This window comes from Streptomyces sp. NPDC046335 (genome assembly GCF_055587985.1).
In genome coordinates this window covers 341,733-396,482 of the sequence record NZ_JBVJFF010000012.1, presented here as the reverse complement: position 1 = coordinate 396,482, position 54,750 = coordinate 341,733, and the positions used below count along the sequence as shown (strand labels likewise).

At 71.1% G+C, this 54,750-nt stretch carries 55 protein-coding genes (2 of these 55 running past the window's edge); 33 read left to right on the top strand and 22 right to left on the bottom strand.

Annotated features, from left to right (window positions below):
• On the top strand, positions 1–865 hold the 3' portion of the coding sequence (locus ACZ6JY_RS29985; protein ID WP_469200755.1) for an aminotransferase-like domain-containing protein. The gene continues 329 nt to the left of window position 1, outside the view; only the last 865 of its 1,194 coding nucleotides appear in the window; the start codon falls outside the window, past its left edge; its stop codon occupies positions 863–865.
• 13 nt (positions 866–878) lie between these two features.
• Here the strand turns inward: ACZ6JY_RS29985 and argS are convergent, their stop codons facing one another.
• Positions 879–2,654, bottom strand: a complete 1,776-nt coding sequence (gene argS, locus ACZ6JY_RS29980) for an arginine--tRNA ligase (protein WP_469200753.1) — start codon at positions 2,652–2,654, stop codon at positions 879–881.
• A gap of 214 nt (positions 2,655–2,868) precedes the next feature.
• Here argS and lysS point away from each other — a divergent pair, with 214 nt between their 5' ends.
• Positions 2,869–4,650: a lysine--tRNA ligase gene (gene lysS / locus ACZ6JY_RS29975; RefSeq protein ID WP_469200751.1), complete on the top strand. Its 1,782-nt coding sequence runs from the start codon at positions 2,869–2,871 to the stop codon at positions 4,648–4,650.
• A 68-nt stretch (positions 4,651–4,718) separates the two neighbouring features.
• Here lysS and ACZ6JY_RS29970 read toward each other — a convergent pair whose 3' ends face one another.
• The 3 genes from ACZ6JY_RS29970 to ACZ6JY_RS29960 form a co-directional block, all read right to left on the bottom strand.
• The gene (locus ACZ6JY_RS29970; protein ID WP_469200749.1) at positions 4,719–6,014 is read right to left on the bottom strand and encodes a DUF2637 domain-containing protein; all 1,296 of its coding nucleotides are present in this window, start codon (positions 6,012–6,014) and stop codon (positions 4,719–4,721) included.
• Positions 6,015–6,202: 188 nt separating this feature from the next.
• A complete protein-coding gene (locus ACZ6JY_RS29965; RefSeq protein WP_469200747.1) occupies positions 6,203–7,129 on the bottom strand; it encodes a DUF3558 domain-containing protein in 927 nt (308 codons plus the stop codon).
• A gap of 144 nt (positions 7,130–7,273) precedes the next feature.
• On the bottom strand, positions 7,274–8,215 hold the full coding sequence (locus ACZ6JY_RS29960; protein ID WP_469200745.1) for a DUF3558 domain-containing protein: 942 nt from the start codon (positions 8,213–8,215) through the stop codon (positions 7,274–7,276).
• A 173-nt stretch (positions 8,216–8,388) separates the two neighbouring features.
• Here ACZ6JY_RS29960 and ACZ6JY_RS29955 point away from each other — a divergent pair, with 173 nt between their 5' ends.
• Positions 8,389–9,582 (top strand): RtcB family protein, encoded by a 1,194-nt coding sequence (locus ACZ6JY_RS29955; RefSeq protein WP_469200743.1) that lies wholly within the window; start codon positions 8,389–8,391, stop codon positions 9,580–9,582.
• Between the two features lie 19 nt (positions 9,583–9,601).
• Here the strand turns inward: ACZ6JY_RS29955 and ACZ6JY_RS29950 are convergent, their stop codons facing one another.
• The 5 genes from ACZ6JY_RS29950 to ACZ6JY_RS29930 form a co-directional block, all read right to left on the bottom strand.
• The gene (locus tag ACZ6JY_RS29950) at positions 9,602–9,811 is read right to left on the bottom strand and encodes a hypothetical protein (protein WP_469200741.1); all 210 of its coding nucleotides are present in this window, start codon (positions 9,809–9,811) and stop codon (positions 9,602–9,604) included.
• A 2-nt stretch (positions 9,812–9,813) separates the two neighbouring features.
• On the bottom strand, positions 9,814–10,578 hold the full coding sequence (locus ACZ6JY_RS29945) for an SDR family NAD(P)-dependent oxidoreductase (RefSeq protein ID WP_469200739.1): 765 nt from the start codon (positions 10,576–10,578) through the stop codon (positions 9,814–9,816).
• Positions 10,579–10,686: 108 nt separating this feature from the next.
• Positions 10,687–11,139 carry a MarR family winged helix-turn-helix transcriptional regulator gene (locus ACZ6JY_RS29940; RefSeq protein ID WP_469200853.1) on the bottom strand — a complete coding sequence of 151 codons (453 nt, stop codon included), beginning with the start codon at positions 11,137–11,139 and terminating at the stop codon, positions 10,687–10,689.
• 901 nt (positions 11,140–12,040) lie between these two features.
• Positions 12,041–12,553, bottom strand: a complete 513-nt coding sequence (locus ACZ6JY_RS29935) for a GNAT family N-acetyltransferase (RefSeq protein WP_469200736.1) — start codon at positions 12,551–12,553, stop codon at positions 12,041–12,043.
• 77 nt (positions 12,554–12,630) lie between these two features.
• On the bottom strand, positions 12,631–13,485 hold the full coding sequence (locus tag ACZ6JY_RS29930) for a DUF6597 domain-containing transcriptional factor (RefSeq protein WP_469200734.1): 855 nt from the start codon (positions 13,483–13,485) through the stop codon (positions 12,631–12,633).
• A 259-nt stretch (positions 13,486–13,744) separates the two neighbouring features.
• Here ACZ6JY_RS29930 and ACZ6JY_RS29925 point away from each other — a divergent pair, with 259 nt between their 5' ends.
• The 3 genes from ACZ6JY_RS29925 to ACZ6JY_RS29915 all read left to right on the top strand — a co-directional run bounded on the left by ACZ6JY_RS29925 (position 13,745) and on the right by ACZ6JY_RS29915 (position 16,222).
• Complete coding sequence (locus ACZ6JY_RS29925) at positions 13,745–14,350, top strand: TIGR03086 family metal-binding protein (protein WP_469200732.1); 606 nt, start codon at positions 13,745–13,747, stop codon at positions 14,348–14,350.
• 136 nt (positions 14,351–14,486) lie between these two features.
• Complete coding sequence (locus ACZ6JY_RS29920; protein ID WP_469200851.1) at positions 14,487–15,632, top strand: LLM class flavin-dependent oxidoreductase; 1,146 nt, start codon at positions 14,487–14,489, stop codon at positions 15,630–15,632.
• Positions 15,629–16,222, top strand: coding sequence for an FMN reductase (locus ACZ6JY_RS29915; RefSeq protein ID WP_469200730.1), 594 nt, complete (start codon positions 15,629–15,631; stop codon positions 16,220–16,222). The genes ACZ6JY_RS29920 and ACZ6JY_RS29915 overlap by 4 nt, the downstream gene beginning before the upstream one ends.
• Positions 16,223–16,232: 10 nt before the next feature.
• Here ACZ6JY_RS29915 and ACZ6JY_RS29910 read toward each other — a convergent pair whose 3' ends face one another.
• The gene (locus ACZ6JY_RS29910; RefSeq protein WP_469200728.1) at positions 16,233–16,841 is read right to left on the bottom strand and encodes a hypothetical protein; all 609 of its coding nucleotides are present in this window, start codon (positions 16,839–16,841) and stop codon (positions 16,233–16,235) included.
• 164 nt (positions 16,842–17,005) lie between these two features.
• On the opposite strand from ACZ6JY_RS29910, the gene hemL reads away from it, so the two are divergent.
• The 8 genes from hemL (at position 17,006) to ACZ6JY_RS29870 (ending at position 25,989) form a co-directional block, all read left to right on the top strand.
• Complete coding sequence (gene hemL, locus ACZ6JY_RS29905; RefSeq protein ID WP_469200725.1) at positions 17,006–18,331, top strand: glutamate-1-semialdehyde 2,1-aminomutase; 1,326 nt, start codon at positions 17,006–17,008, stop codon at positions 18,329–18,331.
• Positions 18,328–19,032 carry a histidine phosphatase family protein gene (locus ACZ6JY_RS29900; protein ID WP_469200724.1) on the top strand — a complete coding sequence of 235 codons (705 nt, stop codon included), beginning with the start codon at positions 18,328–18,330 and terminating at the stop codon, positions 19,030–19,032. The genes hemL and ACZ6JY_RS29900 overlap by 4 nt, the downstream gene beginning before the upstream one ends.
• A gap of 241 nt (positions 19,033–19,273) precedes the next feature.
• On the top strand, positions 19,274–20,500 hold the full coding sequence (locus ACZ6JY_RS29895; protein WP_469200721.1) for a polysaccharide deacetylase family protein: 1,227 nt from the start codon (positions 19,274–19,276) through the stop codon (positions 20,498–20,500).
• A gap of 66 nt (positions 20,501–20,566) precedes the next feature.
• Positions 20,567–21,214, top strand: coding sequence for a TlpA family protein disulfide reductase (locus ACZ6JY_RS29890; RefSeq protein WP_469200719.1), 648 nt, complete (start codon positions 20,567–20,569; stop codon positions 21,212–21,214).
• Between the two features lie 10 nt (positions 21,215–21,224).
• Entirely contained in the window at positions 21,225–21,989 is a 765-nt protein-coding gene (locus tag ACZ6JY_RS29885) for a cytochrome c biogenesis CcdA family protein (RefSeq protein ID WP_469200717.1), read from the top strand.
• A gap of 3 nt (positions 21,990–21,992) precedes the next feature.
• Complete coding sequence (resB, locus tag ACZ6JY_RS29880) at positions 21,993–23,756, top strand: cytochrome c biogenesis protein ResB (protein ID WP_469200715.1); 1,764 nt, start codon at positions 21,993–21,995, stop codon at positions 23,754–23,756.
• Positions 23,753–24,853, top strand: coding sequence for a c-type cytochrome biogenesis protein CcsB (gene ccsB, locus ACZ6JY_RS29875; RefSeq protein ID WP_469200713.1), 1,101 nt, complete (start codon positions 23,753–23,755; stop codon positions 24,851–24,853). Before resB ends, ccsB begins: the two co-directional genes overlap by 4 nt.
• A 188-nt stretch (positions 24,854–25,041) precedes the next feature.
• Positions 25,042–25,989 (top strand): DMT family transporter, encoded by a 948-nt coding sequence (locus ACZ6JY_RS29870; RefSeq protein WP_469200711.1) that lies wholly within the window; start codon positions 25,042–25,044, stop codon positions 25,987–25,989.
• On the opposite strand, the gene ACZ6JY_RS29865 is transcribed toward ACZ6JY_RS29870, so the two are convergent.
• Together ACZ6JY_RS29865 and ACZ6JY_RS29860 are read right to left on the bottom strand one after the other, a co-directional pair.
• Complete coding sequence (locus tag ACZ6JY_RS29865; RefSeq protein WP_469200709.1) at positions 25,880–26,779, bottom strand: LysR family transcriptional regulator; 900 nt, start codon at positions 26,777–26,779, stop codon at positions 25,880–25,882. The two genes, ACZ6JY_RS29870 and ACZ6JY_RS29865, sit on opposite strands and share 110 nt — an antisense overlap.
• Positions 26,780–26,785: 6 nt before the next feature.
• Positions 26,786–27,097, bottom strand: coding sequence for a PLD nuclease N-terminal domain-containing protein (locus tag ACZ6JY_RS29860; protein WP_469200707.1), 312 nt, complete (start codon positions 27,095–27,097; stop codon positions 26,786–26,788).
• Positions 27,098–27,187: 90 nt separating this feature from the next.
• Between ACZ6JY_RS29860 and ACZ6JY_RS29855 the strand changes: the two genes are divergently transcribed.
• From ACZ6JY_RS29855 to ACZ6JY_RS29845, 3 genes are read left to right on the top strand one after another with little or no spacing between them, the layout of a single operon-like run.
• Positions 27,188–28,645, top strand: coding sequence for a menaquinone biosynthesis decarboxylase (locus ACZ6JY_RS29855; protein ID WP_469200705.1), 1,458 nt, complete (start codon positions 27,188–27,190; stop codon positions 28,643–28,645).
• A complete protein-coding gene (gene mqnP, locus ACZ6JY_RS29850; RefSeq protein ID WP_469200703.1) occupies positions 28,642–29,544 on the top strand; it encodes a menaquinone biosynthesis prenyltransferase MqnP in 903 nt (300 codons plus the stop codon). Before ACZ6JY_RS29855 ends, mqnP begins: the two co-directional genes overlap by 4 nt.
• Before the next feature lie 25 nt (positions 29,545–29,569).
• The gene (locus tag ACZ6JY_RS29845; protein ID WP_469200701.1) at positions 29,570–30,265 is read left to right on the top strand and encodes a UbiX family flavin prenyltransferase; all 696 of its coding nucleotides are present in this window, start codon (positions 29,570–29,572) and stop codon (positions 30,263–30,265) included.
• On the opposite strand, the gene ACZ6JY_RS29840 is transcribed toward ACZ6JY_RS29845, so the two are convergent.
• Positions 30,262–30,387, bottom strand: a complete 126-nt coding sequence (locus ACZ6JY_RS29840; protein ID WP_469200699.1) for a hypothetical protein — start codon at positions 30,385–30,387, stop codon at positions 30,262–30,264. The genes ACZ6JY_RS29845 and ACZ6JY_RS29840 overlap by 4 nt on opposite strands.
• 146 nt (positions 30,388–30,533) lie before the next feature.
• Between ACZ6JY_RS29840 and ACZ6JY_RS29835 the strand changes: the two genes are divergently transcribed.
• The 6 genes from ACZ6JY_RS29835 (at position 30,534) to ACZ6JY_RS29810 (ending at position 35,849) form a co-directional block, all read left to right on the top strand.
• Complete coding sequence (locus ACZ6JY_RS29835) at positions 30,534–30,989, top strand: Lrp/AsnC family transcriptional regulator (RefSeq protein ID WP_363248101.1); 456 nt, start codon at positions 30,534–30,536, stop codon at positions 30,987–30,989.
• Positions 30,990–31,052: 63 nt separating this feature from the next.
• The gene (gene mqnE / locus ACZ6JY_RS29830) at positions 31,053–32,216 is read left to right on the top strand and encodes an aminofutalosine synthase MqnE (protein ID WP_469200697.1); all 1,164 of its coding nucleotides are present in this window, start codon (positions 31,053–31,055) and stop codon (positions 32,214–32,216) included.
• A 14-nt stretch (positions 32,217–32,230) separates the two neighbouring features.
• Positions 32,231–32,755, top strand: coding sequence for a GNAT family N-acetyltransferase (locus ACZ6JY_RS29825; protein ID WP_469200695.1), 525 nt, complete (start codon positions 32,231–32,233; stop codon positions 32,753–32,755).
• Positions 32,756–32,849: 94 nt separating this feature from the next.
• Positions 32,850–33,176 carry a DUF4229 domain-containing protein gene (locus ACZ6JY_RS29820; RefSeq protein ID WP_469200693.1) on the top strand — a complete coding sequence of 109 codons (327 nt, stop codon included), beginning with the start codon at positions 32,850–32,852 and terminating at the stop codon, positions 33,174–33,176.
• 409 nt (positions 33,177–33,585) lie between these two features.
• Positions 33,586–35,013, top strand: a complete 1,428-nt coding sequence (locus ACZ6JY_RS29815; protein WP_469200691.1) for a dicarboxylate/amino acid:cation symporter — start codon at positions 33,586–33,588, stop codon at positions 35,011–35,013.
• 197 nt (positions 35,014–35,210) lie between these two features.
• Entirely contained in the window at positions 35,211–35,849 is a 639-nt protein-coding gene (locus ACZ6JY_RS29810) for a TetR/AcrR family transcriptional regulator (protein ID WP_469200850.1), read from the top strand.
• Here the strand turns inward: ACZ6JY_RS29810 and ACZ6JY_RS29805 are convergent.
• Complete coding sequence (locus tag ACZ6JY_RS29805; protein WP_469200689.1) at positions 35,767–36,666, bottom strand: MaoC/PaaZ C-terminal domain-containing protein; 900 nt, start codon at positions 36,664–36,666, stop codon at positions 35,767–35,769. The genes ACZ6JY_RS29810 and ACZ6JY_RS29805 overlap by 83 nt on opposite strands.
• A 338-nt stretch (positions 36,667–37,004) precedes the next feature.
• Positions 37,005–38,321 carry a 3-oxoacyl-ACP reductase gene (locus ACZ6JY_RS29800; protein WP_469200687.1) on the bottom strand — a complete coding sequence of 439 codons (1,317 nt, stop codon included), beginning with the start codon at positions 38,319–38,321 and terminating at the stop codon, positions 37,005–37,007.
• Between the two features lie 224 nt (positions 38,322–38,545).
• On the opposite strand from ACZ6JY_RS29800, the gene ACZ6JY_RS29795 reads away from it, so the two are divergent.
• On the top strand, positions 38,546–40,159 hold the full coding sequence (locus ACZ6JY_RS29795) for an alpha/beta hydrolase (RefSeq protein WP_469200685.1): 1,614 nt from the start codon (positions 38,546–38,548) through the stop codon (positions 40,157–40,159).
• Between the two features lie 19 nt (positions 40,160–40,178).
• Here the strand turns inward: ACZ6JY_RS29795 and ACZ6JY_RS29790 are convergent, their stop codons facing one another.
• Complete coding sequence (locus tag ACZ6JY_RS29790; RefSeq protein ID WP_469200682.1) at positions 40,179–41,042, bottom strand: helix-turn-helix transcriptional regulator; 864 nt, start codon at positions 41,040–41,042, stop codon at positions 40,179–40,181.
• A 214-nt stretch (positions 41,043–41,256) separates the two neighbouring features.
• Between ACZ6JY_RS29790 and ACZ6JY_RS29785 the strand changes: the two genes are divergently transcribed.
• The gene (locus ACZ6JY_RS29785; RefSeq protein ID WP_469200680.1) at positions 41,257–42,669 is read left to right on the top strand and encodes an MFS transporter; all 1,413 of its coding nucleotides are present in this window, start codon (positions 41,257–41,259) and stop codon (positions 42,667–42,669) included.
• Between the two features lie 37 nt (positions 42,670–42,706).
• Here ACZ6JY_RS29785 and ACZ6JY_RS29780 read toward each other — a convergent pair whose 3' ends face one another.
• Both ACZ6JY_RS29780 and ACZ6JY_RS29775 read right to left on the bottom strand, forming a co-directional pair.
• Positions 42,707–43,027, bottom strand: a complete 321-nt coding sequence (locus tag ACZ6JY_RS29780; RefSeq protein ID WP_469200678.1) for a DUF397 domain-containing protein — start codon at positions 43,025–43,027, stop codon at positions 42,707–42,709.
• Positions 43,024–43,890 (bottom strand): helix-turn-helix domain-containing protein, encoded by an 867-nt coding sequence (locus tag ACZ6JY_RS29775; protein ID WP_469200676.1) that lies wholly within the window; start codon positions 43,888–43,890, stop codon positions 43,024–43,026. Before ACZ6JY_RS29775 ends, ACZ6JY_RS29780 begins: the two co-directional genes overlap by 4 nt.
• Positions 43,891–44,014: 124 nt before the next feature.
• On the opposite strand from ACZ6JY_RS29775, the gene ACZ6JY_RS29770 reads away from it, so the two are divergent.
• Entirely contained in the window at positions 44,015–44,473 is a 459-nt protein-coding gene (locus ACZ6JY_RS29770; protein WP_469200674.1) for an ATP-binding protein, read from the top strand.
• Here the strand turns inward: ACZ6JY_RS29770 and ACZ6JY_RS29765 are convergent.
• The 3 genes from ACZ6JY_RS29765 to ACZ6JY_RS29755 form a co-directional block, all read right to left on the bottom strand.
• Positions 44,466–45,437 (bottom strand): molybdopterin-dependent oxidoreductase, encoded by a 972-nt coding sequence (locus tag ACZ6JY_RS29765; RefSeq protein ID WP_469200672.1) that lies wholly within the window; start codon positions 45,435–45,437, stop codon positions 44,466–44,468. The two genes, ACZ6JY_RS29770 and ACZ6JY_RS29765, sit on opposite strands and share 8 nt — an antisense overlap.
• Before the next feature lie 254 nt (positions 45,438–45,691).
• Positions 45,692–46,006 (bottom strand): AzlD domain-containing protein, encoded by a 315-nt coding sequence (locus ACZ6JY_RS29760; RefSeq protein WP_469200670.1) that lies wholly within the window; start codon positions 46,004–46,006, stop codon positions 45,692–45,694.
• Positions 46,003–46,785, bottom strand: coding sequence for an AzlC family ABC transporter permease (locus tag ACZ6JY_RS29755; RefSeq protein ID WP_469200668.1), 783 nt, complete (start codon positions 46,783–46,785; stop codon positions 46,003–46,005). The genes ACZ6JY_RS29760 and ACZ6JY_RS29755 overlap by 4 nt, the downstream gene beginning before the upstream one ends.
• Positions 46,786–46,874: 89 nt before the next feature.
• Here ACZ6JY_RS29755 and ACZ6JY_RS29750 point away from each other — a divergent pair, with 89 nt between their 5' ends.
• On the top strand, positions 46,875–47,465 hold the full coding sequence (locus ACZ6JY_RS29750) for a helix-turn-helix domain-containing protein (protein ID WP_469200665.1): 591 nt from the start codon (positions 46,875–46,877) through the stop codon (positions 47,463–47,465).
• Between the two features lie 36 nt (positions 47,466–47,501).
• On the opposite strand, the gene ACZ6JY_RS29745 is transcribed toward ACZ6JY_RS29750, so the two are convergent.
• Entirely contained in the window at positions 47,502–48,410 is a 909-nt protein-coding gene (locus tag ACZ6JY_RS29745) for a MurR/RpiR family transcriptional regulator (RefSeq protein ID WP_469200663.1), read from the bottom strand.
• Positions 48,411–48,531: 121 nt separating this feature from the next.
• Here ACZ6JY_RS29745 and ACZ6JY_RS29740 point away from each other — a divergent pair, with 121 nt between their 5' ends.
• The 6 genes from ACZ6JY_RS29740 to ACZ6JY_RS29715 all read left to right on the top strand — a co-directional run.
• On the top strand, positions 48,532–49,719 hold the full coding sequence (locus ACZ6JY_RS29740; RefSeq protein WP_469200661.1) for a C45 family autoproteolytic acyltransferase/hydolase: 1,188 nt from the start codon (positions 48,532–48,534) through the stop codon (positions 49,717–49,719).
• Positions 49,716–51,389, top strand: a complete 1,674-nt coding sequence (locus tag ACZ6JY_RS29735) for an ABC transporter substrate-binding protein (protein ID WP_469200659.1) — start codon at positions 49,716–49,718, stop codon at positions 51,387–51,389. Before ACZ6JY_RS29740 ends, ACZ6JY_RS29735 begins: the two co-directional genes overlap by 4 nt.
• Positions 51,390–51,391: 2 nt before the next feature.
• Positions 51,392–52,339: an ABC transporter permease gene (locus ACZ6JY_RS29730; protein ID WP_469200848.1), complete on the top strand. Its 948-nt coding sequence runs from the start codon at positions 51,392–51,394 to the stop codon at positions 52,337–52,339.
• Positions 52,336–53,181, top strand: a complete 846-nt coding sequence (locus ACZ6JY_RS29725; RefSeq protein ID WP_469200657.1) for an ABC transporter permease — start codon at positions 52,336–52,338, stop codon at positions 53,179–53,181. The genes ACZ6JY_RS29730 and ACZ6JY_RS29725 overlap by 4 nt, the downstream gene beginning before the upstream one ends.
• A gap of 90 nt (positions 53,182–53,271) precedes the next feature.
• On the top strand, positions 53,272–54,225 hold the full coding sequence (locus ACZ6JY_RS29720) for an ABC transporter ATP-binding protein (RefSeq protein ID WP_469200655.1): 954 nt from the start codon (positions 53,272–53,274) through the stop codon (positions 54,223–54,225).
• Positions 54,222–54,750, top strand: partial view of an ABC transporter ATP-binding protein gene (locus ACZ6JY_RS29715; protein ID WP_469200653.1) — the 5' portion only. The gene runs 284 nt beyond the window's last position; 529 of the gene's 813 nt are visible here — the first part of the coding sequence; the start codon lies at positions 54,222–54,224; its stop codon lies beyond the right edge, outside the window. The genes ACZ6JY_RS29720 and ACZ6JY_RS29715 overlap by 4 nt, the downstream gene beginning before the upstream one ends.

Genomic DNA, 54,750 nt, shown 5'->3' with positions numbered 1-54,750 from the left:
CTCGCTGCTCGCGACGGTGCTCGTCGAGCCCGGGGACACCGTCCTCGTCGAGAGCCCCTGCTACCTGGCGGCACTTCAGGCGTTCTCCTTCGCCGGGGCGCACGTCATCGCGGTGCCGGGCGACGACGAGGGCATCGACCCGGCCGCGCTCGACGGACTCGTCGCGGCGCACCGGCCGAAGCTGCTCTACACCGTCCCCACCTTCCAGAACCCGACGGGCCGCACGCTGTCCGCCGGGCGGCGCGCGGAGATCGCCGCCGTGGCCGCGCGGCGGGGCCTGTGGATCATCGAGGACGACCCTTACGGGGAGCTGCGGTTCGAGGGCGAGCGGGTGCCGTGGATCGCCACGTACCCGGGGGCCGAGGACCGCACGGTGCTGCTCGGCAGCTTCTCCAAGGTCATGGCGCCGGGCCTGCGGCTCGGCTGGCTGCGGGGGCCCGCGGCGCTCGTACGCGCGTGTGTCGTCGCCAAGCAGGCGGCCGACCTGCACACCCCCACCGTCAACCAGTTGGCCGTGGCGCGGTACATGGCCGACAACGACCTGGACGCACACGTCGCCCGCGTCGCCCGGGTGTACGGCGAACGCCGGGACGCCATGCTCGCGGGCCTGCCGTCCGCGCTGCCGGAGGGCTCCGTGTGGAGCCGTCCCGAGGGCGGCATGTTCCTGTGGGCCCGGCTGCCGGGCGCCGTGGACACCACGGAGCTGCTGCGGAAGGTCATCACGCATGACGTGGCGTACGTCCCCGGAGCCCCCTTCTACGCGGGCGAGCCGGACCGGGCGACGCTGCGGCTGTGCTTCGTCACCCAGACGCCGGAGGAGATCGCGGAGGGCCTCCGGCGGCTGGGCGACGCACTGGTCAGCTGAGCGGCGTACGGGGTCAGAGGCGCTCGGGCGTCCTGATGCCCAGCAGGGCCATGCCCTGGTGCAGCGTGCTCGCCGTGATGTCGCACAGGAACAGGCGGTTCTCCACCTGGGCGGGGGTCTCCGCCTTCAGGACCGGGCACTCGGCGTAGAACGTCGTGTAGAGCGAGGCGAGCTGGTAGAGGTACGCCGCCAGCTTGTGCGGGGCGTACTCCTGGGCGGCCTCGGCGACCGTCGCCGCGAACTGGTCCAGGTGCAGGCCGAGCGCCCGCTCGGCCCCGACGAGCTCCAGCTCGGGGTGGGCCGCCGGCGAGGCCTCGCCGCGCAGCCGCAGGATCGACTTGATACGGGCGTACGCGTACTGGAGGTAGACCGACGTGTCGCCGTTCAGCGAGACCATCTGGTCCAGGTCGAACTTGTAGTCACGCGCGGCCGAGGTCGAGAGGTCGGCGTACTTCACGGCACCGATGCCGATCTGCCTGCCGTTCTCGACGATCTCCTCCTCGGTGAGGCCGACCTTGTCGTTGTTCTTCTCGCGCACGACCGACGTCGCCCGCTCGATCGCCTCGTCGAGGAGGTCGATCAGGCGCACCGTCTCGCCCTCACGCGTCTTGAACGGCTTGCCGTCCTTGCCGAGGACCGTGCCGAAGCCGAGCTGCACCGCCTTGACGCCGTCGGTGAGCCAGCCCGCCCTGCGGGCCGTCTCGAAGACCATCTTGAAGTGCAGGGACTGCCGCACGTCCACCACGTAGACCAGCGTGTCCGCCTTCAGGTTGAAGACGCGGTCGCGGATCGCCGAGAGGTCGGTGGCCGCGTACCCGAAGCCGCCGTCGGACTTCTGGACGATCAGCGGCGACGGATTGCCGTCCGGGCCCTTCACGTCGTCGAAGAAGACGCACAGCGCGCCGTTCGACCGGACGGCGACGCCGGACTCCTCCAGCATGCGGCAGGTCTCCGCCAGCATGTCGTTGTAACCGGACTCGCCGACGATGTCCTCGTCGCGGATCGCTACGTCCAGCTTGTCGAAGACCGAGTAGAAGTAGATCTTCGACTCGTCCACGAACCGCTGCCAGATCGCGAGCGTCTCCGGGTCACCGGCCTGGAGGTCGACCACCCGGCGCCGGGCCCGCGTCTTGAACTCCTCGTCGGAGTCGAAGAGCGTGCGCGAGGCCTTGTAGACGCGGTTGAGGCTCGACATCGCCTCCTCGCCGGCCAGCTCGCCCTCGGCGTCCTTGTGGCTCAGCTCGTCCGGGTGCTCGAGCAGGTACTGCACGAGCATGCCGAACTGCGTGCCCCAGTCGCCGATGTGGTGGCGCCGGACGACCTTCTCACCGGTGAACTCCAGGAGCTGGACGACCGAGTCACCGATCACCGAGTTCCGCAGGTGACCGACGTGCATCTCCTTGGCGACGTTCGGCTGGGCGTAGTCGATCACCGTCGTGCCCGCGTCCGCCGCGTACGGCACGCCGAGCCGCTCGCCGTCCGCCGCCCGCGCCGCGAGGTTCCTGGTGATCGCCTCGTCGGTGACCGTGATGTTCAGGAAGCCGGGCCCGGAGACCTCGATGTCCTTGATCAGCTCGGGGGCGGTGATCCCGGAGACGACCTGCGTGGCCAGCTCCCGCGGGTTGCCCTTGAGCTTCTTGGCGAGCGCCAGGATGCCGTTGGCCTGGAAGTCGGCCCGGTCGCTGCGTCGCAGCAGCGGGTCCGCGGCACCGGCTTCCGGCAGGGCAGCCGAAAGGGCGTCCGCGAGGCGCTGGTGGACGGAGGCGGTGAGGGACGTGACCGGGGCCATGAGCTTCCGTTCTCGTGAGTTCGTGAGGACGTGGATTCTGGACGTGGATTCTGGTGAACGGGACGCGGTAAATGAGATGCGTCGCCGTGCCCGTCAAGTGTCCCATGAGGGCGGACACCGGTTCCCCTCGTTTGAACGGGGCCCCGGACCGGGTCGCTCCGTCTGGGACAATGGCGGAGGCCAGCTTCCAGGAACCCCGAGGAAACAAGAGGACGTGCCGATCGTGGCAGCTCAGAGCACCGATACCACCGACTGGGTCTCCCGCTACGCGGACGAGGTCATCGCGGAGTCGGAGCGTCGTGCCCCGGGTGCGAAACAATCCGACGCTGCCGCGCCGGTGATCGTCGTCGCCTCCGGACTGTCCCCCTCGGGCCCGATCCACCTCGGCAACCTCCGCGAGGTCATGACCCCGCACCTCGTCGCCGACGAGATCCGGCGGCGCGGCCACCAGGTCCGCCACCTGATCTCCTGGGACGACTACGACCGCTACCGCAAGGTCCCGGCCGGCGTCCCCGGTGTCGACGAGACCTGGGCCGAGCACATCGGCAAGCCGCTCACCTCCGTGCCCGCCCCGGCGGGCTCGGCGTACCCGAACTGGGCCGAGCACTTCAAGGCCGCCATGGCCGAGGCGCTCACCGAACTCGGCGTCGAGTACGACGGGATCAGCCAGACCGAGCAGTACACCTCGGGCGTCTACCGCGAGCAGATCCTGCACGCGATGAGGCACCGCGGCGACATCGACGCCATCCTCGACCAGTACCGCACCAAGAAGGACCCGGCCAAGGCGGGCAAGGGCAAGCAGCAGAAGCCCGTCGACGAGGCCGAGATCGAGGCCGCCGAGGGCTCCGGCGCGGCCTCCGAGGACGACGGCAGCGGCGGCGCCAGCGGCTACTTCCCGTACAAGCCGTACTGCGGCCGGTGCGAGAAGGACCTGACGACCGTCGTCTCGTACGACGACGAGTCCACCGAGCTGGTCTACACCTGCACGGCGTGCGGCTTCGGCGAGACCGTCCGGCTCAGCGAGTTCAACCGCGGCAAGCTGGTCTGGAAGGTCGACTGGCCCATGCGCTGGGCGTACGAGGGCGTCGTCTTCGAGCCGAGCGGCGTGGACCACTCGTCCCCCGGTTCGTCGTTCGTCGTCGGCGGCCAGATCGTGCGGCAGATCTTCGACGGCGTACAGCCCATCGGCCCCATGTACGCCTTCGTCGGCATCTCCGGCATGGCGAAGATGTCCTCCTCCAAGGGCGGCGTGCCGACCCCGGCCGACGCGCTGAAGATCATGGAGGCGCCGCTGCTTCGCTGGCTGTACGCGCGCCGCAGGCCCAACCAGTCCTTCAAGATCGCCTTCGACCAGGAGATCCAGCGGCTCTACGACGAGTGGGACAAGCTGGAGTCCAAGGTCGCCGACGGCTCGGCGCTGCCCGCCGACGCCTCCGCCCACTCCCGGGCGGTGCGCACCGCCGCCGGTGAGCTGCCGCGCACCCCGCGCCCGCTGCCGTACCGCACGCTGGCCTCGGTCGCCGACATCACCGCCGGTGCCGAGGACCAGACGTTGCGCATCCTGCGTGACCTGGACCCGTCGGACCCGATCGCGTCCCTGGACGAGGCCCGGCCGCGGCTCGACCGCGCCGAGAACTGGATCACCACCCAGGTCCCGGCCGAGGCCCGCACCATCGTGCGCGCCGAGCCCGACACCGAGCTGCTCGCGTCCCTCGACGACGAGTCCCGCGAATCGCTGCGGCTGCTCCTGGAGGGCCTCGACGAGCACTGGTCCCTCGACGGGCTCACGCACCTGGTGTACGGCGTCCCGAAGGTCCGCGCCGGCTTCCCCGCCGACGCCACGGCCAAGGAGCTCCCGCCGGAGATCAAGGTCTCCCAGCGCACGTTCTTCGCGCTGCTGTACCGGCTTCTCGTGACCCGGGAGACGGGTCCGCGACTGCCCACGCTGTTGCTCGCCGTGGGCGCGGAGCGGGTCAGGAAGCTGCTTTCCGCCTAGCGGTCACGTGAAGGGCCTCGCTTCTTCGGAAGCGGGGCCCTTTCGCTTGCCGCGGGCCGCACACCGCTCTACGCGATGTGGTCCTCCATCAGTTCGTCGTTGAGGCGGGCCGTGAACTGGTCCATGTAGGCGTTGAGTTCGCGCGACTGGAGGCGCAGGCCGTAGGCGGCCTCGGCGTTCGCCGCGAAGGCGCCCGGCGTCGGCATGCCCTCGCCCGCTATCGACTGACGGAAGACCTGGTACAGCTCCTCGTCGGTGGGCGAGGCCTGCGGCGCGGCCTCCTGGGGCTCGGGCTGCGGCTGCTGCGGGAAGCCCGGGTGGCCCAAGGGGCGGGTGCCGCCGGAGCCGTTGGGCACCGGGAACTCCGGGTCCGGCTGCGGCTGTGCGTGTTGCTGCTGGGGCTGCGGCTGCTCGGGGGCCGGGTCGTACGTGGGGTCGTAGCCGCCCTCGTAGGACACTTCCTGCGGGTCCTTGCCGACGAACCACGGGCTCAGGGCGGGCTGTTCCGCTTCGGCGGGAGCGGGAGCGGGAGCGGGGGCCGGAGCCGGAGCCGGAGCCGGAGCCGGGGCGGGAGTGGGCTCGGGAGCCGGGGCCGGGGCTGGTGCCGCGGGCAGCTCTGCCGCCGGGGCCAGGGCCGTGACCTCCTGGGGCCGGGCCGCCGCGGGGGCCGGGGGCAGCAGCGCCGGTTCGATGCCGGCGGCGGCCAGGCCCGCGGGGGCGGTCTCGGCCAGGGGCACGCCGTAGCGGGCAAGACGCAGCGGCATCAGCGACTCCACCGGAGCCTTGCGGCGCCAGGAGCGGCCGAAGCGGGAGCGGAGCCTGGCCTGGTAGACGAGCCGCTCCTGCTCCAGCTTGATCACCTGGTCGTAGGAGCGCAGCTCCCACAGCTTCATGCGCCGCCACAGCAGGAACGTCGGCAGCGGCGAGAGCAGCCACCGGGTGAGGCGCACGCCCTCCATGTGCTTGTCGGCGGTGATGTCCGCGATCCGCCCGATCGCGTGCCGCGCGGCCTCCACGGCGACCACGAAGAGTATGGGGATCACCGCGTGCATGCCCGTGCCGAGCGGGTCCGGCCAGGCCGCCGCGCCGTTGAACGCGATCGTCGCCGCCGTGAGCAGCCAGGCGGTCTGGCGCAGCAGCGGGAAGGGGATGCGGATCCAGGTCAGCAGGAGGTCCAGGGCCAGCAGGACGCAGATGCCCGCGTCGATGCCGATGGGGAAGACCACCGAGAAGCTGCCGAAGCCCTTCTCCTCGGCGAGCTCGCGCACGGCCGCGTACGACCCCGCGAAGCCGATCCCGGCGATGACGACCGCACCGGCGACGACCACTCCGATGAGTATCCGGTGCGTGCGTGTCAGCTGCATCGCGGCCACCCGCGAACCCCTCCCTGTTCAGCCTCTGCCGGCTTTACTGCGAGCCTGTGTCGGCTTGTTGCGTGCGACAGCCTGGCACACGTGTGCGCGTGGGCCATGGGCCGGTACGCCCGGAGCCCGGCCCCCAGGGGCCGGGCTCCGTCAAATGCTTTGCTTATGCGGCGAATTGAGATCCGGCGTCAGGACTTGGCCTTGGAGTCACCGGACTTCGAGCCGTCCGACTTCGCGGCGTCCGACTTCGAGCCGTCGGACTTCTTCGCGTCCTCGTCCTTCGCGCCGTCGTCCTTCGGCGCGTCCTCGTCCTTCTTGGACTCGTCCGCCTTCGGCTTCTCGCTCGGGCCGGAGGCCTTGCCGCCGCCCTCGTTGGCGGAGACGACGGAGGCAGCCGCCTCCTTCGCGGCCTTCTCCGCGGCCTTCGAGAGGTCACCGGAGTCCGGCGCCTTGTCGCCGGCGAGGCCCGCGCCGTTGTAGTCGATCGTGACGACCGCGTTCTCGACGCGCGTCACGACCGTCTGCTGCTTGAAGGTGTCCTTGTCCTTCTTCAGGTCGTAGCGCACCAGCGTCGCCTCTTCGCCGACACCCTGCACCGGCTCCGCCTTGACGCCCTTGGCGTCCTTGGTCGCCTGGGCGTCCGCGACCTGCTTGGCGAAGTTCTCCTGCGCACGCTTGGCGCCGCTGCCGAGCGAGGCGTCCGAGTCGAAGCGCAGCAGCGAGACGCGCAGCCAGCGGAACTGCGAACCGGCCACGCCGTTGTTGGCGAGGCTGTCCCAGGAGCAGCTTCCGCGCACGGCCGTGTCGTTGGACGTGCCGGCCTTGCCCGTCTTGTCCTTCGCCTTGGGGACCAGGTCCTCCAGGGACTTCTTCGAAAGGACCTCGCAGGGCTCGGGGAGCTTGCTGTACGCGGCCTTCTCCACGCTCGCGGCCTTGTCCCCGCCCTTGGCCGAGGCGGAGGACTTGGTGCCCGAGTCCTTCTTGGCCCCGTCGGAGCCGGATCCGGAGTCGGAGTCGGAGGAGCAGCCGGAGGCGACGAGGATCACCGGTACGGCGGCCGCGCAGACGAGGAGGCGGCTGCGGAGCTGTCGCTTTCGCTGTGCAGGTCGGTGCATGGTTCCTTCACTCAGTTCGTCTCGTGACGTCCGGTTCGTCTCGTGACGTCGTCGGGGTCCGAGTGGACACCGTACGCGCATGGGACCACGGACGGCTCTTGTTCACGGGGCCCGGGGCCCCTCCCGCGAGCGCCGGGCCATCGCCTACTCGTCGAACTTCGACACCAGGCTGTCGGCCAGTTCCTGCGCTTTGTCCTGCATTTCCTTGCTGTCGGGGACATCCGTGCGCCGGCCGGGCTGCTCGTCGTACTCGATGGTCACGATGACGTTCGACGTGCGGAACACCACAGTCACGGTGCGGTGACGGGTGGCCGACGCGGCGGTGGTGAGGGCGTCGTCGAGGAACGCCTCGTCGCCGAGGTCGTCGAGAACGCGCGGCTCAAGACCGGCGGGCGGGGTGGCGGGCCGGGTGGCGGCACTGTCGTCCTCGCCGCCCTTGTCCTCGCCGCCCTTGTCCGTGCCGTCCTTGTCCGTGCCGCCCGGGGTCTCGCTGCTCTCGGCCTTGCCGCCCTCGGTCTTGCCGCTCGCGGCCTTGTCACCCTCGGTCTTGCCGCTCTGGGGCTTGTCGTCGTCGCCGGGGGAGTCCTCGGGGTCGCCGGACTCCTCGTCGGCGCTGTCGGCGGGGTCCGGGGCGGGGGCCTCGGGCAGGTCGGCGGCCTCGCGCTTCTTCGCGTAGAGCTCCGTGGCGCGGTCGTCGTCGCTGACGGTGGCGTCGTACGAGACGACGCGCTCGAAGTCGACGAGGAGGTGGTGCGAGGCGCCGGACGATTCGACCTTCCAGCGGCAGCCCACGCGGCGGTCGGTGTCGTACGTGACCGTGGGCGTCCCCTCGTACGCCTTCTCGCGCTGTTCGTCGTCCATCTCCTCCATGCCGGGCAGCATGGCGTCGAGCGTGCTCGGCTCGACCTCGCCGCAGGGCTCGGGGAGCGTGCGGTACTTGCCCGGCTCCGCGGGGGCGGTGGAGCTGCCGGTGTCGCCCGGCTTGGAGTCGCCGGCGTCGTCGCCGAGGCCGGAGCCACCGGTGCAGCCGGCGAGCACGGCCGCCAGGAGCGCGGCGACACCGGGTACGTAGACCTTCCGCTGCACCGTGATGGCCTCTCTCGTCGCTGGTTATTCGGTTGCCGCTGGTGGGCGACCGGTGGACACAATGTCTATCGCACGCACTGCCGTGGATGCCGGTCCGTCACCCTTTTCGTCGACCTTGGCTCCGGTATTTGCGATTCTGGGCTTGTAGCCGATTACGGGGGAATGAGGACGATATGTCATACGCGGAAGTGCCCGGCGCCAAGGTGCCGATCCGGATGTGGGCCGACCCGGCGTCGGTCGAGGAAGCGGCGATGCGCCAGTTGCAGAACGTCGCGACGCTGCCCTGGATCAAGGGTCTCGCGGTCATGCCGGACGTCCACTTCGGCAAGGGTGCGACGGTCGGCTCGGTGATCGCCATGCGCGGCGCGGTCTGCCCGGCGGCGGTGGGCGTCGACATCGGCTGCGGAATGTCGGCGGTGAAGACCTCGCTGACGGCGAACGACCTGCCCGGCGACCTGTCCCACCTGCGGTCGAAGATCGAGCAGGTGATTCCGGTGGGGCGGGGGATGCATGACGACCCCGTGGCGCCGGGACAGATCCACGGGATGGCCACGTCGGGGTGGGACGACTTCTGGGGACGGTTCGGAGGGGTCGCGGAAGCGGTCAAGTTCCGGCAGGACCGTGCCGTGAAGCAGATGGGAACGCTCGGCGGGGGAAATCACTTCATCGAATTCTGTCTCGACGAGTCGGGTTCGGTGTGGCTGATGCTCCACTCCGGGTCGAGGAACATCGGCAAGGAACTGGCCGACCACCACATCGGCGTGGCGCAGAAGCTCCCGCACAACCAGGGCCTCGTCGACCGTGACCTGGCGGTCTTCGTCTCGGACACCCCGCAGATGGCGGCGTACCGGAACGACCTGTTCTGGGCGCAGGAGTACGCGCAGTACAACCGCGCGCTGATGATGGGGCTCTTCAAGGACGTCGTCCGCAAGGAGTTCAAGAAGGCGAAGGTGACCTTCGAGCCGGTGATCTCCTGCCACCACAACTACGTGGCGGAGGAGCGTTACGAGGGCATGGACCTGCTGGTCACGCGGAAGGGCGCGATCCGGGCCGGCGGCGGGGACCTCGGAATCATCCCCGGCTCCATGGGCACGGGCTCGTACATCGTCAGGGGCCTCGGCAACGAGGCGTCCTTCAACTCCGCCTCCCACGGCGCGGGCCGGCGCATGAGCCGGGGCGCCGCGAAGCGCCGCTTCTCGACGCGGGACCTGGAGGAGCAGACGCGGGGCGTCGAATGCCGCAAGGACTCGGGCGTCGTGGACGAGATCCCGGGCGCCTACAAGCCGATCGAGCAGGTCATCGACCAGCAGCGCGACCTGGTCGAGGTGGTGGCGAAGCTGAAGCAGGTGATCTGCGTGAAGGGCTGACCCGCCGCCGTCGCGCGGGCTACTTCGTGTGCGTGACGGCGTAGATCATCACGAACGCGACGATGTGGATGCCGAAGAGGAAGTACGCGAGGTACCACCACACCATGCGTTCGTTCTTCTTCTCCTCGGCGAGGCGCCGGGTCTCGTACTCGTGCGTCAGGCGTTCGAGCGGGTCCGCGGAGTGCGGGGAGAAGGCGGGGGTGCCCGGGTCGTCGCCGGGGAGCGTCATCGTCACGCCTCCCGGTGGACCTTCGTGTTGGAGGCCTGGGCGCGCGGGCGTACGACCAGGAGGTCGATGTTCACGTGCGGCGGGCGCGTGACCGCCCAGGTGATCGTGTCCGCCACGTCGTCGGCCGTGAGCGGCTCGGCGACGCCGGCGTAGACCTTCGCGGCCTTCTCGGAGTCCCCGCCGAAGCGGGTCAGCGCGAACTCCTCCGTCTTCACCATGCCGGGCGCGACCTCGATCACCCGGACCGGGGTGCCGACGATCTCCAGGCGCAGCGTCTCGGCGAGTACGTGCTCGGCGTGCTTGGCGGCGACGTAGCCACCGCCCCCTTCGTACGTGCCGTGGCCCGCCGTCGAGGAGAGCACGACGACCGTGCCGTCGCCGCTCGCGGTGAGCGCGGGCAGGAGGGCCTGCGTGACGTTCAGCGTGCCGAGGACGTTCGTCTCGTACATCTGACGCCAGTCGTCCGGGTCGGCCTTGGCGACGGTGTCCGCGCCGAGGGCGCCGCCCGCGTTGTTCACCAGGACCGCGATCTTCTTGAACGCCGTGGCGAAGGCGTCCACCGCGGCGCGGTCCGTGACGTCGAGCGTGTACGCCATGGCCTCGTGCCCGGCCTCGGTCAGCTCGGCGGCGAGGGCTTCGATGCGGTCCTTGCGGCGGGCGGTGAGGACGACGCGGTAGCCGGCCGCGGCCAGGCCGCGCGCGGTGGCGGCACCGATGCCGCTGCTCGCGCCGGTGACGATCGCGATGCGGTTGGCTGCGGCGGTCATGGGGCGCTCCTTGGGGTGCGGCGGGTCGCCGGCGGGCGGGCGGCGGGTGGTCACCGCCAGGATATGCGGGCGGCCTCGCGGCCTCGCGGCGCGGGAAGGGGGTTGCCGCTAACCGTCCAGCTCCCCGCTGCGCAGCCGCTTCACCTGGGCGGCGCTGAAATCGACCGTTCTGTGCATATGGGCGATGAGTACGGCCAGTTCGTCGTCGTCGCAGTCTTCGAAGAGGGCGTTCCAGCCGCCGCTGAGCCGTCCCCACAGCCGGCCGAACTCGGCCACCTTCTCCGGCACCGTCGTGACCAGGACCCGGCGGCGGTCCTTGGTGTCGCGCTCGCGGCGCACGTAGCCCGCGCGCTCCAGGCGGTCGACGAGGCGGGTGGCGGAGCCGGTGGTCAGGCCGGTCAGTTCCGCGATGCGGCCGGTGGTGACCGGCTCGGTCTCCAGGCTGAGGAGGTTCAGGCACTGTACGTCGGTGGGGTGCAGTTTCATGTGGTCGGCGACGGCCTGGTTGAAGAGGGCGTACGACGCCATGTAGCGCCGCGACGCCATGGACAGCTCCCCCATCAGCAGCCCCCGCCGCCGCCCGGCCGCCTCTCGCCCCACGGCAGACACCCCTTCCCGACCGCGACTCCGTCTCAGACCCCTGCGCCTGCGCCTGCGCCTGCGCCGGACAACCATCGCATGGCAGCGGCAGGGCCCCGGGGTAAGCCCGCCGCTTCGCGGCGAATGCCTTTCCCACCCACCCACCCGAAACTCCGCAGCGACACGACGGACGAGAGGGCCGGACGCCCCTGCCGGGCGACGGCGCGAACCCGGGCCACGCGAAGGCGGAAACCCGGCCGCGCGACGGCGGAATTCCGGCCGCGTCACGGTGAAAGCCGGGCCGGCGACGGCGGAAATCCCGCCAGGCGTCGGCGGAAACGCGGCCGGGCGACGGCGAACGTCCCGCCGGGCGACGGTGAACGCCCGGCTGGGCGACGGTGAAAGCCGCGCCGCGCGATGCGAAGGCCGTGCCGCGCGACGGCGGAAACGCGGCCGGGCGACGGCGAACGCCCCGCCGGGCGACGGTGAACGGCCGGCTGGGCGACGGTGAAAGCCGCGCCGCGCGATGCGAAGGCCGTGCCGCGCGACGGCGGAAATCCGGCCGGACGACGGCGCCTCCCCCCGCCGGGCGACGGCGAAGGCCGGGCCGGGCGACGGCGCCCCCCGCCGCGTGATGGCGAAGGCCGTACCGGGCGACGGTGAACGCCCCGCCGGGCGACGGCGAAGGCCGTGCCGCGCGACGGCGGACACCCGGCCGGACGACGGCGCCCCCCCGCCGCGCGATGGCGAAGGCCGTGCCGGGCGACGGCGGACACCCGGCCGGACGACGGCGCCCCCCCGCCGCGCGACGGCGAACGCCACGCCGGGCGACGGCGTCCCCTCTCGCCGCCCAGCGGTGGACATCCCCCCGGCCCGGTCAGGGCTACGCCCCGTTCAAGGCGTGGCGCCAGTCGTTGCAGGGGTGCCGGCTGCCCTTCGGGTACTCGACCGACGCCTCGCCCCGCAGCGTGAACCCCGCCTTGCGGCAGACCGCGTTGGACGCCCCGTTCCCCGTCGCGGGGAAGGCGTGCAGATGGGCGTGGCGCCCCGCCGCCCTCGCCTCCGCCACGATCAACCGCGCCGCCTCCGCCGCGACCCCACGGCCCTGGAACTCCGGCAGAACCCCCCACCCCGTCTCCCAGACCGCCTCGCCCTGCCAGGTCGTCTCCCACAGGCCGATCGAGCCGGCCGTCTCCCCGTCCAGCGTGATGCGGAACATCTGGCCCTTGCCGTCCAGTTCGAGATAGCGGCGGTGCCGGTCCGCCAGCTTCTCGGGGGTCTCGGGACCGCCCAGGTGCGCCGTCATCTCCGGCGTGTTCAGCCGTTCGAGCAGCGCGGGGCCGTCCGCGTCCGACCAGGGTTCGAGGCGCATGACCGACGTCTGTGATCGCTCCATGGCCACACCGTAGGACCAGGGTCTGACAACACCCCCTGACCGGCATTTCGGTCAATCTCGACCGACCTCGGCCGGCGTCACCGAGGCCCGTACGCCGTCGGCGGCATCCCCACCGTCGCCGTGAAATCCCGTACGAGATGAGCCTGGTCCGCGTAGCCGAGCGTGGCCGCCAGGTCCGGCCAGTCCACGTCCGCCGCCGACTCGGCGTGCTCCAGGGCCTCGTGGATGCGGTAGCGCAGGATGACCCACTTGGGGCTCACGCCCACGTACGTGGCGAAGAGCCGTTGCAGCGCCCGTACCGAAAGGCCCTGCTCGTCGGCGAAGGCCGCCACGCGCCGGATCGAGCGGTCCTCGCGGATGCGGTCGACGAGCCCCATGGCGAGGTCGGCCTGCGCGTCCGGCGCGGGGGAGAGGCTCAGCAGGAAGGCGTCGAGTGCCGCCACGCGCGCGTGCTCGTCGGCGGGGGCGAGGATCAGCTCGGCCGTGTTCGCGGGGGCCCGGGCGAAGACGTCGTGCAGCGGCAGCCGGCGCCCCGTCCAGTCCGCCACGGGATGCCCGGGGGCGAACGGGCGGAACCCACCGGGACGGAACTGCACCCCGCACACCCGGCCCCGCCCCTCCAGCTTCGTACTGAAGAGCTCCAGGCCGACCCCGGCCACCTCCCCGAACCTGCGCGGCCCGGCCGCCGGCGGCTGGGACGCGTCGGAGGAGTACGCGGCGTACGCGGCGTACGACTGGAAGACCACGTTGACGCTGGGGTGCGGGACGACGTGGGAGGCGTAGGGCTCGCTCAAGTCCCAGTCGATGAGCCAGTAGTGCTCCAGGTAGGGGCGCAGCGCCTCGGCGGGCGCGTGGCGGCGGAACCGCACCCGGGAGAAGAGCCCTGCGGCGTCGACGATGCCTCGGGTGTCGCGGCGTGGGGCGTCCGGCATGACCGGATCGTAGAACGCGAGCGGGCGAGCGAGCAGGCGGGCAGGCGGGCGGGCGTAGTGGCGGGGTGAGGCGAGGCGACACAGGCGAGCGGGCGGGCAGGTGCTGCGGGGCGCCACGGGGCGGCTATGAGGCGGGTCGGGGCGAGGCGCTACGGGGCGAGGCGAGGCTGGCAGGGGGCGGGGAACGTGTCGGCGCGCACCCGTCATGTCGTCGCGTTTGTTCAAGCCGCCCCCCGCCCCGCCTGCCTACCGTCGCCCTATGGATATCTCGGACAGCAGCCATGCCACCCTCAGGATCAGCGATCTCCTCGCCCTGGCCGCCGCGAGGGCCGTCCCCGTCGTCCGCGCCCTTCCGGACGACCGCCTCACCGACCCCACGCCCTGCGCGGAGTACGACGTGCGCGCCCTGGTCGACCACCTCTTCCACGTCGTCGTCCAGTTCCAGGAGCTGGCCGCCAAGCGGAACTCGGACTTCTCGGCCACGCCCGCCTATGTGACCGAGGGCGGCGACTGGCGTGAGCGGTTCGCCGCCGAGGCGGAGAAACTCGTCGCCGCCTGGGCCGGGCCCGGCGCCGACCGGGGTGTGACGGGGGCGATGGACATGCCGGCCGAGACGGTCGGCTGCATGGCGCTCCTCGACCTGACCGTGCACGCCTGGGACCTGGCCAGGGCCACCGGCCAGGCGTACGGGGGCGGGGACGACGCGGTAGTGGGGCGGCTCACCGAGGCCGTGGAGGAGATGGGGCCCATGGCCCGCAAGATGGGCGTCTTCGAAGAGGCCGCCTCCGTCCCCGCCGGAGCCACGCCCTTCGAACACCTCCTGGCGGCCACGGGACGCGACCCGCACTGGCGGGCCCCCCGGTAGAGCCCGGCGGCCCCGCACCCGGCACGCCCCACCCCGGCGCCCGCGCCCCCCGGGGAATACGGAACCCCCACCCCCCGTTCAAAGGTATAGTTGAACAGTCAACAACCTGCGGAGGGTGAGAGTCGCCATGTCGACCATGCAGTTCGGAATCTTCAGCGTCGGTGACGTCACCGTCGACCCGACCACCGGACGGGCGCCGAGCGAGGCCGAGCGCATCAAGGCGATGGTCGCGATCGCGCTCAAGGCCGAGGAGGTCGGGCTCGACGTCTTCGCGACCGGCGAGCACCACAACCCGCCCTTCGTGCCGTCGTCCCCGACGACCATGCTCGGCTACATCGCCGCCCGCACGGAGAAGCTGGTCCTCTCCACCTCGACCACCCTCATCACCACCAACGACCCGGTGAAGATCGCGGAGGACTTCGCGATGCTCCAGCACCTCGCCGACGGCCGCGTCGACGTGATGATGGGGCGCGGCAACACCGGCCCGGTCTACCCGTGGTTCGGCAAGGACATCCGCCAGGGCATCAACCTCGCCGTCGAGAACTACGCGCTCCTGCGCCGCCTCTGGGACGAGGATGTCGTGACCTGGGAGGGCAAGTTCCGTACGCCGCTCCAGTCCTTCACGGCCACGCCCCGGCCGCTGGACGGCGTCGCGCCGTTCGTCTGGCACGGCTCGATCAGGTCCCCGGAGATCGCCGAGCAGGCCGCGTACTACGGAGACGGCTTCTTCCACAACAACATCTTCTGGCCCGCGGAACACACCAAGCGGATGGTCGAGCTGTACCGGCAGCGGTACGCGCACTACGGGCACGGCACCGAGGAGCAGGCGATCGTCGGGCTCGGCGGCCAGGTGTTCATGCGGGCCAACTCGCAGGACGCCGTACGCGAGTTCCGGCCGTACTTCGACAACGCGCCGGTGTACGGGCACGGGCCCTCGCTGGAGGAGTTCACCGAGCAGACCCCGCTGACCGTGGGCTCTCCGCAGCAGGTCATCGAGCGGACGCTGTCGTTCCGCGACACCGTGGGCGACTACCAGCGGCAGTTGTTCCTGATGGACCACGCCGGGCTGCCGCTGAAGACCGTCCTGGAGCAGCTCGACATTCTCGGCGAGCAGGTCGTCCCTGTGCTGCGCGAGGAGTTCGCCAAGAACCGCCCGGCCGACGTCCCGGACGCCCCCACGCACGCCACCCGCAAGAACCAGCGGGATCAGCAGAGCCAGCAGGACCGCAAGGACCAGCAGGGATCGACGGGATCGACGGGATCGGAAGAGGTGGCGGCATGAGGCTCGTCGTCGTATCGGCGGGGCTGAGCGTGCCCTCGTCCACCCGGCTGCTCGCCGACCGCCTCGCGGCGGCCACCGGGCACCACGCCGACGTGGCGGCGGAGGTCGTCGAGGTGCGTGACCTCGCCGTGGAGATCGCGCACAGCCTCACCACCGGCTTCCCGGGGCCCGCCCTGGCCGCCGCGGTCGACGCGGTGCGCGAGGCGGACGGCCTGATCGCCGTCACGCCCGTCTTCTCCGCCTCGTACAGCGGTCTGTTCAAGTCCTTCTTCGACGCCGTCAGCGGCACCGACAAGGACGCGCTCGCGGGCAAGCCGGTCCTGGTCGCCGCCACCGGCGGCTCGGCCCGGCATTCCCTGGTCCTCGACCACGCGCTGCGCCCGCTCTTCGCCTACCTGCGAGCCGTCGTCACACCGACCGGGGTCTACGCGGCGTCCGAGGACTGGGGCGCCGAGGGCCTCGCCGAGCGGATCGACCGGGCGGGCGCGGAGCTGGCCCGGCTCATGAGGCCGACCCCGCAGCCCGACCGGTCCGCACCCGAGCCGGTTGTACCGTTCGCGGAACACCTCGCGGCACTCGGCCGGCGGTAGTCCGGACGGGTCAGGGCCACACCAGGCAATAAGCCTGGTGCCCCGCGTCATGCAGGCGGTGGCTGAAGTCCTGCCACTCGTGGAGGAGCTGGTAGACGTTGTAGGCGTCGCGGGGGCCGCCTCGGTCGGGGACCGTGGACCAGATGAAGGCCGCGGCGCCCACCGACTCCTCGCCGACGCCGCGCAGCGGGTCGACGACGGTCATGGGGAGCTTCACCACGGCGTAGTCCGGGTGGAGGACGACCAGCTCCAGCGGGGGGACCTTGTGGAGGGGTATGCCCTCGATGCCGGTCAGGACCATCGCGGCCATCGTCTCCGGCTTGATCTTCGTGAACATGCCGCCCATGCCGAGCTCGTCGCCGCCGAGCTCCTCGGGCCGCATGGAGATGGGCACACGGGCGGCGGTCGCGCCGTCCGGGGCGCCGAAGTACTTGTACGTCACCCCCACCCCGCCACTCCTGCTGCTCGCCCGGTCCAGCCGGGAGTCACTGGAGGCGTCCCGCACCTGCTCGGGCGCCTGCGCGGGCTGCGCGTCCGCCTCGCGTCGGTGCTTGCCACGCCGGGCACGCCGCGGGCCCAGGCCTTCGGTCCCCTCGCCCAGTCCGCCACCGCGATGCATATCTCCACCCGACTGCTTTGCCAGGGCGGCACGGCCCTGTCTGTTCTAGGCCTCGCGGCCCCCGCCACGCAACCCGATCATCGTGTCAGTGACCTCCCCCACGTTCACCCGCTAAAACGTGGAGTGAAACACCTGTCCGCAGGATGTCCGAACCCTCTGACACCATGGCTCGTGTGAGCTTCCCGTATAACGCCCCAGTTTCGCAGACTCTTTTCGACCGTGCGGCGGCCGTGACGCCCGGCGGTGTGAACTCTCCCGTGCGCGCGTTCCGCGCTGTGGGTGGTACGCCCCGTTTCATGGTGTCCGGCACCGGTCCGTACCTGACTGACGCGGACGGCCGCGAGTATGTCGACCTCGTGTGTTCCTGGGGGCCGATGATCCTCGGCCACTCGCACCCCGAGGTCATCGCCGCAGTTCAGGAGGCCGTCGCGCGCGGCACCTCCTTCGGCACGCCCGGCGAGGGCGAAGTCGCGCTCGCCGAGGAGATCGTGGCCCGCATCGAGCCCGTCGAGCAGGTGCGGCTCGTCTCCAGCGGCACCGAGGCGACCATGTCCGCCATCCGCCTCGCGCGTGGCTTCACCGGGCGCGCCAAGGTGATCAAGTTCGCCGGGTGCTATCACGGGCATGTCGACGCCCTGCTCGCCTCCGCGGGCTCGGGCGTGGCCACCCTCGGTCTGCCCGACACGCCGGGTGTCACCGGCGCCCAGGCGGGCGACACGATCGTCGTTCCGTACAACGACCTGGAGGCCGTGCGCGCCGCGTTCGCGGCGCACGCCGGGCAGGTCGCCTGCGTCATCACCGAGGCGTCGCCGGGCAACATGGGCGTCGTGCCGCCGGCCGACGGCTTCAACCAGGGCCTCGCGGACCTCTGCCGGGAGAACGGCGCGCTGTACATCTCCGACGAGGTCATGACCGGCTTCCGTACGTCGAAGGCCGGCTGGTTCGGCGTCGACGGCGTCCGCCCCGACCTGATGACCTTCGGCAAGGTCATGGGCGGCGGCTTCCCCGCCGCGGCCTTCGGCGGGCGCGCCGACGTGATGGCGCACCTCGCCCCCGCGGGCCCGGTGTACCAGGCGGGCACGCTCTCCGGTAACCCGGTCGCGACGGCCGCGGGCCTCGCGCAGCTCCGCCTCCTGGACGACGCGGCGTACGACACGGTGAACGCGGTCTCGGAGCGGCTGCGGACGCTGGTGAGCGAGGCGCTGAGCAAGGAGGGCGTCGCCCACACGGTGCAGAACGCCTCCAGCATGTTCTCCGTGTTCTTCACGGAGAACGCGGTGCGCGACTACGACGACGCGAAGGCCCAGGAATCGTTCCGCTTCACCGCCTTCTTCCACTCGATGCTGTCGCAGGGCGTCTATCTGCCGCCCTCGGCGTTCGAGTCGTGGTTCGTCTCCACCACGCACGACGAGCGCGCGGTCGAGCGGATCGCCGCCGCCCTGCCCGCCGCCGCGCGCGCGGCGGCGGAAGCCACGGAGGTCTCCGCATGAGCGGCTCGGCAGCGGGCGACGAGCTGACCGTCGTCCATCTGATGCGCCACGGAGAGGTGCACAACCCCGACGGGATTCTGTACGGGCGCCTGCCCGACTACCACCTCTCCGATCTCGGCCGGCGGATGGCCGACCGGGTCGCCGAGCACCTCGCCGAGCGCGACGTCACGCACGTCGTCTCCTCGCCGCTCGACCGCGCCCAGGAGACGGCCACGCCGATCGCCAAGGCGCACGGCCTCGACCTCGCCACCGACGGCAGGCTCATCGAGGCCGCCAACACCTTCGAGGGCAAGACGTTCGGTGTCGGCGACGGCGCCCTGAAGAAGCCCGAGAACTGGAAGCACCTCGTCAACCCCTTCAAGCCCTCCTGGGGCGAGCCGTACGTGGAGCAGGTCGTACGAATGATGGGCGCCCTGGACGCGGCCAAGGACGCCGCGCGCGGGCACGAGGCGGTCTGCGTCAGCCACCAGCTGCCGATCTGGATCGTGCGCAGCTTCGTGGAGAAGCGGCGGCTGTGGCACGACCCGCGCAAGCGGCAGTGCACGCTGGCGTCCCTGACGACGTTCACCTACCGCGGTGACCGCATCGTCTCGGTGGGTTATTCCGAGCCCGCCCGCGATCTCGTACCGGCGCATCTGCTCGCCGGCGCGAAGCCGGTGAAGGGCAAGGACAAGGCGGCCGGTAAGGCCTTCGGGGCCTGACGTCTTTCCCCCGGGAGGCCGTGCGGTTTCCTCCCGGGGGCTGCCGCGATTTCATTCACTTCACGTGATCGCGCGGCAACTGTATGTCTATTTCGGAGTCGTTGTGGCGGCTCTGCGGGTAAAACACCGCAAATAAAAGTGATGCGCTGGAACCCCGCACTTCGTCGTTCCCTCTAACTGGTCAACCGTCTGCATGGCACATACAGCGGACGGGGCCAGGGGCACGACGAATGGGGATGGAATGCTCGACATCAGCCGCAGGGGAATGCTCGGACTCGGAGCGGGCGCGGCCGCCGCTCTCGGGCTCGCGGCATGCGGCTCCGGGGCCGACGGCGACTCCTCGGGGCCCGCGGACAAGGCCAAGGACGGGCGGGCCGGCAAGTACCCGGTGAAGCCGATCGGCGACGGGTCAACCGCCTATACCGGGCCCCAGCCCCACCAGCCGGGCAAGCCGGTGCCGCTCCAGCCGGGCGAGACGCCCCCGCAGTTCGTGATCTTCTCCTGGGACGGCGCGGGCGAGGTCGGCAACGGGCTGTTCCCGCGCTTTCTGAAGCTCGCCGAGGACCACAACGCGCACATGACGTTTTTCCTCTCCGGGCTTTATCTGCTCCCGGAATCGAAGAAGCGCATGTACCGGCCGCCGAACAACTCGGTCGGCGCCTCCGACATCGGTTATCTCACCGACGGTCACATCAAGGAGACGCTGAAGTACGTACGCCAGGCGTGGCTCGACGGCCACGAAATCGGCACACACTTCAACGGGCACTTCTGCGCGGGCACGGGAACGGTCGCCAACTGGACGCCCGCGCAATGGCAGGACGAGATAGACCAGGCCAAGTCGTTCGTGAAGAAGTGGCGGACGAACACCGGCTGGACCGATCTGCCGCCGCTGCCCTTCGACTACGACAAGGAACTCGTCGGCGGCCGTACGCCGTGTCTGCTCGGCCAGGACAACCTGCTGCCGACCGCGAAGAAGCTCGGCTGGCGCTACGACGCGTCCTCGCCCGGCGGCCGCCAGAAGTGGCCGCAGAAGAAGATGGGCATCTGGGACCTGCCGCTTCAGGGCATGCCCTTCCCCGGGCACTCCTTCGAGGTCCTTTCGATGGACTACAACATCCTCGCCAACCAGTCGAAGAACTCCACGAAGGCGCCGCCGGCCAACTACCCGGGCTGGCGCAAGCAGGCCGCCGAGTCCTACATAGCCGGCTTCAAGCGCGCCTACGAGTCCAACCGCGCCCCGTTCTTCATAGGCAACCACTTCGAGGAGTGGAACGGCGGCATCTACATGGACGCCGTCGAGGAGGCCCTGAAGCACATCGCCGGCAAGAAGGACGTGCGCCTGGTCTCCTTCCGGCAGTTCGTCGACTGGCTCGACGTGCAGGACCCCAAGGTGCTCCAGCAGCTCCAGGGCCTGGAGGTCGGCCAGGCGCCGACGGGCGGCTGGAAGGCACTCGGCAACCCGTCCTGAAATGGGACTTTCCGCGACCGCGGGGGGTGCGGAAGATCCCCGAAACAGACATGCGAAACTTTTCACATGAGTGCCGCCTGCCGCGCCCCCCAGAGCACGAACCACAGCCGTAGCCGCCGCGTCGGCGGCCGCAGCGGCCGTGCCGCCCTGCTGGCCGCCGGGGCCGCGGTCGCCGCCCTGACCCTGTCGGCCTGCGGCTCGGGCGGCACGTCGGGCGGCGGCGGCAACACCAACTTCGTGACGGGCTCCGACGGCATCGCCACCCTCGCCAAGGGCGACCGCAAGGAAGGCCCGAAGCTCGACGGCGAGACGCTGACCGGCGACCACCTCGACCTCGCCGACTACAAGGGCAAGATCGTCGTCCTGAACGTGTGGGGCTCCTGGTGCCCGCCCTGCCGGGCCGAGGCCCCGAACTTCGTGAAGGTCGCGAACGACACCAAGGACCAGGGCGTGCGGTTCGTCGGGATCAACACCCGGGACCCCCAGAAGGGCCCGGCGATCTCCTTCGAGAAGGACTACAAGGTCCCCTACCCGAGCCTGCACGACCCGATGGGCAAGCTGATGCTGCGCTTCCCCAAGGGCACGCTGAACCCGAACTTCATCCCCTCCACGGTCGTCATCGACCGGGACGGCAAGGTCGCGGCCCGCTCGCAGCAGCCACTCAACGAGCAGAAGCTGCGCAAGATGATCGACCCGCTGATCGCGGAGAAGTGATCTCCCCTTGATGTCCACGCTCGCCGCCGCAGGCGATCCGAACCAGACCGTCATGAACGGGGCCCTGCTCCTCGCCCTGCCGGTCGCCCTCCTCGGCGGCCTCGTCTCCTTCTTCTCGCCCTGCGTGCTGCCGCTCGTGCCGGGCTACCTGTCGTACGTCACCGGGGTCAGCGGCCAGGACATGGCCGAGGCCAGACGGGGCCGGATGGTCGCGGGCTCCGGGCTCTTCGTGCTCGGCTTCACCGCGGTCTTCGTCTCCTACGGCGCGCTCTTCGGGGAGTTCGGACGCACCCTCCAGCAGCACCAGGGCGTCGTCACGAAGGTGCTCGGCGCGGTGATGATCCTGCTCGGGTTCTTCTTCATGGGGCTCATGCCCTTCCTCTCCCAGCGAGAGTTCCGCTTCCACAAGAAGCCCGCCGTCGGCCTCGCGGGCGCCCCGATACTGGGCGCCCTGTTCGCCGTCGGCTGGGCGCCCTGCGTGGGACCGACGCTCGCCGCCGTCAGCTTCCTCTCCCTCGATCAGGCGAGTGCGGGGCGCGGGGCGCTGCTGAGCGTCGCGTACTGCGTCGGTCTCGGCGTACCGTTCATCCTCGCGGCCGTCGCCTTCCGCAAGGCGCTCGGCGCCTTCAGCTGGGTGAAGCGGCACTACGTCTGGGTGATGCGCGTCGGCGGCATCATGATGATCGCGACAGGCCTGCTCCTCCTCACCGGCGTGTGGGACAGCATCGTGCAGCAGATGCAGGTCTGGTCGAACGGCTACACGGTGGGGATCTGATCCATGAGCAAGACCGAAGCCCCCGAAGAGCAGAGCGAGCAGGGCGGACTCGAAGCGGCGGGCGCGCAGCTCTCGACCGCCCCCAAAGAGGACGCGCCGAACCTGCCATCGCTGGGCGTCATCGGCTGGGTCCGCTGGTTCTGGCGGCAGCTCACCTCGATGCGGGTCGCGCTGATCCTGCTCCTGCTGCTCTCGCTGGGCGCCATCCCGGGCTCGCTGATCCCGCAGAACAACGTGGACGAGCTCAAGGTCCAGGACTTCATGGACCGGCACACCACGCTCGGGCCGCTCTACGACAAGTTCCAGCTCTTCGACGTCTACAGCTCGGTGTGGTTCTCCGCGATCTACATCCTGCTGTTCGTCTCCCTCATCGGCTGCATCGTGCCCCGCACCTGGCAGTTCGTGGGCCAGCTCCGCGGCCGCCCGCCGGGTGCCCCGAGGAAGCTGACGCGGCTGCCCGCGTACACGACGTGGCGCACTGACGCCGAGCCCGAGCGGGTGCACGAGGCCGCGCTCGCGATGCTGAGGCAGCGCCGCTTCCGCGCGCACACCGCGGGCCCCGAGGGCGCGGGCTCCGTCGCCGCGGAGAAGGGCTATCTGCGCGAGGCCGGGAACCTGATGTTCCACATCGCGCTGATCGTGATGCTGATCGCCTTCGCCGCCGGGCAGCTCTTCAAGTCCGAGGGCGGCAAGCTGATCACCGAGGGCGACGGCTTCGCCAACACCCTCAGCCAGTACGACGACTTCAAGTCCGGCAGCCTCTTCGACACCGACGAGCTGGCACCGTTCAGCTTCAAGCTGGAGAATTTCGAGGGCACGTACCAGAAGTCGGGCCCCAACCGCGGCACGCCCCGCACCTACCGGGCGAACGTCACGTACACCGAGGGTGTCGACGGCCCCGAGAAGAAGAAGTCCATCGAGGTCAACGAGCCCCTTGAGGTCGGTGGCTCGAAGGTCTACCTCATCGGCCACGGCTACGCCCCGACGGTCACCGTCCGCGACGGCAAGGGCAAGGTCGTCTACCGGAACGCCGTGCCGCTGCTGCCCATCGACCAGAACGGCACCGCGACCGGCGCCATCAAGGTCCTGGACGGCTACAAGAACAAGAGCGGCACCAAGGAGCAGCTCGGCTTCAACGCCTTCTTCGTGCCGACGTTCGCGGGCGAGGGCAAGGGCCAGATGTTCTCGCAGTTCCCCGCCCCGGACTTCCCCGTGCTCGCGCTCTCCGCGTACCACGGCAGCCTCGGCGTGGACTCCGGTGTCCCGCAGAACGTGTACCAGCTCGACACCCGGAAGATGAAGAAGTTCAAGGACTCCAAGGGCGAGCTGTTCAAGAAGCGGCTGCTGCCCGGCGAGACCATGAAGCTGCCGGGCGGCGCGGGGTCGATCACCTTCGAGAAGGACATCAAGGAGTGGGCGACCTTCCAGATCTCGCAGGAGCCGGGCTCCGTGTGGGCGCTGGTCGGCGCGGTCGGCGCCATCGCCGGCCTCGCCGGGTCGCTGTTCATCCAGCGCCGCCGCATCTGGGTGCGGGCGGTGCGGGGCGCCGACGGCGTGACCGTCGTGGAGATGGCGGGCCTCGGCCGCAGCGAGTCCGCGAAGCTCCCCGAGGAACTCTCCGACCTCGCCGCCCACCTGCACGAGAAGGCGCCGAGCGCGCCCGACCCGACCCCCGCCCCGGACGCGGAGACCACATCCGTCTCCGACGCCGCCTCCCATGCCGACTCCGACCCCGATGCCGTACCTGCCGAAGGGGCTGAGAAGTGAATCTCGCCACCACCCTGGCCGCCGCCGAACCGAACGAGAACCTCGCGCACATCAGCAATGTGCTGATCTACTCGTCGATGGCCGTCTACCTCCTGGCCTTCTTCGCGCACATGGCGGAGTGGCTCTTCGGCAGCCGCAGCAAGGTCGCCCGCACGGCCGCCGCCCTGACCCCGGCCAAGACCACGGCCACCGCCAAGGCCCCCGAGGTCACCGTCCAGGCCAAGGGCGGCACCGCCACCCTTGAGCGGCCCAAGGTCGTCACGCGGTCGGTCTCCGGCGCCCGTGACGTGCCGGACGGCCCCGGCGCCGCGGCGGGCGACGAGAAGGGCGACCTGTACGGCCGCGTCGCGGTCTCGCTCACCGTGCTCGCGTTCCTCCTGGAGTTCGGCGGCGTCCTCACCCGCGCCCTGTCGGTGCAGCGGGCGCCGTGGGGCAACATGTACGAGTTCAGCATCACCTTCTCCACCGTCGCCGTCGGCGTGTACCTGGTGCTGCTCGCGCTGAAGAAGAACATCGCCTGGCTCGGTCTGCCGCTGGTCACGACGGTCCTGCTCGACCTCGGCCTGGCCGTCACCGTCCTGTACACCTCAAGCGACCAGCTCGTCCCTGCCCTGCACTCGTACTGGCTGTGGATCCACGTCTCCACGGCGATCTTCTGCGGCGCGGTCTTCTACGTCGGCGGCGTCGGCACGCTGCTCTACCTCTTCCGGGACAGCTACGAGACGAAGCTCCAGAATGGCGGACAGCCGGGCAAGTTCGCCACGTCCGTCCTGGAGCGGCTCCCCTCGGCGGCCTCGCTGGACAAGTTCTCGTACCGCCTGAACGCCGCGGTCTTCCCGCTCTGGACGTTCACGATCATCGCGGGCGCCATCTGGGCGGGCGACGCCTGGGGCCGCTACTGGGGCTGGGACCCCAAGGAGGTCTGGTCGTTCATCACCTGGGTCGCCTACGCCTGCTACCTGCACGCGCGCGCGACCGCGGGCTGGAAGGGCCGCAAGGCCGCCTACCTGGCCCTGATCGCCTTCGGCTGCTGGTTGTTCAACTACTACGGGGTCAACATCTTCGTCACCGGCAAGCACTCGTACGCCGGCGTCTGACCCTCCGTACCGCCTCGCGAGGCCGGTGCCCGTGACCCCAGGTCGCGGGCACCGGCCTCTGTGGCGCCGGGGCGCCGCATCGCGGCAGAGCCCCCGCCAGGCCTCATCGGCGCGGCCGATCGGCCCATCGGCAGGACGCCCCACTGGGCCGTGGACCAGGGAGTACGCCCCTTCGTAGCGTCACCGGCATGACAGCGACCACGTCTTCCGAACGCACCGGCACCGTCCAGCTCACCGCCGCGATGACGCTCTCCGGCACCCTCGGCATCTTCGTCGTCGAGTCCGGCGCGTCCGCCTTCAACGTCGTCTTCTTCCGCGTCCTGTTCGGCGCCCTGGCCCTCGGCGCGTACGCCTTCGCCCGCGGCTACTTCCGCGACCACGGGCTCACCCTCAAGAAGCTCGGCCTCGCCGCGCTCGGCGGCGTGTTCATCGTCTTCAACTGGGTGTTCCTCTTCAAGGCGTACGAGGCCGCCTCGATCTCACTGGCCACCGTCGTCTACCACACGCAGCCGTTCTTCCTGGTGCTGCTCAGCGCCGTCGTCCTGCGCGAGCGCCTGACCCGCGCCCAACTGGGCTGGCTGACGGCCGCCTTCGCGGGCCTCGTGCTGGTCTCCGGGGTGCGCCCGGGGGACGCCGGTTCGCTCGCGGGCATCGGCCTCGCGCTGCTCGCGGCCGTCCTCTACGCCCTGTCCACCTTCGTCACCAAGCGCGTCACGGGCGTACGGCCGCACCTCGTCGCCCTGGTCCAGGTCCTGGTCGGCATCCCGCTGCTGCTGCCCTTCAGCGACTTCGGCGCGATGCGCGGAACGGGCACCGGGTGGGCCTGGCTCGTCGGACTCGGCGTGATCCACACCGGACTGATGTACGTCCTGATGTACGCGGCGTACGCGAAGCTGCCCACCGCCAAGATCGCCGTACTGGCCTTCACCTACCCGGCGGTCGCGATGGTCGCCGACTGGGCGGTCTACGGCCACCACATCGGGCCCGTCCAGGCGCTCGGCGTCCCGCTGATCGTCCTGGCCGGACTCAAGGTGACGCTTGCTCCCGCACGAGCCGCACGGCCTGCTCCACGAAAAGACGCACATGGGCGGGAAGCCGCTTCCCCGACCGCCACGCGAGCTGCGTCCACAAGGTGAACGGCGGCGTCCACGGCAGCCGTACGAGCGTGCCATCGGCCAGCTCCCGCGCCACGGCCACGGCGGGCAGCAGCGCGACGCCGAGCCCGCCGGCCACGCCCTGCTTCGTCGCCTCGATGGTGCCGAACTCCATGAACGGCGGCGGTCCGCCGGTCCGCTCGCGCAGCTCGGCCTCGAACAGATCCCGGTAGGGGCACCCGGGCTCGGTGCCGACGAGCTGCACCGCCTCCAGGTCGGCCGTGGTCAGGGCGGCGCCGCCGGCGGCCAGCGGATGCGTGGGCGCGCAGACCAGGACCAGCGGCTCCTGGGCGAGCACCTCGGTGACCAGGCCCTGGTGCTCGGTCTCCGGCTCCATCAGGAAGCCCACGTCGTACGTGCCCTGCCGCAGCGCGCGGCGCGTCTCGTCGCCGAGCGTGGGGCGCAGGGAGAGCCGCACCTTCGGGTAGCGGTGGTGGAAGAGTTCGAGGAGCGGCGGCAGCCGGTAGGACGTCAGCGACTCCATCGTGCCCACCGCGATCGCCCCCGAGGGCTCCTCGGCGCCGACGACCGCGGCCCGCGCCTCCTCGGTCAGCCCGATGATCTGCCGGGCGTAGGGCAGCAGCCGTTCGCCGGCCTCGGTGAGGCGGATGCGGCTGCCGAGCCGGTCGAAGAGTTCCGCGCCGAGCGAGGTCTCCAGGGCCCTGACCTGGCTGGTCACGCTGGACTGGGCGTACTTCAGCTCGGTGGCGGCACGGGTGAAGCTGAGGACGGTGGCGACCTTCTCGAAGGTCACGAGCAGCCGGAGTTCCATGGCCCCTCAGCCCTCGCCGCCCTTGTCCCGCTTGTTCTCGTCCGGGTCCTCGTCCTTGAGGGACCGCAGGAAGTCGGGGTTGTCGTCCGGCGCCACCCACGTGGTCCGGCCGCCTCCGGCACCGCCCCGGGGGCGGCGCACCTTGCCCGTCGCGAACCAGGCGATCGGGCCGAGCAGCACCTCTCCGAAGAGCAGCACGATGATGACCCACACCACCTTGGGAAGGTGCTTGACTTCCTTCTCCGGGGTGTTCAGGACGTCGATGAAGGCATAGATCCACACTGCCAGGACCAGCAGGAACGGCAGATACCTGAGCATGGTGGCGCGATCCCCCAAGGGTGGCGGCAGGAGGCGTGTGCGTGCCCCCGGTGACGGGGCCAGGGTAACCGGTGCCGGATACTGGAACGCATGGCTTACGACGATCTTCGCTCCCTGCTCCGGGCACTGGACCGCGAGGGCGATCTCAAGCGCATCAAGGCCGAGGTCGACCCGTACCTGGAGGTCGGTGAGATCGTCGACCGGGTGCAGAAGGCCGGCGGCCCCGCGCTCCTCTTCGAGAACGTCAAGGGCTCGGCGATGCCCCTGGCCATGAACGTGTACGGGACGGACCGGCGCCTGCTCAAGGCGCTCGGCCTGAAGTCGTACGCCGAGATCAGCGAGAAGATCGGCGGTCTGCTCAAGCCGGAGCTGCCGCACGGCTTCGTCGGGGTGCGCGAGGCGTTCGGCAAGCTCGGCGCGATGACGCACGTACCGCCGAAGAAGGTGAAGTCGGACAGCGCGCCCGTGCAGGAGGTGGTCCTGACCGGCGACGACGTCGACCTGGAGAAGCTGCCCGCGCTCTTCACCTGGCCCGAGGACGGCGGCTCCTTCTTCAACCTGGGTCTGACGCACACCAAGGACCCCGACACGGGCGTCCGCAACCTCGGTCTGTACCGCCTCCAGCGCCACGACAAGCGCACCATCGGCATGCACTGGCAGATCCACAAGGACAGCCGCAACCACTACCAGGTGGCCGCCCGCAGGGGCGAGAAGCTGCCCGTCGCCATCGCCTTCGGGTGTCCGCCGGCCGTCACGTACGCCTCCACGGCGCCGCTGCCCGGCGACATGGACGAGTACATGCTGGCCGGGTTCATCCAGGGCAAGCGCGTGGAGATGGTCGACTGCAAGACGGTGCCGCTCCAGGTGCCCGCGCACGCCGAGGTCGTCATCGAGGGCTGGCTGGAGCCGGGCGAGATGCTCCCGGAGGGTCCCTTCGGCGACCACACGGGCTTCTACACGCCGCAGGAACCGTTCCCCGCACTGAAGATCGACTGCGTGACGATGCGGAAGCGCCCGCTGCTCCAGTCGATCGTGGTCGGCCGCCCGCCGACGGAGGACGGCCCCCTCGGCCGCGCCACCGAGCGCTTCTTCCTGCCCCTCCTCAAGGTGATCGTCCCGGACATCGTCGACTACCACCTGCCGGAGTCGGGCGGCTTCCACAACTGCGCGATCGTCTCGATCGACAAGAAGTACCCGAAGCACGCGCAGAAGGTCATGCACGCCATCTGGGGCGCGCACATGATGTCGCTGACGAAGCTGATCGTGGTCGTCGACAAGGACTGCGACGTCCACGACCTGCACGAGGTCTCCTGGCGCGCGCTCGGCAACACCGACTACGCCCGCGACCTGACCGTCGTGGAGGGCCCGGTCGACCACCTCGACCATGCCTCCTACCAGCAGTTCTGGGGCGGCAAGGCGGGCATCGACGCCACGCGGAAACTCCCCGAAGAGGGGTACACACGGGACGGGGGCTGGCCCGAGATGGTCGAGTCCGACCCGGAGACGGCGGCGATGGTCGACCGCCGCTGGAAGGAGTACGGGCTGTGAGCTCCGCTTCAGCGGCCATCCCGCGGCCGGGACGCACCAAGGCGTTCCTGCGCCTGGTCATGATCGAGCACTCGGTGTTCGCGCTGCCCTTCGCCTACATCGCCGCGCTGACCGCGATGTTCCGGCTCGACGAGAACATCCACTGGGGGCGGCTGCTCCTGGTCACCGTCTGCATGGTGGGTCTGCGGACGTTCGCCATGGCCGCGAACCGCATCATCGACCGGGAGATCGACGCCCGCAACCCGAGGACCGCGCACCGCGAGCTGGTGACGGGCGCCGTCTCGGTGAAGTCCGCGTGGACCGGCGCGCTGATCGCCCTCGTGGTGTTCCTCGGCGCCGCCGCCCTGCTCAACCCGCTCTGCCTGGCGCTCGCGCCCATCGCGGTGATCCCGATGGTCGTCTACCCCTACGGCAAGCGGTTCACGAACTTCCCGCAGGCGATCCTCGGCCTGGCCCAGGCGATCGGCCCGATCGGCGCCTGGATCGCCGTCACCGGCGAGTGGTCGTGGCAGGCGGTCATCCTCGGCCTGGCGGTCGGCGTCTGGATCGGCGGCTTCGACCTGATCTACGCCTGCCAGGACGTGGAGACCGACCGCGAGGTCGGCGTGAAGTCGGTGCCCGCGCGCTTCGGCATCCCGGCCGCCATCTGGGGCGCCCGCGGCTGCCACCTCGTGACCACGGCGTTCCTCGTCTGGTACGCGGCGTCCACCGGCGCGGGCGGGTTCTTCTGGCTCGGCCTCGCGATCGTCGCGGGTGCCTTCGTCTACGAGCACTCGATCGTCAAGCCGCACGACCTGACCCGGCTGAACCGTGCCTTCTTCCAGGTGAACGGTTTCATCGGAATCGCCCTGTTCGTCTGCGCGTTGCTCGATCTGCTCGTACGCGGGCTCACCGTCTGAACGGCCGCCGGATAGGCTTCACAGCGTGAATCCAGGAGATACGCAGCGTAGGCCTTGGATCGTGGGGGTGTCGGGCGCCTCGGGGACGCCGTACGCCGCGGCCGTGCTGCGGGCCCTGCTCGCGGCGGGGGAGAGCGTCGACCTCGTCGTCTCGCGGGCCTCGCGCCTCACGCTGCTCGACGAGACGGGCATCGCCTTCCGCGACGCGCACTGGCGGGACGACCTGCGGCAGTGGCTCGCGCGCGGGGCGGACGGGAAGCCGGGCACCTTCGACGTGCCGGTGGACGACGTGCGGTACTGGCCCGCGGGCGATCTGGCGGCGGGACCCTCGTCGGGCTCGTACGCGGCCAAGGGGATGCTGATCGTGCCGGCGTCCACGGCGTGCGTGGCCGGGGTGGCGCTCGGGCTCTCGAAGGACCTGCTCCAGCGGTCGGCGAGCGTGACGCTCAAGGAAGGCCGCCGGCTCGTGGTCTGCGTACGCGAGACGCCGCTGAACGGGCAGACGCTGAAGCACATGGTGAGCCTGGACGAGGCGGGCGCGATCGTGCTGCCCGCCTCTCCGGCGTTCTACGCGGGGGCGACGCACATCCAGGACCTGGTGGACTTCGTCGCCGGGCGGACGCTGGACGCGGCGGGGGTGCCGCACAGCCTGTACCGCCGTTGGGAGGGAGAGCTCGGCTCCGGTGGTTCAGGGGGCGGCTCCGGCTCCCGGCCGGTCTAGCGCTTCTTGGCGGCGCGCTTCTCGCGGCCGTCCTCGGGCGCGGCGATCTTGTGGGCACGCGAGCGGTTGGCCAGGTCCTGGAGCTCGCGCATACGGGCGTAGGCCATCTCGATCGAGTACACGGGGTGACTCACTCCTGAGTGATCGTTTGAAGGATCGTTGCTGATCGGCTGAAGTTGAGAAAGATTTACGGGGTGTGAACCCTGTCAAGCCTTAGATTCTACACATAGACTCGCGGTATCGCTGATTAATGAAAGGCATCGCACCTATGGACGCCGTCGACAGGCAGCTCATCCAGGCTCTGCGGGAGAACGGCCGCGCCTCATACGCCGAACTCGGGCGGCTCGTGGGCCTCTCAGGGCCCAGCGTCACCGACCGCATCAACCGCCTCGAAGCGGCCGGTGTCATCACCGGCTACCGCGCGACCGTCGACTCCGCCTCGCTCGGCCTGGGCGTCATCGCGCTGATCGGCATCTCGCTCTCCGACGCCGCCGACCACGAGGACGTGGCACGCCGCCTCAAGGACCTGCACGAGATCGAGGACTGCTGGTTCATCGCGGGCGACGACTCGTACATGCTCAAGGTCAGGGCCAGCGACGTGGACGGCCTGGAGAGGACGATCCGCAGGCTCAGCGGAACCCGCGGGGTCTCCCGTACGAGGACCACGATCGTGCTCTCCACCAAGTGGGAGAACCGGGTCGGAGAGCTGCCCGAGGAGGAGTGAGCGGGGCGGAGTACGGTTGGCGGAGTTTGTGGCAGGTCGGTAGGGAGAGGTAAGGGCGAGGGCATGGACGCAGGTCTCAAGCGCGATCTTGAACAGAAGGTCCGGGACGGTGAGCGGCTGTCCCGCGAGGACGGCATCGCCCTCTACGAGTCGGACGACCTGGCCTGGCTCGGCGGCCTCGCCCACGAGGTGCGCACGCGCAAGAACGGCGACGTCGTGCACTTCAACGTCAACCGCCACCTCAACATGACCAACGTGTGCACCGCCTCGTGCGCCTACTGCTCGTTCCAGCGCAAGCCGGGCGAGAAGGACGCGTACACGATGCGCATCGAGGAGGCCGTCCGCCTCGCCAAGGCGATGGAGGGCGAGAATCTCACCGAGCTGCACATCGTCAACGGCCTCCACCCCAACCTGCCGTGGCGCTACTACCCGCGTTCCCTGAGCGAGCTCAAGAAGGCGCTCCCGAGCGTCTCCCTGAAGGCGTTCACGGCCACCGAGATCCACCACTTCGAGACGATCTCCGGCATGTCGGCCTCCGACATCCTGGACGAGCTGATCGAGGCGGGCCTTGAGTCGCTGACCGGCGGCGGCGCGGAGATCTTCGACTGGGAGGTCCGGCAGCACATCGTCGACCACCGCACCCACTGGGAGGACTGGTCGCGCATCCACCGCCTCGCGCACGAGAAGGGTCTCAAGACCCCGAGCACGATGCTGTACGGCCACATCGAGGAGCGCCGCCACCGCGTCGACCACGTCCTGCGCCTGCGTGAACTCCAGGACGAGACCGGCGGCTTCCAGGTCTTCATCCCGCTGCGCTACCAGCACGACTTCGTGGACATGAAGGACGGCAAGGTCAGGAACCGCCTCCAGGCGCGCACGACCATGGCGTCGGGCGCCGAGGCCCTGAAGACCTTCGCGGTCTCGCGCCTGCTCTTCGACAACGTCCCGCACGTCAAGGTCTTCTGGGTCATGCACGGCCTCCAGACCACGCAGCTCGCGCTCCAGCACGGCGCCGACGACATGGACGGCTCGGTCGTCGAGTACAAGATCACGCACGACGCGGACAACTTCGGCACCCCGAACAAGCTGACCCGCGAGGACCTCCTCGACCTGATCCGCGAGGCCGGCTTCCGCCCGGTCGAGCGCAACACGCGCTACGAATCGATCCGCGAGTACGAGGGCCCCGACCCGCTGCTGCGCGAGTCCCCGCAGGCCATGCGGGTCTGAGGCCGAGGTCCTTCATGCCGCTCACGTTCCACCTCGACCCGCCCGTCGGCCCCGACCTGCGCGACGGCGTCCTCGGCCTGTGGGCGGACGTCACCAACGCCGGCGGGGCCGTCGGCTTCGTGGCGCCCGCGACGGCCGAGGAGATACGCCCCGAGTTCGTCCGGCACCTCGTCGCCATGGCCGAGGGCCGGGCACGGCTGCTCGTCGGGTACGACGAGGAGGGCGCCGTCGCCGCGGCCGCCTTCCTCACCCACAACACGCACCGCCTCATGCGGCACTGGATCTGGCTCTACACCGTCATGGTCCACCCCCGCCACCAGGGCAGGGGCTACGGCCGCGACCTCCTGGCGGCCGCGGAGGACGCGGCCCGCTCCCTGCCGGGTGTGGAGGCGATACGGCTGACCTGCCGCGGCGGCACCGGCCTGGAGAACTTCTACGCCTCCTGCGGGTACAAGGAGGTCGGCCGGGTGCCCGACGCCATCCGCGTCGCACCGGGCGACGACCGCGACGACATCATGATGCTGCTGCCGCTGCGGTAGCCCCCGCCCCCCTTGCCGGGCATCGGACTCCCCGTGTTTCACTGGAAGGGCTCGTCCAGCTCGGGCCCATTTCGGAACGGAAGAGTGGATTGACATGCTCCGCTACACGCTGATGCGCCTCGGAATCTTCGTGGGCTGCTTCCTGGTCGTCTGGGGCCTCGTCTACGCCGAAATCCTCCCGCGCGGCCTCGGCGACTCCAACCTCCTGTGGGTGCTGCTGCTGGCGCTCGTCCTCTCGGCGCCGATCAGCTTCGTGGTCCTGCGCAAGGAGCGCGACCGCGCCTCGGAGGACGTGGTGGCGCGAGTGGAGCGCACCAAGGCCAACTTGGAGGCGAACCGCACCCAGGAGGACAGCGCGGACGACCTGGCGCGGCGGCAGGCGAACACGCAGGGCGGACGGACGCAGGCGCAGGGCTCGTAGCCCCGCGAGGCTCGTAAGCTTCGTCACACACTTGCCGGACCCCGGCTCTGGAGCAGCTCGCTCCGGGGCCGGGGTTCCGTTGCGTCCGGGGCCCCGGCGGCGGGCGGTGAGCGGCCGTTGAGCGTGGACAAGCGGCGGAAGAACGGCGCGAGGCGCCGGGCTCACCTCAAACAAGACCTTTGATGTTCTCAAAGTACAAGTGTTAACGTGTCCGACATGAAGACAGCAGCAGCGCACCGCCACGCCATGAGCGTCCCGCTCGTGGCGCGCCTGCATGTCGACCTCTGCCGCTGCATGTCCGCGGCCTGTCACGTCTGAATGTGACCCGCTGCAGCGACGCCGCTGACCCTTCGCGGTCGCCGCTCCCGTACGTCCCCCACCCCCTGACTTACCTCACCGGAGTGTGTCCGTGTCCGCGAATTCCGCGACGCCCGCCGACCAGGCGAGCGGACCCGAGAAGCCCAAGGCCGGCTTCCGGATACCCAAGTTCCTGAAGATCCCCTTCTGGGCGCAGATCCTCGGCGGTCTCGTCCTCGGCGTCCTGCTCGGCTGGCTCGCCCGCAGCCAGGACATCTCCTGGCTCGTCACCACCCTCTCCAAGGTCGGCGACACCTTCATCGGCCTGCTGAAGCTCGCGGTCGCCCCGCTCGTCTTCTTCGCGATCCTGGTGTCCATCACCAACCTGCGGAAGGTGAACAACGCGGCGCGCCTGGCCACCCGCACCCTGCTGTGGTTCATGATCACGTCGCTGATCGCGGTCGCCATCGGCCTCGCCATCGGCCTGCTCACCAACCCCGGCTCCGGCACCGGCCTCACCCCGAAGGACGGCAAGGCCCCCGACCACGCGGGCTCCTGGATCGACTTCCTGACCGGGATCATCCCGACGGACGTCATCACGCCCTTCACCGAGCTGAACGTCCTTCAGATCGTCTTCATGGCCGCCGTCGCAGGCGTCGCCGTACTGAAGATCGGCGACAAGGCCCAGCCGATCCTGGAGCTCTCCGAGTCCGTCCTCGCGCTGCTCCAGAAGGCCCTGTGGTGGGTCATCAAGCTCTCCCCGATCGGCACCATCGGCCTCATCGGCTTCGCCATCGCGGACTACGGCTGGAACCTCATCAGCAAGTACGCGACGTTCACCGCGGACATCTACATCGGCTGCGCCCTGGTGATGTTCGGCGTCTACCCGCTGCTGCTCGCCACCGTCGCCAAGGTCAACCCGCTCCAGTTCTTCAAGGGCGCCTGGCCCGCGATCCAGCTGGCGTTCGTCTCGCGCTCCTCGGTCGGCACGATGCCGGTCACCCAGAAGGTCACCGAGCGGCTCGGCGTCCCGAAGGAGTACACCTCCTTCGCCGTGCCCTTCGGCGCCACCACCAAGATGGACGGCTGCGCCGCGATCTACCCGGCGATCGCCGCGATCTTCGTCGCGCAGATCTTCGACGTGGACATGGGCATCAAGGAGTACCTGCTCATCGCCTTCGTCTCGGTCGTCGGCTCCGCCGCCACGGCGGGTCTGACCGGCGCCACGGTGATGCTCACCCTGACCCTGTCGACGCTGGGCCTGCCGATGGAGGGCGTCGGCCTGCTGCTGGCCATCGACCCGGTCCTGGACATGATGCGCACCGCCACGAATGTGGCCGGCCAGGCGCTGGTCCCCGTGATCGTGGCGGCCCGGGAGAAGATCCTGGACCACGAGGCGTACGAGAACGCGTCGGCGTCGCCGCTGGACGACTTCGACGGATCGAGTTCCGGTTCCGAGTCCGCGTCCGAGTCGGACCCCGATCCGGAGTCCGGTTTGACGTCTGACTCCGGGTCGCGGCGGGTGCCCGCGGCGGTGTGAGCCGCTCTCTGTGACGTGGCCCTTCGCGGGCCTGTGGAGCCCCGCTTCGGAAGTGTCCGGAGCGGGGCTCTGCTTTTGCTCTGGCCAGAGCATTGCCGAGGGTGATCGTTACGTGGGTCCCGTTGACCGTACGCTGAACCTGAACGGACGGCGTGGGAAGGCGGGGCCGGGTGGGCGAGAAGCAGCGGCAGAAGCGGATGCCGCGGGCCGTGCGCGAGCAGCAGATGCTGGACGCGGCGGTGCGGATCTTCGGGCAGCGGGGGTTCAGGGCGGCGTCCATGGACGAGATCGCGGAGCTTGCCGGGGTGTCGAAGCCGCTGGTGTACCTCTATCTGAACTCCAAGGACGACCTCTTCACCGCCTGCATCCGGCGGGAGGCCGCCGCGCTCGTCGACGCGGTGCGGGACGGGGTGAGCGCCGCCGCGGGGGAGAGCGCCGACCGTCAGCTCTGGTCGGGGCTGCGGGCGTTCTTCACGCACACCGCCGAGCGGCCGGACGGGTGGGCGGTGCTGCACAGTCAGGCGCGCACCCAGGGCGAGCCGTTCGCCGCGGAGGTCGCCGCGATGCGGGAGGAGATCCTCGCCTTCGTGACGGTACTGATCGCCGAGGCGGCGCGGGAGGCCCACGGGGACCCCTCGCTGCCGGCCCGCGAGGTGGCGGGGCTCGCGCAGGCCCTCGTGGGCGCGGCGGAGTCCCTCGCGGGGTGGGCCAACACGGATACGTCGGTGTCGGCGCGCGAGGCCGCGGCGACGCTCATGAACTTCGCGTGGGCGGGTCTTGGGTCGCTGATGGAGGGTCATCGCTGGGCGGCGCCGTCGTCCCCGTCTCTCCGGTGAGGTGGAGCCTGCCGTCCTGACCACGCAGCTCGAACCGCTGTCCTTGGGCGCTGTAGGTGACGGTGGCCGGCAGCAGTACCGGCGCCTTGAACTCCACGCGTACGTGGACGGGGCCATGCGTGCTTGTGCCGGTGCCGGTGCCCTGCTCCGCGAGGCAGCGGGCCACGGTCCACATGCCGTGGGCGATGGCACGGGGGAAGCCGAAGAGGCGGGCGGTGAGGGGGTAGAGGTGGATGGGATTGCGGTCACCGCTGACGGCGGCATAACGACGGCCGAGGTCGGCGGGCAGATGCCAGGGCGCTCCGCTGGGTATGGCGGATGGCTGCCGGGGCCGACGGGTTGTGTGTGAGACGGCTGTTCCGCCGCCCGACTCGGTCCGTGCGAGATAGGTACTGCTTGACGTCCACGCAAGTTCTTGGCGTACGCGGGCTTCGGTGACGAGGGTGGCCTCGACACCGCGCCGATGCTCGCCCAACCCTGCCAGGTGAACGCTGAGTTCGACCCCACCACCACTGAGGTCGCCGGGGCGGAGTTCGCGGTGCCGGGTGATGCTGATGGAGGTATGCACGAGCCCGAGCAGGGGAAGCGGGAAGCCCGGGTCGGCGAGCAGCCGGGTGGTGGCGGGAAAGGCGAGGACGTGGGGATAGGTGAGAGGCAGGACGCCGCCCTGGAACCCGCAGAGCTCGTTGTAGGCGGTGAGGTGTTGATGGTCGAGGGCAGCACGGTGAACGACCCGCCTCCGGGCCGTCCGAGCCCCGGCATGGGGCCGCTTGAAGGGCGAGCGAAGGGCTGCGCGAACCAGCGGGGCGAGGGCCATGGAAAGCCTTTCGAACGTGACGCTTCTGCGGAACGGGGGGCGAGGGCGAGGGCGAGGGCGAGGGCGAGGGCGAGGGCGAGGGCGAGGGCGAGGGCGATTGCGGCGATACGGTCGGGCCGGGTGTGATGCTCCTACGGGGCGAAGGTGACTGCGGCGATACGGGTGGGTCGGGTGGGAAACTTCCGCCGCGAAGCGGCGGGCTTGACGCTCCTACGGGGCGAAGGTCACCGCCGGGTGAGACGCGCTCCTGCGGCGGCGAAGGCCACCCCAGGTGAGACGCGCTCCCACGGCGGCGAAGGCCACCCCCGGGTGCGAAGAGCCGTCAGCCGCCGCTAGGCCTAGGCGCCCAACAGGCTCTGCCCACAGACCCGTACCACCTGCCCGTTCACCCCACCCTGCGCAAGCCACCCCGTGGTCTCCGCCACGTCCACGGGAAGCCCACCCTGCGCAAGGGAGTTCATGCGGCGCCCCGCCTCGCGGATCAGCAGCGGCACCGCCGCCGTCATCTTCGTCTCGATGAACCCGGGCGCGACCGCGTTGACCGTGACCCCGTGCTCCGTAAGCGCCCGCGGCCCGAGCGCGCGGACCAGACCAACCAGCCCCGCCTTGCTCGCCGCGTAGTTCGTCTGCCCCGCGTTGCCCGCGATCCCGGCGATCGAGGCCGTGGCGACGATCCGCCCGCCGGGAGGTATCGCCCCGGCCTTGAGCAACGCGTCCGTCGTCGTGAGGACGGAGGCGAGGTTGACGTCCAGGACCGAGGCCCAGCGGTCCCGCCCCATGTTCGCCAGCTTCCGGTCCCGCGTGATCCCCGCGTTGTGGACGAGGACGTCGAGGCCGCCCCTCGGCAGCGCCGCGGCGATGCGCTCCCCGGCACCCGCCGCCGTGATGTCCAGCGGCAGCGCGGTCCCGCCGAGCCGCTCGGCCACCCGCCGCAGCTCCCCCTGGGCCGAGGGCACGTCGAGCACGACGACCTCGGCCCCGTCCCGCACCAGGACCTCCGCGACGGCCTCGCCGATGCCCCGCGCCGCCCCCGTGACCAGGGCGGTGCGCCCGGCCAGCGGCCGGTCGGGATCACGGGGCCCGGCCACCGCCTCGCAGGGGCCGGTCTCGATCACCTGCCCGGTGACGTACGCCGACTTGGGGGAGAGCAGGAACCGCAGGGTCGACTCGGCCGAGGCGATGGGCCCCGGCACCCGTACGAGCGAGGCGGTGCGGCCCCGGCCCAGCTCCTTGGCGAGGGAGCGCACGAAGCCCTCGAGCGCCTGCTGCGCCGCCGCCTGATGGTGGTCGGCCGGGTCGGGCGGCATGCCGATGACCACGACGCGGCCGTTGTCCGCCACGGACCGCACCACGGGATGCAGCGCCGCGTGGACCTCGGAGAGGGCCTCCACGTCCGCCACGCCGGTGGCGTCCAGCACAACGGCCGTGGGCCGGTCGGCGGTTGCCCCGGCGAGCGTGTGGCCCGCCGCCGAGAGGAGGTCACGTACGTCGTCGCCGTGGCGGGACACGCCTGCCGTCAGCACCAGCAGCTCGCCGCCCAGGCGCGCGTGCTCCGGGGACCAGCGGCGCAGCGGCGTCGGCTGCGGAAGGCCCAGGCGCCGGGTGAGGAACCGGCCGGGCGCCGTCGCGGCGAAGTGCAGATAGCGGTCGGCCATGGTCCAACTCCCGGCGCAGACATGGATTTACTTCTGAGTAAGGTTACTCAAGAGTCAGGAGCTGGTCGAGACATGCGCGACGGCCGAAAACCAGGAGATGCTGAGCCGGTTCTACGGGCCTGAGCTGCGGAGAGTAGCCGACGTGTGCGTACCGTCACCGTCGGGCGGGCGAGCCGTCGGGTGGGCGCTTAGGGTGAGTGAGGGGCTCACCCAGGGAGGTTGCCGTGCGCGGAGCTTGTGCACTCGCCGGCGTCACCGTACTGGCCGTGGTGGGAGTGGGCGCGCCGGGTCCGGCCTCGGCCGCCGCCGCCGACGACGGCGGGAACGGGCGGCCCGATCTGTCGCGGTTCTATACGCAGAAGATCAAGTGGGCCGCCTGCGAGGGCGACACCGGGGCCATGGCGGACGCGACCGGCGACGCCAAGGACATCCGGTGCGGGGACGTCAAGGTGCCCATCGACTACGCCGACCCCGCCGCCGGGACCGTGGACGTCGCGATGATCCGCATGAAGTCCAGCTCGGCCGACAAGCCACGCGGCTCCCTGCTGCTCAACTTCGGCGGCCCCGGCGGTCCCGGGGTCTCCGCACTCGCCGGGTCGCAGAAGGAGTTCTCCTTCCTCAGCAAGGAGTACGACGTCGTCTCCTTCGACCCGCGAGGCGTGGGCGAGAGCGACCCCGTGACCTGCGGCGACGCCGGGGCCGGCGGCGAGGCCCTGGAGGGCGGCGCCCAGAACGGCACCGAGGACCCCGCAGCCGTCCTCAAGGAGCTGCGCGAGGCCGCCGCCAAGTGCGCGAAGGAGTCGGGGCCCGTCCTGCCGCACATGGGCACCGTCAACGTCTCGCGCGACCTCGACGTCATGCGGAAGGCCCTCGGTGACAAGAAGCTCAACTACCTCGGCTTCTCGTACGGGACGCGGATCGGGGCGGTGTACGCCGCCCAGTTCCCCGGCAAGGTCGGACGCATGGTGCTCGACGGCGTGGACACGCTGACCGAGTCCGCCGCCGAGCAGTCCCTCGCCACGGCGGAGGGCCGCCAGACCGCCCTCGACAACTTCCTCTCCTGGTGCACCGGGAACGTCGGCTGCGTCTTCGGCACCGACGCGCGGGCCGCGCGCCAGACCATGCAACAGGTCATCCAGGACCTCGACAGGATGCCGCTCCAGGCCATGGACGGCACGCGGTTCACCGGGCAGGACGTCGTCGGCGTGCTGAGCCAGGCCCTGTACAGCAGGCAGGCCTGGCCCGCCCTCTCCCAGGCGCTGGGCGCGCTGCTCGCGGACGGTGACCCCCGGGCGCTGCTGCGGATGAGCGGCGGCCTCGTCGGAGCGGTCCGCGCGGGCAGTGGCGAAACGGCGCCCGGCGGCGGCACGGCCGCGCGGGAGATGGTTCCCATGGACAACATGACCGCCGCCCTGATGGCCGTGACCTGCGCCGACGACCCCGACCGGCCGGACGCCGCGCGGCTGGAGAAGGAGATCGGCCGGCTCCAGAAGGAGTTCGAGGAGGCCTCGCCCGTCTTCGGCAAGTCGATGCTGATGCCCGTGCTGCTCTGCTTCGGGCGGCCCGCGGGCACCGACTACATCCGTAAGTCCGTACGGGACATCAGCTCCCCCGAGCTGCTGCTCGTCGGCACGCGCGGCGACCCCGCGACGCCCTACCGCTGGACCCAGGAGACCGCCGAGCGGCTCGGCCCCAAGGCGGTCGTCCTGGACAACAAGGGTGACGGGCACACCGGTTACCTGGGGTCGAAGTGCGTGCGCGACAAGGTGGACGGGTTCCTGCTGTACGGGGAGATGCCCGCGCACGGCAGTTCCTGCCCGACCGACCCGACGGAGTGACGGGGCGGTACGGCGACCCCTACTCCCGAGGCGCGAGGCCCAGCATCGCCTTCTCGTCCGGGGTGTCGGGCTTCGCCTGGTAGACCACCATGCGCTGGCCGCCCGTCCGTGCCAGCGTCATCACCTCGTACGTGAGGGTCATCGCGCCCACCTTCGGGTGGTCGAAGGACTTGGTGCCGCCGCCGCGCTCGCACACGTCGTACCGCTCCCAGATGCGGCCGAACTCCGGTGACTTGAGCAGCAGTTCGCCGACGAGGTTCGTCAGTTGCGGCGAGTCCGGGTCCGTGCCGCCGACCGCCCGCAGGTGCGCGACCGAGACGGCGACCGTCGCTTCCCACGGCTGGTAGAGCACGCGGCCCACGGGGTGCAGGAAGAGGTAGCGGGTCAGGTTGCGCCGCTCGGCGGGCCAGTCCCACAGGCCGGGGAGCAGCGCCTTGCCGGGGGCGTTGGCGGCCAGCATGTGGCTGTGCCTGCTCACCACGTACGCGGGGAGCGGCGCCAGCGCTTCCAGCATCCGCAGGGTGGAGGCGCGGACCGTGTCGTCGGCGGTGGGGTGCGGTTCCGTGAGGCGTCCGGAGGCCAACTCGGCCAGTTCGTGGAGGCGTTCGTGGCCGTCGCCCGTCAGCCGCAGGGCGCGGGCCAGGGCGTCGATGACGGCGGGGGAGGGGTTCGTCTCGCGGCCTCGCTCCAGGCGCGTGTAGTAGTCGACGCTCACTCCGGCGAGGGTGGCCAGCTCCTCGCGGCGCAGCCCCGGCGTGCGGCGCAGCCCCGTGCCCGCGGGCAGGCCCGCTTCGGCGGGCGTGACGCGGGCCCTGCGGGCGCGGAGGTACCTGCCGAGTTCCGTGCCGGTGGCCGGGGGAGTTGTCGCCGTGCTGTCCGTCATCGCTCCATTGTTCCCGGTGGGGCGTGGGCTTGGGGGGCCGTGTCAGGGCCTGGAACGTCCCGCCCTGCCGCCGGGGGCCGATACGGCGGAGAGTGTGAGGCGTCGCGGGTGGCCCGGCCGCCGTGGGCCCAGGGGGTGCGCCGTCACCGGTCCGCGGCCCCGGTGGCCCGCCACCCGCGCATGACGTGCCCCACCGAGTGTTCTTGGGAGAACCGTGTCCGCCACCCTCACCTCCGGCCCCGTCCGCCCGACGGCCGCGGCCCCCGGCCCCGCGTCCGCCTCCCCCGTCGCCCTCGTGGCCGCGCTGCTCGGCTTCAGCGTCATCACCATCGACGTCACCGCCGTGAACATCGCCCTGCCTGACATCAGCGCCTCCCTGCACGGTGGCATGGCCGGGCTCCAGTGGGTCGTGGACGCGTACACGCTGATGTTCGCCGCGCTGATGCTCTCCGCGGGGGCGCTCGCCGACCGGGCGGGGGCGCGGCGGGCGTACGCCTGGGGGGTGGGCCTTTTCACCGTCGCCTCGCTGGCCTGCGCCCTCGCGCCCGGCATCGGGTCGCTGATCGCCGCCCGCGTCGCGCAGGGCGGGGCCGCGGCCATCGTGATGCCCGCCTCGCTCTCCCTGATCCGGCAGGCCTACGACGACCCGCGCCGCAGGGCACGGGCCATCGCGCTCTGGACGGTGGGCGGTTCGGTGGCCGTCGCGGTCGGTCCCGTACTCGGCGGCATACTGACCGAGGCCGCCGGCTGGCGAGCCGTCTTCCTCCTCAACCTCCCCGTGGGCGCCGTGATTCTGGCCCTCCTCGCCCGCACCGCCCCCTCGCCCCGCCGCCCGGCACCCCTGGACCTCGTGGGCCAGGCGACCGCCGTCCTCACGCTCGCGGGACTGGCCTTCGCCGTCATCGAGGGCGGCCACCTGGGCTGGACGAGCGCGCCCGTCCTGCTCTCCTTCGCCGTGGCCGCCGCAGCGGGGTTCACGTTCTACGCCACCGAACGGCGCCACCCCGCGCCGATGGTCCCGCTCGGGCTGCTGCGCCGGCGGGGCGTCGGGATCGCCCTGGCGGTCGGCTTCGCCGTGAACGCCGGGTTCTACGGCCTGACCTTCCTCCTCGGCCTCTACTACCAGCAGCTTCGCGGCATGTCGGGCGTCGAGGCGGGCCTGATGTTCGTCCCGCTGGCCGCCCTGATCACCGCCACGAACCTCCTGTCACCGCGCGCCGCCGAACGCCTCGGCCGCCGCCGGGTCATCGTCATCGGCCAGGCGGTCCTGGCCCTGGCCTTGTTCGTCCTCGTCCCGCTGACCGCCACGACCCCGCTCTGGCTGGTCCTGCTCCTCTTGATCCCGACCGGCCTCGGCGGCGCGTTCGCGGTCCCCGCGCTGACCGCCCAACTGATGGACGCCGTCCCCGCGGAGCGCGCGGGCACGGCCTCCGGCCTCCTCAACTCGCTCCGCCAGACCGGCGGCGCGATGTCGGTAGCCCTCTTCGGAGCGCTCCTGGCCGGGGACACCGACGCGGCCTTCTCCCTGCCGGGCATGCGTGCGGCCCTGGTGACGGTCGGCCTCCTGCTCTGCGCGACGACAGCGCTGGCGGCATGGCTGCTGCGGGAGCCGGGGGGTGGCGGCTGATGCGGAAAAGTCCCGCGGAGGTGCCCGGTTTGGGGGATTATGGGCGGGACTTTTGTGCAACCGCAGCGTGGGCGAGGAAGTGGGACCAGGGGGCGGGGCTGATGGTGAGGGTCGGCCCGGCGGTGCGTTTGCTGTCGCGGACGTGGATCGCGTGCGGCGCGTGAGCTATCTCGACGCAGGTGCCTCCCTCGCCGCCGCTGTGGCTGGACTTCGTCCACGGGTACGCGGCTTCGAGGCACTGGCCTCCCTCGCCGTCGCTGTGGCTGGACCTCCGCCACGTGTAGGCGGCTTCGAGGCATTCACCGCCCTCGCCGGTGCTGTAGCTGCTCTTGAACCAGCCGAGTTCCGAGTTATTCATGGTTCTCCCAGCATCTTCTCGATCAGGGTCAGCGATTCCTGAGGTGTCAGAGCCTGCGCCCGGATAATCCCATAGCGCTCGCTGAAGATGCGGACTTCTTCCGGTCCCGTAATGAGCCGGGGGTGACCATAACTCTCCGTGTAGACCACCTGTTGCCGCCCTCGTGGCGTCATCAACGTGAACGTGCCGTCCAGCGCCGGATGTTCGGGACGATCCGTCGGCATCACCTGAATCTCGACGTTGCGCATACGACCCGCAGTGAGCAACCGCCTTAGCTGTTCCTGTTGAACCGCCCAGCCCCCTGTGGGGCGTTGCAGCACCGCCTCCTCCAGTACATAACTGAAGGTTGGGGCGGGCCATCGCTCGAAAACCTGCTGGCGAGCCAGCCGATCGGCGAGCCGCTTCTCGATCGTTGCCTCATCCAGCAGAGGGCGTCGCTGAATGAAAGTAGCCCGCGCGTACCCCTCCGTCTGGAGGAGCCCGTGCACGGCCTGGGCACCATAGTTGTGCAGGGCGACGGCTTCTGCCTCCGCCCGCGCGTAGTCCCGGAACCAATCCGGATGCCGCGTCCGAGCCTTGGCCTGCGCCTCTCGCACGTCGTCCGCCGCAGCGGCCAGTACGCCCCGTGCGTCGAGCAGGACGTCGACCCTGATGAGGAACTCCGGCTGCGGTGTCCGCACCCCGCGCTCTATGGCCGAGATCAAAGCTTCTCCGCAGTGCGCCGCCTTGCCCAGCTCCCGCTGGCTCATCCCGGCGTGCTCGCGGAGCACCTTGATCTGTTTGCCCAGGGCGCTGAAGAGGTGCGCCGTGCCGTCCGTCTGGGAAGGCCGCTCAGGCCGTTCCTCATGGTCGCTGCTGGCCATGCCGTACCGCCTCGTGTGGTCACGGGAGACGCCTCATACAGCCGGACGGGCGCACTCATACACGCGCCCGGCGTCGAGGTGTCGTACCTGTGCAGAGTAGATCCGAGCCGCCACGCTCAGTCACATGAACCAGCAAATCTCCCCCCACCCCGAGGCGTTGGCCGTCTTCCGGCAGATGCTCAGCGCGACTCCCCGAGGCGCCCGTCTGGCCCGGCGGCTGGCGGCGCACCAGCTTGACGCCTGGGGGTATCCGCACGGCAGCGACGTGTCCGACGCGGCGGCGCACGTCGTCGCCGAGCTGGCGGCGAACGCCGTCACGCACGGCCGCGTCCCGGGGCGGGACTTCGAGCTGCGGCTCATCCGGCAGGGGCCGGCCACGCTCCGTATCGAAGTGGCGGACGCCCGTGGGGGACCCGAGCCGCGGGCGAAGCCGTACGACCCGGAGGGCGAGTCGGGGCACGGGCTGCGGCTGGTCGAGGCGTTGGCCGCGCGGTGGGGCGTGGCCGAGCGCGGGATCGGAAAGACGGTCTGGGCCGAGCTACGGACCGCCGAGCTACGGACCGGCCGGCCCGCGGCTACGTGACCGTGAAGGCCACCTCGTGGACCGAGTTGCGGGAGCCCGGCGGCGGCTGGACGCGGCCCGTGGTGTCCGTCGCACGGGAGCGGACCGTGTGCGGTCCCGGGGTGAGCCAGTGCCGCAGGGAGAAGCCCTGCCAGGCGGGGTCCGCGCCGAGGGTGTCCAGGCGGGCGGGCTCCCAGGGGCCGCCGTCGACGGAGAGCTCGACGCGGACGATCTCCGTGGTGCTCCAGGCACGGCCCCGGAAGGCGACGGTTCCGTAAGGCAGCTTCGCGTCCTGCGCGGGCGAGGTCAGCCTGCTGTTGACGTCGACCTCGCGCACCGGCTGCGGGGTGTCGTGGCCCGGCACCCTGCGCGTGTAATACGTCGTGGTGAACATGTGCTGGGGGCGCTCGTCCGTGAGGATGATCCTGGTCAGCCACTTCACGGAGTTCGTGCCGAACATGCGGGGGACCACGGCCCGCAGGGGGTGGCCGTGCCGGGCGGGCAAGGGCTCGCCGTTCATGTGGTGGGCCAGGAACACGCTTTGGCGTGCCGTCCCCAACGGCAGGTCCTTCACGTACGAGATGCCGTCCTGCCCCGCGAAGGACCCCGTGTCGGCGCCTTCGAGGACGACGTGCCGGGCGGCGGGCAGCGGTGCCGCTCGCTCCAGGAGGGCGGCGAGGGGGAGGCCGGTCCACTCGATGTTCGCCACCGCGCGCGTGGGAACGTCGGGGCGCAGCGGGCTGCCGAAGCACTCGTGCACCGAGGTGAGTTGGTGGGCCGGGTGCGCCAGGATGGTGGGCAGGTCGAGGCGCAGGGGATGCTCGACGAGGCCCTCGACCGTCAGCGTCCAGGCGTCGGCGTCCAGCTCCGGGATGCCCATGTGCGCGCGTACGAAGACGTTGCCGACCGGCGTGACGAAGTCGGGCCCCGGCGCGGGGTCGCCGTGCGAGGGGTCCTCCGGGGGCGGGGTGAGCGGTACGGTCATCGGGTGGTGGCTCCCGTGGCGGGTGTCTTCGGATGTTCCGCCAGGAGGAACAGGGCCGGCATGGCCAGGGTCAGTGCCGTGGGCGCGATGAGCATGGTGAGAATCCCCCGGGTCTTCTGAGATTGCGCGGACCGGTTCGGCGATCTTGCGGATCGATTCTGCGACTTTCCGATCTTATGGGGGGCCGGGCGTGAGCGCCCATCTCTTTTGCGGGCGGCGCGTGTTGGCGCCGGCGCGGGGCATGCGGGCCCCGGTTAAGGCACGCCCGCGAGGCGTAGCAGTGCTGTGGTCGTCGCCGCGCCCACCACGACCAGCACGAACGGCGCCCTGCGCCACGCGAGGACCCCGCCGAGGAGGACCCCGGCGGGCCGCGCCCAGCCCGCGAAGCCCTGGCCCTCGGTCAGTGCGCCCGTGGCGAGCAGCGCGACGAGGAGCACGGTGGCCCCCACGGTCAGCAGCTCCTGGACGCGGGCCGGCAGTTCCACGCGGCCGTGCAGCACGGGACCGGCCAGGCGGAAGACGTACGTGCCCGCGGCGAGGACGAGGACACAGGCGAGCGTGGCGTTCATGAGGAGCTCCCGGGGGCGTCGGTGCGGGGACGGTGGGGACGGCGGGGGCCGCGCCGGGCCGCGAGCAGGCCGAGCAGGGCGAGCAGGACCGGCACCCCGGCGGGCAGCAGCGGCGCGGCGGCGACCGCGATCACCGCACCGGCGGCCGCCGCCCGCCGCGCCGAGCCGTCGGCCCGCAGCGCTGGCAGGACCAGGGCGAGCAGGACCGCCGGGAACGCCGCGTCGAGCCCGAACCGGTCGGTGTCGCCGAGCGCCGCTCCCGCGAGGGCGCCCGCGAGCACGCTGACGTTCCACGCCACGAACAGGCCGAGCCCCGATATCCAGAACGCGGCCCTGCGCGCCCGGCGCCCCTCCTGGGCGAGCACGAACGCGGCCGTCTCGTCGGTGATGAGGTGCGCGCCGATCAGCCGTGCCGTCCAGGAGCGGCCGAGATCCTCGGCGAGGGCCAGACTGAAGGCGGCGGTACGGGAGTTGAGCAGCAGCCCGGTCGCTGCCGCGGCAACGGGGCCGCCGCCCGCGGTCAGCAGTCCGACCGCGCTGAACTGGGCGGAGCCCGCGTACACGAGCAGCGACATGAGGACCGGCACCCAGAGGGGCAGCCCGCCGGCGACGGCGATGGCGCCGAAGGAGACGCCGACGACGGCGTCGGCGAGCCAGACGAGGGCGATGTCACGCAGGACGCCGGGCGGCAGGTCGGAGAGGCGCACGAGGGACGGTCCGGGCGAGCGGACCGGCTCCGTTCGGTCGGGTGGGTTGTTTGTTCGGTGCGGCGAACGCATGCACCGTAGGATGGGCAGTGCGGGGCGCGTTCGTCAAGCCGAACGAATGACCTCGTACAGCGAACGAAGCCTCTTCAGGAGCGACAGCGATGACCAACGGCACCGGCCCCGGCGCAGGCGGCGCCCCGCCGTCCCGCATGCCCCGCGAATGGGTCGCGGCAGCCTTGCGCCGCGAGCGCGCTAAGGCCGGGATCTCCCTCTCCGAGCTGGCCAAACGCGCCGGAATCGCGAAGTCCACGCTCTCCCAGCTCGAAGCGGCCACCGGCAACCCCGGCATCGAGACGATCTGGGCGCTGGCCGTGGCGCTGGGCGTGCCGTTCAGCGTCCTGGTGGAGTCGCCGGCGCCCGCCGTGACGGTGATCCGGGCGGGCGAGGGCCCGACCATGCACGCGGAGAACTCCTCGTACGCGGGCACCCTGCTCTCGGCGGGGCCGGCCGGGGTGCGGCGCGACATCTACCACGGGGCGCTGGAGCCGGGTGCCGCCCGCGAGTCGGACCCGCACATCCCCGGCTCGATGGAACACCTGGTCATCAGCACCGGCCGCCTCCTCGCGGGCCCGGAGGGCGAGACGGTGGAGCTCGGTCCCGGTGACTACATGTCGTACCGGGGGGACGTGTCGCACTCCTATGAGGCCCTGGAGCCGGGCACGACGTTCGTGATGATCATGCAGCACGTGTAGCCGCCGGGGCGGGGCCTCCTCCGTGCCCCCGGCCGGTCAGGCCTTGCGTGGCTTCGGGGCCAGCAACTGGTCGCGCAGTGCCGTCAGTTGGTGCGAGGTGTCGACCGCCCGCGTCTCGTCCAGCGTGGTCAGCGCGAGCAGCAGCGCGTCCGCGACCACCAGGGCGGTCAGCGCCTCGGTGGTGATGCCCGTCGGCGTGTGCGGGGCGGTGAGGACGGCGTCGACCCGCGGCCCGTACAGCTCCGCGAGCTCGTCCGTGACGAGGACGACCCGCGCCCCGACCGCCCGCGCCCGGTCTATCAGGACCGACAGCTCGGGCAGCGCGCGGCCGGGCTGGAAGATCACCACCGCGTCGCCCGTACGGATGCCGAGCAGGGCGTCGGCGAGCGCGAAGCCGGTCTCCCCGACGTACCGCGAGCGGCGGCCGATGCGGCCGAGGGCCAGCGCCAGGTGGCGGGCGGCGAGTTCGGACGCCGCCACTCCGTAGCAGTGGGTCTCGGTGGCCTCCGCGAGCGCCTCGACCGCCGTGCGCAGGGCGTCGTCCGGGGTGAGCCTGCGGGCGTGCTCGATGCGCTCGGCCGCCTCGTCGAAGACGTCGCCCCAGATGTCGCCGAGGTCCCTGCCGACGTGCGCGATGCGCTGCTTGAGGCGGACCTCCGGAGGGACCGCCGAGGTGAAGTCGGACGCCAACTCCCGCTTCAGGGCGGGCAGTCCGGCATACCCGAGGCGTTGCAGGGCGCGGACGACCGTGGCGTTGCTCGTGCCGCTCGCCGTGCCCAGCTCCTGGGCGCTGGCGAACAGCAGGGACTCCGGCGGTGCGCTCACGACGTACTGGGCGACCGCGCGCTCCGAGGCGGACAGGGTCTCCCACTGGTCACGCACGGCCGCGCGGAGCCGGTCAAGCCCTGCGGCGCCCGCCGCCCCCGCACTCTCTGAAATTCCCATTACGTCTATTGACTCTCGTGTGATGGCGGTTACTCTCCTGGGCAACGCATTCCAAGAGGAGAGCTTCTCGTAATCGACGTTACAGGACGTCGTCGCGGGACCTCTCCGCGGTAGGAGAACAATGGCACCCCGCACGCTCCCCGTGATCGAGATCTCCGGTACGCCCACCGAACGCGGCCGCCAGTACGGCGAATCCGTCCGCCCGCAGATACAGGCCGCGATCGGCTACTACGAAGAGGCGTTCGGCCACTCCGCCGGGCTGACCTGGGACCGCGTCACCGCACGGGCCGCGCGCTGGCTCGACCCGGTCCGTGACTACGCGCCCCACCTCGTGGAGGAGATGCGGGGCATCGCCGACGGCGCGGGCGTCACGCTGCTGGACGTGCTCGCGCTCAACGCACGCGGCGAGGTCATCTACGACCGCTCCTTCGCGGACATGGCCGAGGCTTCGCCGGGGACGGCCGGGGCGTCACCAGAGGCGGCGGGTGACGAGGAGCCCGCCGAGGGCTGCACGTCCTTCGCGGCGTACGGGCAGGCCAGCGGCGACGGGCACGTCTACGCGGGGCAGAACTGGGACTGGCGCGCGGGCGTCGCCGACACCGTCGTCATGATCCGGATCGTGCAGCCGCCCAAGCCGACCCTGATCATGCAGGTCGAGGCGGGGCAGATAGGCCGCCAGGGCGCCAGCTCGGCGGGCATCGCGCTCAACGCCAACGGCCTGGGCGGACGCTTCGACGACGCGATCGGCCTCCCGCAGACCGTCGTGCGCCGCAGCGTGCTCGACCAGGCGACCATCACCGACGCCCTCGACGTGCTCTGCCGCACCCGCGCCCACATCGCCAGCAACGCCCTGCTCACCTGCCGCGAGGGCTTCGCCATCGACCTGGAGACGACGCCCGCGGGGCACGGCTGGATGTACCCCTCGGACGGCCTCCTCGTGCACGGCAACCACTACCAGGCGGGCATCCCCGCCGCCCTCGCCGACGGCTACCGCCCCATGTCGTCCGACTCGCTGGTCCGCGTGCCGCGCGCCGAGGAGGGACTGCGGGCCCTGCGCGCGTCCACAGGACCCGACGAGTCCCGCAAGCTGATCAAGCAGGCGATGTCCGACCACCTCGGCCTGCCCGAGTCGCTCTGCACCCACCCCGACCCGCGCCGCCCGGCCGTCAAGCACTGGGCCACGCTCGTCTCCTCCTGCGTGGACCTGACCACCGGCGACTACCACGTCACCGCGGGAACCCCCTGCGACCGCGACTACCAGCACATGCCCTGGAACCTCTACGACGGCCCGTACGGAGAGTCCTCATGAGCCGCCCCCTGACCGTGCCGAGCCGCAGGCGCGCGGCCGTGGCGGGACTCGCCGCCACCGCCCTGCTCGCCACCGCCTCGTGCAGCGGCGCCGACACGACGGCGCTGGGCGGCGAGCCCGCCGACGCCGCCAAGCTGAGGCTCACCGCCACCACGCCCGCCGCCGAGGGGCGGCAGGACAAGGCCGACTGGCTCCTGGAGGACGAGCCCGACTCGCTCGACCTCGACACCCAGGGATCGAGCGCCGGACGCGTCGTCCTGACCAACGTCTGCGAGCGGCTCTACCAGCTCCAGCCCGACATGAGCATCAAGCCGTTCCTCGCCACGAAGGCCCGTACACCCGACGACAGGACCCTGGTCCTGACGGTGAGGGACGGCGTCACCTTCCACGACGGGTCGGCGCTCACCGCCGACGACGTGCTGTGGAGCCTGCGGCGGCACGCCGACCCGGACATGGAGCAGGCCGACGAGTTCGGCAACGTCCGCTCCATGCGGAAGACCGGCGACCGCGAGATCACCATCCGCTTCAAGGCCCCCGACGCCCTCTTCACCAAGGCGCTCGCGGGAGACGCGGGCATCGTCTGGAACAAGGAGCAGGTCACCGCCTCCGGCAAGGAGTTCGGCACACCGGGGCAGAGCGACGCGTGCTCGGGCCCGTACGAGCTGACCGGCTGGAAGTCCGGCGACTCCCTCACCATCGAGGCGTACGAGGACTACTGGGGCGAGCAGCCGCGGACCCGCCGGGTGACCTTCCGCTGGGCCTCCGACAGCGCCCTGGTCAACGCCCTGAAGACGGGCGCCGCCGACGGGACGTACGCCGAGTCCCCGAACACCGCGTCCGCCTTGCGCGCCGCCAAGGGCATCGACCAGTACTACGGCCCCTCCACCGCCTCGCTCGTCCTCATCCCGACCGCGCGCGGCGGCCTGAAGGACCCGCAGATCCGCCGCGCCCTCTCCCTGGCCATCGACCGCGACGGCATCGCACGGTCCGGCTACGGCGGGCTCGTCCAGCCCTGGGCCACGCCCGTCGGCTCGGGGGCGTGGGGGTACGAGAAGCCGCGGTTCGCCGCCGCGCAGAAGAAGCTGGACGCGCTGGCCCCCGCCACGCCCACCGCCGAGACCCTCGCCGAGGCCAAGCGCCTGGTGAAGGCCGCGGGCGCGCCCGCCGACCCCATCGTCATCGGCACCGACAGCAGCCAGGGCCGCACCGTCGTCGCCAACGCCGTGCGCGCCGCCCTGCAACGCATCGGCCTCAAGGGACAGATCAAGACGGTCCCCACCGCCCAGTTCGAGGAGTTCTACAGCGACCCGGGGGCCCGCGCCGACATCGACGTCCTGGTGGGGGACTGGTACATCTCCAAGGCCGACCCCATGGGTTTCTACGACAACGGCCTGTCCGACTCCTCCAACAACTGGGTCGGCTTCAAGGACGCCACGTACGACAAGCTCGTCCACCGGGCCCTCGGCACCCTCGACGACACGCGGCGCGCGAAGCTCGCCGTCGACGTGCAGCGCCGCTTCGTGGACGCCGCCGTGTGGATTCCGCTCGGGCAGGTGCCGACAGCGCTCGTCCTGAACGACCGCATGACCGGACCGCCGGCCTCGCAGTCCTACCTCTACTACCCGTGGGCCGCCCTGCTCGGCCCCAAGAAGGGCCAGGTCGGGCGATGACCCTGCTCTCCCGGATATCCCGCCGCCTCGCCGGCCTGCTCGCCACGCTCTTCGCCGCGTCCTTCGTCATCTTCGCCGCCGTGTACGCGGCGCCCGGCGACCCCGCGGTCTTCCTCGCCGGGGGCCGCGACAAGCTGACCCCCGAGCGGCTCGCGAGCGTCCGCGCCCAGTACCACCTGGACGAGCCGCTGTTCGTCCAGTACGGACGCTGGCTGTGGGACTGCGTCCACCTCGACCTGGGGCGGTCCTTCAAGTACAGCGACCAGGTCGCCGACCTCGTCGCGGCCCGCTTCCCGACCACGCTCCAGCTCGTCGCCTACGCCACCGTGCTCTTCGTCGTCCTCGGCGTCGGCGCGGGCATCCTCGCGGCGGTGAAACGCTCCACCTGGGTCGACTCCCTGGTCGTCGGCGGCACCACCCTGGCCGCCTCGGTCCCCTCCTTCGTCGCCGCCATCGCCCTGGTCTCACTCTTCGGCGTACAGCTCGGCTGGTTCCCGGTCACCGGCAGCGGCGAGGGATTCACCGGCACCCTGCGCCACCTGACCCTGCCCGCCCTGTCGTTGGCGCTCGGCGCCCTCGCGATCATCAGCCGTGTCACACGCCAGGCCATGGCGGACGCGGCGGCATCCGACCACGTGGAGGCGGCCCGCGCCTCCGGCGTCCCGGAGCGGGACATCATCCGCCGCCACGTGCTGCGCAACGCGCTCGGCCCCATCGTCACCATGTGCGGCCTCGTCATGGCGGGCATGCTCGCGGGCACGGTCGTCGTCGAAACGGCCTTCGGCATCAGCGGCATCGGATCGCTCCTCGTCGGCGCCATCAACACCCATGACTTCCCGGTCGCCCAGGCGGTCCTGCTGCTCATGGTCACCGGCTACATCGTGGTCACGACGCTGGTCGACCTCGTACACCCCCTCCTCGACCCCCGCGTGAAGGGAGCCACGTCATGACGGCCACCGCGGTAGCCCCGGCACCGCTGCCCCGGCACGGCAAACGCCCCGTCGGCGTGCTCGTCGCCGGCGCCTTCCTGGCCCTGGTGGTCCTCGCGGCCCTCTTCGCCCCGCTGCTCGCGCCCTACGCCCCGGACGCCATCGACCTCTCCGCGTCCCTCGTCGGCACCGGCGGCGAGCACCTGCTCGGCACCGACTCCTCCGGCCAGGACCTGCTCTCCCGCGCCCTGTACGGAGCCCGCACCAGCCTGATCGCCCCGGTCCTGCTGCTCGCCGTGGCCGCCGTGCTCGGCATCTCGCTCGGGGTGCTCGCCGCGTGGCGGGGCGGCTGGGTGGACACCCTGGTGTCCCGTCTGACGGACGTGATGTACGCCTTCCCGGGCCTGCTGTTCACCGTCCTGATCATCGCGGTCTTCGGCGCGGGCATGACGACGTCCGTCCTCGCCCTGGGTCTGGCCTTCACCCCGACGATCGCCAAGTACACGCGCTCCCTGGCCCTCTCCGAGGCCCGCAAGCCCTACGTCGACGCCTACCGCGTCCTCGGCATGGGCGGCGCCCGCATCTGCGCCCTCCACGTCGTACCGAACCTGGGCCGCGCGGTCCTCGGCTACCTCGTCGTCCTCTTCGGCGAGGCCCTGATGTCCCTGGCGACCCTCTCCTACCTCGGCTTCGGCGCCCAACCGCCTTCCTCAGACTGGGGCCTGATGGTCCAGGAGGGCCAGGCCGCCGTGGTCCAGGGCGCCCTGCTCCCCGCGATGGTCCCCGGCACCGCCATCGCCCTGGTCGTCGTGTCCTTCAACGTGGCCGGGGTCTGGGCCGCCGACCGGCTGGGGGGCAGGTGAGTCGTGGCACTCATTGATGTTGTGGCTGGTGTGTTGTCCGTCGATGGGGTCGGGGCTTGGTCCGCCGGCCGGCTAGGGAGTTGGTGAGCCATGTCGCTCCTCGATATCGCGGACCTGACGGTTCGCATCCCGGGCACGGCTCGCCCGGTCCTGGACGGGGTCACCCTGAACGTCCGGCCGGGCGAAGTCGTCGGCCTGGTCGGCGAGTCGGGCTCCGGCAAGTCGACGACGGCCAAGGCGGCCATCGGGCTGCTGCCGCCCGGCGCGACCGCGTCCGGGCAGGTCCGCTTCGCGGGCACGGACGTCCTCGGCCTCACCGGGGAACAGCTCCGCGCCCACCGCGCGGGCGCCGTCGGCATGGTCCACCAGGACCCCCGTGCCGCCCTCAACCCGGTGCGCCGCATCGGCGACTTCCTGACCGAACGCGGGGCGACACGCGCCCGAGCGGCCGAACTCCTGGAGGCAGTGGGCCTGTCGGAGCCGGAACGCCGGCTGCGCCAGCGCCCGCACGAACTCTCCGGCGGCATGCTCCAACGCGTCGTCATCGCGGGGGCGCTCGCCGCCGAGCCACGCCTGCTCCTCGCCGACGAGGCGACCTCCGCCCTGGACGTCACGACCCAGGCGGAGATCCTCGCCCTGCTGCGCACCTTGCGCGCCAGCCGCGACCTGGGGCTGCTCCTGATCACGCATGACCTGCACCTCGCCGCCGCGTACTGCGACCGGGTGTACGTGATGTACGCGGGCCGAGTCGTGGAGGAACGCTCAGCCAAGGCCCTCTTCGCGACCCCGGCCCACCCCTACACCCGGGGCCTCCTGTCCTGTTCACCCACGCTGAACGCGCACGCTCTGAGCACGCCCGTTCCCTTGACCCCGATCCCGGGCCGCCCTCCGTCCCTCTCGGAGAGCTTCCCGGGCTGCCCCTTCGTGGCCCGTTGCCCGGCCGCGGAACCGCCCTGCGAAACATGGCCACCGGAGCCGGCAGCGCTGCCGGACGGCGGCACGGCATCGTGCCGAGTACTCCCCATGGAGGCGAGCCAAGGATGACCGAGTACCTGCTGGAGGCGGCCGGACTCACCAAGACGTACGGCCTGCCGGGCGGCGGCCGGCACACGGCCGCCGAGGACGTCACGTTCACCGTGCCCGCGGGCGGAGCCCTGGGCATAGTCGGGGAGTCAGGCTCGGGCAAGACGACGGTGGCGAGGATGCTCGTGGGCCTCGTACGCCCGGACAAGGGCGAGATCCGAGTCGAAGGCACCGTGAGAGCCTCCCGCCCCCCGAGGGGGAAGAGGGCCCGCCTGGCCAGAGCAAGACAAATCCAGATGGTCTTCCAGGACCCCTACATCTCCCTGGACCCCCGGCTCACGGCGGAGCAGTGCGTACGGACGGCTCTGCGCCTGCACGGCAGGGACGAGTCCACGGCGGCCGGGCTCCTGGACCAGGTGGGCCTCGGCACGAGGGAGGCGCAGGCCCGCCCGAGGGAACTCTCCGGCGGCCAACGCCAGCGTCTGGCGATAGCGAGATCCCTGGCCGTCGACCCGAAGATCCTGGTCCTCGACGAGGCGGTGGCGG

Bases quoted from the DNA above. Each gene is read 5' to 3' on its own strand.
- ACZ6JY_RS29865 (WP_469200709.1), bottom strand. From the start codon at position 26,779: ATGGAACTCCGGCTGCTCGTGACCTTCGAGAAGGTCGCCACCGTCCTC.
- ACZ6JY_RS29740 (WP_469200661.1), top strand. From the start codon at position 48,532: ATGGCACCCCGCACGCTCCCCGTGATCGAGATCTCCGGTACGCCCACC.
- ACZ6JY_RS29945 (WP_469200739.1), bottom strand. From the start codon at position 10,578: ATGACCGCCGCAGCCAACCGCATCGCGATCGTCACCGGCGCGAGCAGC.
- resB (WP_469200715.1), top strand. From the start codon at position 21,993: ATGAGCAAGACCGAAGCCCCCGAAGAGCAGAGCGAGCAGGGCGGACTC.
- ACZ6JY_RS29900 (WP_469200724.1), top strand. From the start codon at position 18,328: ATGAGCGGCTCGGCAGCGGGCGACGAGCTGACCGTCGTCCATCTGATG.
- ACZ6JY_RS29755 (WP_469200668.1), bottom strand. From the start codon at position 46,785: ATGCGTTCGCCGCACCGAACAAACAACCCACCCGACCGAACGGAGCCG.
- ACZ6JY_RS29955 (WP_469200743.1), top strand. From the start codon at position 8,389: ATGTCATACGCGGAAGTGCCCGGCGCCAAGGTGCCGATCCGGATGTGG.
- ACZ6JY_RS29820 (WP_469200693.1), top strand. From the start codon at position 32,850: ATGCTCCGCTACACGCTGATGCGCCTCGGAATCTTCGTGGGCTGCTTC.
- ACZ6JY_RS29950 (WP_469200741.1), bottom strand. From the start codon at position 9,811: ATGACGCTCCCCGGCGACGACCCGGGCACCCCCGCCTTCTCCCCGCAC.
- ACZ6JY_RS29800 (WP_469200687.1), bottom strand. From the start codon at position 38,321: ATGGCCGACCGCTATCTGCACTTCGCCGCGACGGCGCCCGGCCGGTTC.
- ACZ6JY_RS29870 (WP_469200711.1), top strand. From the start codon at position 25,042: ATGACAGCGACCACGTCTTCCGAACGCACCGGCACCGTCCAGCTCACC.
- ACZ6JY_RS29735 (WP_469200659.1), top strand. From the start codon at position 49,716: ATGAGCCGCCCCCTGACCGTGCCGAGCCGCAGGCGCGCGGCCGTGGCG.
- ACZ6JY_RS29790 (WP_469200682.1), bottom strand. From the start codon at position 41,042: ATGACGGACAGCACGGCGACAACTCCCCCGGCCACCGGCACGGAACTC.
- ACZ6JY_RS29940 (WP_469200853.1), bottom strand. From the start codon at position 11,139: ATGGGGGAGCTGTCCATGGCGTCGCGGCGCTACATGGCGTCGTACGCC.
- ACZ6JY_RS29780 (WP_469200678.1), bottom strand. From the start codon at position 43,027: ATGAATAACTCGGAACTCGGCTGGTTCAAGAGCAGCTACAGCACCGGC.
- ACZ6JY_RS29935 (WP_469200736.1), bottom strand. From the start codon at position 12,553: ATGGAGCGATCACAGACGTCGGTCATGCGCCTCGAACCCTGGTCGGAC.
- ACZ6JY_RS29825 (WP_469200695.1), top strand. From the start codon at position 32,231: ATGCCGCTCACGTTCCACCTCGACCCGCCCGTCGGCCCCGACCTGCGC.
- ACZ6JY_RS29910 (WP_469200728.1), bottom strand. From the start codon at position 16,841: ATGCATCGCGGTGGCGGACTGGGCGAGGGGACCGAAGGCCTGGGCCCG.
- mqnE (WP_469200697.1), top strand. From the start codon at position 31,053: ATGGACGCAGGTCTCAAGCGCGATCTTGAACAGAAGGTCCGGGACGGT.
- ACZ6JY_RS29930 (WP_469200734.1), bottom strand. From the start codon at position 13,485: ATGCCGGACGCCCCACGCCGCGACACCCGAGGCATCGTCGACGCCGCA.
- ACZ6JY_RS29965 (WP_469200747.1), bottom strand. From the start codon at position 7,129: ATGCACCGACCTGCACAGCGAAAGCGACAGCTCCGCAGCCGCCTCCTC.
- ACZ6JY_RS29750 (WP_469200665.1), top strand. From the start codon at position 46,875: ATGACCAACGGCACCGGCCCCGGCGCAGGCGGCGCCCCGCCGTCCCGC.
- ACZ6JY_RS29810 (WP_469200850.1), top strand. From the start codon at position 35,211: ATGCCGCGGGCCGTGCGCGAGCAGCAGATGCTGGACGCGGCGGTGCGG.
- ACZ6JY_RS29725 (WP_469200657.1), top strand. From the start codon at position 52,336: ATGACGGCCACCGCGGTAGCCCCGGCACCGCTGCCCCGGCACGGCAAA.
- ACZ6JY_RS29920 (WP_469200851.1), top strand. From the start codon at position 14,487: ATGCAGTTCGGAATCTTCAGCGTCGGTGACGTCACCGTCGACCCGACC.
- ACZ6JY_RS29885 (WP_469200717.1), top strand. From the start codon at position 21,225: ATGTCCACGCTCGCCGCCGCAGGCGATCCGAACCAGACCGTCATGAAC.
- ACZ6JY_RS29775 (WP_469200676.1), bottom strand. From the start codon at position 43,890: ATGGCCAGCAGCGACCATGAGGAACGGCCTGAGCGGCCTTCCCAGACG.
- ACZ6JY_RS29890 (WP_469200719.1), top strand. From the start codon at position 20,567: ATGAGTGCCGCCTGCCGCGCCCCCCAGAGCACGAACCACAGCCGTAGC.
- ACZ6JY_RS29925 (WP_469200732.1), top strand. From the start codon at position 13,745: ATGGATATCTCGGACAGCAGCCATGCCACCCTCAGGATCAGCGATCTC.
- ACZ6JY_RS29860 (WP_469200707.1), bottom strand. From the start codon at position 27,097: ATGCTCAGGTATCTGCCGTTCCTGCTGGTCCTGGCAGTGTGGATCTAT.
- ACZ6JY_RS29805 (WP_469200689.1), bottom strand. From the start codon at position 36,666: ATGGCCCTCGCCCCGCTGGTTCGCGCAGCCCTTCGCTCGCCCTTCAAG.
- hemL (WP_469200725.1), top strand. From the start codon at position 17,006: ATGGCTCGTGTGAGCTTCCCGTATAACGCCCCAGTTTCGCAGACTCTT.
- ACZ6JY_RS29770 (WP_469200674.1), top strand. From the start codon at position 44,015: ATGAACCAGCAAATCTCCCCCCACCCCGAGGCGTTGGCCGTCTTCCGG.
- ACZ6JY_RS29895 (WP_469200721.1), top strand. From the start codon at position 19,274: ATGCTCGACATCAGCCGCAGGGGAATGCTCGGACTCGGAGCGGGCGCG.
- ACZ6JY_RS29720 (WP_469200655.1), top strand. From the start codon at position 53,272: ATGTCGCTCCTCGATATCGCGGACCTGACGGTTCGCATCCCGGGCACG.
- ACZ6JY_RS29915 (WP_469200730.1), top strand. From the start codon at position 15,629: ATGAGGCTCGTCGTCGTATCGGCGGGGCTGAGCGTGCCCTCGTCCACC.
- argS (WP_469200753.1), bottom strand. From the start codon at position 2,654: ATGGCCCCGGTCACGTCCCTCACCGCCTCCGTCCACCAGCGCCTCGCG.
- ACZ6JY_RS29970 (WP_469200749.1), bottom strand. From the start codon at position 6,014: ATGCAGCTGACACGCACGCACCGGATACTCATCGGAGTGGTCGTCGCC.
- ACZ6JY_RS29745 (WP_469200663.1), bottom strand. From the start codon at position 48,410: ATGGGAATTTCAGAGAGTGCGGGGGCGGCGGGCGCCGCAGGGCTTGAC.
- ACZ6JY_RS29835 (WP_363248101.1), top strand. From the start codon at position 30,534: ATGGACGCCGTCGACAGGCAGCTCATCCAGGCTCTGCGGGAGAACGGC.
- ACZ6JY_RS29765 (WP_469200672.1), bottom strand. From the start codon at position 45,437: ATGACCGTACCGCTCACCCCGCCCCCGGAGGACCCCTCGCACGGCGAC.
- ACZ6JY_RS29760 (WP_469200670.1), bottom strand. From the start codon at position 46,006: ATGAACGCCACGCTCGCCTGTGTCCTCGTCCTCGCCGCGGGCACGTAC.
- ACZ6JY_RS29855 (WP_469200705.1), top strand. From the start codon at position 27,188: ATGGCTTACGACGATCTTCGCTCCCTGCTCCGGGCACTGGACCGCGAG.